Origin of the sequence: Paenibacillus sp. OT2-17, from assembly GCF_009827695.1 — a bacterium.
Lineage (GTDB): Bacteria > Bacillota > Bacilli > Paenibacillales > Paenibacillaceae > Paenibacillus > Paenibacillus polymyxa_B.
Map to the genome: position 1 here is coordinate 1 of NZ_WUDQ01000010.1, position 56,944 is coordinate 56,944.

Annotated in this window: 54 protein-coding genes, 1 rRNA gene, 1 other RNA gene, 1 pseudogene and 1 riboswitch; of the genes and pseudogenes, 37 read left to right on the forward strand and 20 right to left on the reverse strand. The window is 46.7% G+C overall.

Annotation, left to right across the window (positions count from 1 at the left end):
- The first annotated feature begins 243 nt into the window (after positions 1 to 243).
- Positions 244 to 399, forward strand: a complete 156-nt coding sequence (locus GRP75_RS04825) for a small acid-soluble spore protein P (protein WP_025720032.1) — start codon at positions 244 to 246, stop codon at positions 397 to 399.
- Between the two features lie 199 nt (positions 400 to 598).
- On the forward strand, positions 599 to 1,675 hold the full coding sequence (locus GRP75_RS04830; protein ID WP_160788736.1) for a hypothetical protein: 1,077 nt from the start codon (positions 599 to 601) through the stop codon (positions 1,673 to 1,675).
- A gap of 115 nt (positions 1,676 to 1,790) precedes the next feature.
- Here GRP75_RS04830 and GRP75_RS04835 read toward each other — a convergent pair whose 3' ends face one another.
- Both GRP75_RS04835 and tadA read right to left on the reverse strand, forming a co-directional pair.
- Positions 1,791 to 2,357 carry a GNAT family N-acetyltransferase gene (locus GRP75_RS04835; protein WP_160788737.1) on the reverse strand — a complete coding sequence of 189 codons (567 nt, stop codon included), beginning with the start codon at positions 2,355 to 2,357 and terminating at the stop codon, positions 1,791 to 1,793.
- Between the two features lie 60 nt (positions 2,358 to 2,417).
- Positions 2,418 to 2,918, reverse strand: a complete 501-nt coding sequence (tadA, locus tag GRP75_RS04840) for a tRNA adenosine(34) deaminase TadA (protein WP_053324343.1) — start codon at positions 2,916 to 2,918, stop codon at positions 2,418 to 2,420.
- 328 nt (positions 2,919 to 3,246) lie between these two features.
- Between tadA and GRP75_RS04845 the strand changes: the two genes are divergently transcribed.
- Positions 3,247 to 5,523, forward strand: coding sequence for a PAS domain S-box protein (locus tag GRP75_RS04845; RefSeq protein ID WP_160788738.1), 2,277 nt, complete (start codon positions 3,247 to 3,249; stop codon positions 5,521 to 5,523).
- 51 nt (positions 5,524 to 5,574) lie between these two features.
- Positions 5,575 to 6,276, forward strand: a complete 702-nt coding sequence (gene rluF / locus GRP75_RS04850) for a 23S rRNA pseudouridine(2604) synthase RluF (protein WP_028542602.1) — start codon at positions 5,575 to 5,577, stop codon at positions 6,274 to 6,276.
- 135 nt (positions 6,277 to 6,411) lie between these two features.
- Here the strand turns inward: rluF and motB are convergent, their stop codons facing one another.
- Both motB and motA read right to left on the reverse strand, forming a co-directional pair.
- Positions 6,412 to 7,239: a flagellar motor protein MotB gene (gene motB / locus GRP75_RS04855; protein ID WP_025723781.1), complete on the reverse strand. Its 828-nt coding sequence runs from the start codon at positions 7,237 to 7,239 to the stop codon at positions 6,412 to 6,414.
- On the reverse strand, positions 7,232 to 8,026 hold the full coding sequence (motA, locus tag GRP75_RS04860; protein ID WP_013308185.1) for a flagellar motor stator protein MotA: 795 nt from the start codon (positions 8,024 to 8,026) through the stop codon (positions 7,232 to 7,234). Before motA ends, motB begins: the two co-directional genes overlap by 8 nt.
- Positions 8,027 to 8,213: 187 nt before the next feature.
- On the opposite strand from motA, the gene GRP75_RS04865 reads away from it, so the two are divergent.
- Together GRP75_RS04865 and GRP75_RS04870 are read left to right on the forward strand one after the other, a co-directional pair.
- Positions 8,214 to 8,507 (forward strand): hypothetical protein, encoded by a 294-nt coding sequence (locus GRP75_RS04865; protein WP_028542600.1) that lies wholly within the window; start codon positions 8,214 to 8,216, stop codon positions 8,505 to 8,507.
- Positions 8,508 to 8,624: 117 nt separating this feature from the next.
- Complete coding sequence (locus GRP75_RS04870; protein WP_007428083.1) at positions 8,625 to 8,924, forward strand: 4a-hydroxytetrahydrobiopterin dehydratase; 300 nt, start codon at positions 8,625 to 8,627, stop codon at positions 8,922 to 8,924.
- A 78-nt stretch (positions 8,925 to 9,002) separates the two neighbouring features.
- On the opposite strand, the gene GRP75_RS04875 is transcribed toward GRP75_RS04870, so the two are convergent.
- The 4 genes from GRP75_RS04875 to GRP75_RS04890 all read right to left on the reverse strand — a co-directional run bounded on the left by GRP75_RS04875 (position 9,003) and on the right by GRP75_RS04890 (position 13,584).
- A complete protein-coding gene (locus GRP75_RS04875) occupies positions 9,003 to 9,509 on the reverse strand; it encodes a GNAT family N-acetyltransferase (RefSeq protein WP_068939352.1) in 507 nt (168 codons plus the stop codon).
- 303 nt (positions 9,510 to 9,812) lie between these two features.
- Complete coding sequence (locus GRP75_RS04880; RefSeq protein ID WP_025723776.1) at positions 9,813 to 10,313, reverse strand: C40 family peptidase; 501 nt, start codon at positions 10,311 to 10,313, stop codon at positions 9,813 to 9,815.
- 5 nt (positions 10,314 to 10,318) lie between these two features.
- A riboswitch (cyclic di-AMP (ydaO/yuaA leader) is annotated at positions 10,319 to 10,456 on the reverse strand.
- Between the two features lie 276 nt (positions 10,457 to 10,732).
- A complete protein-coding gene (locus tag GRP75_RS04885; protein ID WP_160788739.1) occupies positions 10,733 to 11,560 on the reverse strand; it encodes a hypothetical protein in 828 nt (275 codons plus the stop codon).
- A gap of 11 nt (positions 11,561 to 11,571) precedes the next feature.
- On the reverse strand, positions 11,572 to 13,584 hold the full coding sequence (locus tag GRP75_RS04890) for a M1 family metallopeptidase (RefSeq protein ID WP_160788740.1): 2,013 nt from the start codon (positions 13,582 to 13,584) through the stop codon (positions 11,572 to 11,574).
- Positions 13,585 to 13,708: 124 nt separating this feature from the next.
- On the opposite strand from GRP75_RS04890, the gene GRP75_RS04895 reads away from it, so the two are divergent.
- Together GRP75_RS04895 and GRP75_RS04900 are read left to right on the forward strand one after the other, a co-directional pair.
- Positions 13,709 to 14,215 (forward strand): YwhD family protein, encoded by a 507-nt coding sequence (locus tag GRP75_RS04895; protein WP_028542596.1) that lies wholly within the window; start codon positions 13,709 to 13,711, stop codon positions 14,213 to 14,215.
- 170 nt (positions 14,216 to 14,385) lie between these two features.
- Positions 14,386 to 14,937, forward strand: a pseudogene (locus GRP75_RS04900) (NAD(P)H-dependent oxidoreductase).
- A gap of 9 nt (positions 14,938 to 14,946) precedes the next feature.
- Here the strand turns inward: GRP75_RS04900 and GRP75_RS04905 are convergent.
- The gene (locus GRP75_RS04905; RefSeq protein WP_025723772.1) at positions 14,947 to 15,306 is read right to left on the reverse strand and encodes a winged helix-turn-helix transcriptional regulator; all 360 of its coding nucleotides are present in this window, start codon (positions 15,304 to 15,306) and stop codon (positions 14,947 to 14,949) included.
- A 304-nt stretch (positions 15,307 to 15,610) separates the two neighbouring features.
- Between GRP75_RS04905 and GRP75_RS04910 the strand changes: the two genes are divergently transcribed.
- Positions 15,611 to 16,117, forward strand: a complete 507-nt coding sequence (locus GRP75_RS04910; protein ID WP_025723771.1) for a PTS sugar transporter subunit IIA — start codon at positions 15,611 to 15,613, stop codon at positions 16,115 to 16,117.
- A 99-nt stretch (positions 16,118 to 16,216) separates the two neighbouring features.
- Here the strand turns inward: GRP75_RS04910 and GRP75_RS04915 are convergent, their stop codons facing one another.
- Positions 16,217 to 16,966: an MBL fold metallo-hydrolase gene (locus GRP75_RS04915; RefSeq protein WP_160788741.1), complete on the reverse strand. Its 750-nt coding sequence runs from the start codon at positions 16,964 to 16,966 to the stop codon at positions 16,217 to 16,219.
- A 141-nt stretch (positions 16,967 to 17,107) separates the two neighbouring features.
- Between GRP75_RS04915 and GRP75_RS04920 the strand changes: the two genes are divergently transcribed.
- Both GRP75_RS04920 and GRP75_RS04925 read left to right on the forward strand, forming a co-directional pair.
- On the forward strand, positions 17,108 to 17,653 hold the full coding sequence (locus tag GRP75_RS04920) for a histidine phosphatase family protein (RefSeq protein WP_069290786.1): 546 nt from the start codon (positions 17,108 to 17,110) through the stop codon (positions 17,651 to 17,653).
- A 57-nt stretch (positions 17,654 to 17,710) separates the two neighbouring features.
- On the forward strand, positions 17,711 to 18,064 hold the full coding sequence (locus GRP75_RS04925) for a YunG family protein (protein WP_160788756.1): 354 nt from the start codon (positions 17,711 to 17,713) through the stop codon (positions 18,062 to 18,064).
- Positions 18,065 to 18,379: 315 nt separating this feature from the next.
- Here GRP75_RS04925 and GRP75_RS04930 read toward each other — a convergent pair whose 3' ends face one another.
- Together GRP75_RS04930 and GRP75_RS04935 are read right to left on the reverse strand one after the other, a co-directional pair.
- Entirely contained in the window at positions 18,380 to 19,192 is an 813-nt protein-coding gene (locus GRP75_RS04930; protein ID WP_076161108.1) for a pentapeptide repeat-containing protein, read from the reverse strand.
- A 118-nt stretch (positions 19,193 to 19,310) separates the two neighbouring features.
- On the reverse strand, positions 19,311 to 19,703 hold the full coding sequence (locus GRP75_RS04935) for a VOC family protein (RefSeq protein WP_160788742.1): 393 nt from the start codon (positions 19,701 to 19,703) through the stop codon (positions 19,311 to 19,313).
- Positions 19,704 to 19,827: 124 nt separating this feature from the next.
- On the opposite strand from GRP75_RS04935, the gene GRP75_RS04940 reads away from it, so the two are divergent.
- Both GRP75_RS04940 and GRP75_RS04945 read left to right on the forward strand, forming a co-directional pair.
- On the forward strand, positions 19,828 to 20,877 hold the full coding sequence (locus GRP75_RS04940; RefSeq protein ID WP_160788743.1) for a hypothetical protein: 1,050 nt from the start codon (positions 19,828 to 19,830) through the stop codon (positions 20,875 to 20,877).
- Between the two features lie 135 nt (positions 20,878 to 21,012).
- Positions 21,013 to 21,477, forward strand: a complete 465-nt coding sequence (locus GRP75_RS04945) for a hypothetical protein (RefSeq protein WP_028542587.1) — start codon at positions 21,013 to 21,015, stop codon at positions 21,475 to 21,477.
- A gap of 146 nt (positions 21,478 to 21,623) precedes the next feature.
- On the opposite strand, the gene GRP75_RS04950 is transcribed toward GRP75_RS04945, so the two are convergent.
- Complete coding sequence (locus GRP75_RS04950) at positions 21,624 to 23,681, reverse strand: transglycosylase domain-containing protein (protein ID WP_103744921.1); 2,058 nt, start codon at positions 23,679 to 23,681, stop codon at positions 21,624 to 21,626.
- Between the two features lie 282 nt (positions 23,682 to 23,963).
- On the opposite strand from GRP75_RS04950, the gene speE reads away from it, so the two are divergent.
- Both speE and GRP75_RS04960 read left to right on the forward strand, forming a co-directional pair.
- A complete protein-coding gene (speE, locus tag GRP75_RS04955; protein WP_053324352.1) occupies positions 23,964 to 24,791 on the forward strand; it encodes a polyamine aminopropyltransferase in 828 nt (275 codons plus the stop codon).
- 269 nt (positions 24,792 to 25,060) lie between these two features.
- Positions 25,061 to 26,353, forward strand: a complete 1,293-nt coding sequence (locus GRP75_RS04960; RefSeq protein ID WP_160788744.1) for an MFS transporter — start codon at positions 25,061 to 25,063, stop codon at positions 26,351 to 26,353.
- Positions 26,354 to 26,567: 214 nt separating this feature from the next.
- Here the strand turns inward: GRP75_RS04960 and GRP75_RS04965 are convergent, their stop codons facing one another.
- The 4 genes from GRP75_RS04965 to GRP75_RS04980 form a co-directional block, all read right to left on the reverse strand.
- Positions 26,568 to 27,149, reverse strand: coding sequence for an LOG family protein (locus GRP75_RS04965; RefSeq protein WP_160788745.1), 582 nt, complete (start codon positions 27,147 to 27,149; stop codon positions 26,568 to 26,570).
- Positions 27,150 to 27,162: 13 nt separating this feature from the next.
- Complete coding sequence (locus GRP75_RS04970; RefSeq protein WP_076295925.1) at positions 27,163 to 27,477, reverse strand: MazG nucleotide pyrophosphohydrolase domain-containing protein; 315 nt, start codon at positions 27,475 to 27,477, stop codon at positions 27,163 to 27,165.
- A 210-nt stretch (positions 27,478 to 27,687) separates the two neighbouring features.
- Positions 27,688 to 29,427: an ABC transporter ATP-binding protein gene (locus GRP75_RS04975; RefSeq protein WP_160788746.1), complete on the reverse strand. Its 1,740-nt coding sequence runs from the start codon at positions 29,425 to 29,427 to the stop codon at positions 27,688 to 27,690.
- Complete coding sequence (locus tag GRP75_RS04980; protein WP_160788747.1) at positions 29,424 to 31,178, reverse strand: ABC transporter ATP-binding protein; 1,755 nt, start codon at positions 31,176 to 31,178, stop codon at positions 29,424 to 29,426. The genes GRP75_RS04975 and GRP75_RS04980 overlap by 4 nt, the downstream gene beginning before the upstream one ends.
- Positions 31,179 to 31,331: 153 nt before the next feature.
- Between GRP75_RS04980 and GRP75_RS04985 the strand changes: the two genes are divergently transcribed.
- The 3 genes from GRP75_RS04985 to argS all read left to right on the forward strand — a co-directional run bounded on the left by GRP75_RS04985 (position 31,332) and on the right by argS (position 34,431).
- Entirely contained in the window at positions 31,332 to 32,222 is an 891-nt protein-coding gene (locus GRP75_RS04985; protein ID WP_160788748.1) for a LysR family transcriptional regulator, read from the forward strand.
- Between the two features lie 92 nt (positions 32,223 to 32,314).
- Entirely contained in the window at positions 32,315 to 32,749 is a 435-nt protein-coding gene (locus GRP75_RS04990; RefSeq protein WP_013308207.1) for a YwiB family protein, read from the forward strand.
- A gap of 2 nt (positions 32,750 to 32,751) precedes the next feature.
- Positions 32,752 to 34,431, forward strand: coding sequence for an arginine--tRNA ligase (gene argS, locus GRP75_RS04995; RefSeq protein ID WP_160788749.1), 1,680 nt, complete (start codon positions 32,752 to 32,754; stop codon positions 34,429 to 34,431).
- Positions 34,432 to 34,541: 110 nt separating this feature from the next.
- Here argS and GRP75_RS05000 read toward each other — a convergent pair whose 3' ends face one another.
- Together GRP75_RS05000 and GRP75_RS05005 are read right to left on the reverse strand one after the other, a co-directional pair.
- Positions 34,542 to 35,402, reverse strand: a complete 861-nt coding sequence (locus GRP75_RS05000; protein ID WP_160788750.1) for a hypothetical protein — start codon at positions 35,400 to 35,402, stop codon at positions 34,542 to 34,544.
- Positions 35,403 to 35,528: 126 nt separating this feature from the next.
- A complete protein-coding gene (locus GRP75_RS05005; protein ID WP_160788751.1) occupies positions 35,529 to 36,422 on the reverse strand; it encodes a LysR substrate-binding domain-containing protein in 894 nt (297 codons plus the stop codon).
- A 202-nt stretch (positions 36,423 to 36,624) separates the two neighbouring features.
- Between GRP75_RS05005 and GRP75_RS05010 the strand changes: the two genes are divergently transcribed.
- The 4 genes from GRP75_RS05010 to GRP75_RS05025 are packed head-to-tail and all read left to right on the forward strand — an operon-like array spanning position 36,625 to position 41,771.
- Positions 36,625 to 37,623 (forward strand): ABC transporter ATP-binding protein, encoded by a 999-nt coding sequence (locus GRP75_RS05010; protein WP_160788752.1) that lies wholly within the window; start codon positions 36,625 to 36,627, stop codon positions 37,621 to 37,623.
- 20 nt (positions 37,624 to 37,643) lie between these two features.
- Entirely contained in the window at positions 37,644 to 38,714 is a 1,071-nt protein-coding gene (locus tag GRP75_RS05015) for an ABC transporter substrate-binding protein (RefSeq protein ID WP_160788753.1), read from the forward strand.
- Positions 38,715 to 38,718: 4 nt separating this feature from the next.
- Entirely contained in the window at positions 38,719 to 40,389 is a 1,671-nt protein-coding gene (locus GRP75_RS05020; RefSeq protein ID WP_160788754.1) for an ABC transporter permease, read from the forward strand.
- The gene (locus GRP75_RS05025) at positions 40,386 to 41,771 is read left to right on the forward strand and encodes an MBL fold metallo-hydrolase (RefSeq protein WP_160788755.1); all 1,386 of its coding nucleotides are present in this window, start codon (positions 40,386 to 40,388) and stop codon (positions 41,769 to 41,771) included. Before GRP75_RS05020 ends, GRP75_RS05025 begins: the two co-directional genes overlap by 4 nt.
- Positions 41,772 to 41,785: 14 nt before the next feature.
- Here GRP75_RS05025 and GRP75_RS05030 read toward each other — a convergent pair whose 3' ends face one another.
- Entirely contained in the window at positions 41,786 to 42,946 is a 1,161-nt protein-coding gene (locus GRP75_RS05030; protein WP_028542571.1) for a S8 family peptidase, read from the reverse strand.
- A 404-nt stretch (positions 42,947 to 43,350) separates the two neighbouring features.
- Here GRP75_RS05030 and rpoE point away from each other — a divergent pair, with 404 nt between their 5' ends.
- The 15 genes from rpoE to GRP75_RS05105 all read left to right on the forward strand — a co-directional run.
- Positions 43,351 to 43,902, forward strand: a complete 552-nt coding sequence (rpoE, locus tag GRP75_RS05035; RefSeq protein ID WP_013308216.1) for a DNA-directed RNA polymerase subunit delta — start codon at positions 43,351 to 43,353, stop codon at positions 43,900 to 43,902.
- Positions 43,903 to 44,305: 403 nt separating this feature from the next.
- Positions 44,306 to 45,907, forward strand: a complete 1,602-nt coding sequence (locus GRP75_RS05040; RefSeq protein ID WP_028542570.1) for a CTP synthase — start codon at positions 44,306 to 44,308, stop codon at positions 45,905 to 45,907.
- 213 nt (positions 45,908 to 46,120) lie between these two features.
- Positions 46,121 to 46,489: a response regulator gene (locus tag GRP75_RS05045; RefSeq protein WP_013308218.1), complete on the forward strand. Its 369-nt coding sequence runs from the start codon at positions 46,121 to 46,123 to the stop codon at positions 46,487 to 46,489.
- A gap of 247 nt (positions 46,490 to 46,736) precedes the next feature.
- Entirely contained in the window at positions 46,737 to 47,591 is an 855-nt protein-coding gene (fba, locus tag GRP75_RS05050; protein WP_013308219.1) for a class II fructose-1,6-bisphosphate aldolase, read from the forward strand.
- A gap of 239 nt (positions 47,592 to 47,830) precedes the next feature.
- On the forward strand, positions 47,831 to 49,084 hold the full coding sequence (locus GRP75_RS05055) for a UDP-N-acetylglucosamine 1-carboxyvinyltransferase (RefSeq protein WP_013308220.1): 1,254 nt from the start codon (positions 47,831 to 47,833) through the stop codon (positions 49,082 to 49,084).
- Between the two features lie 258 nt (positions 49,085 to 49,342).
- Positions 49,343 to 50,680 (forward strand): transcription termination factor Rho, encoded by a 1,338-nt coding sequence (gene rho, locus GRP75_RS05060; RefSeq protein WP_028542569.1) that lies wholly within the window; start codon positions 49,343 to 49,345, stop codon positions 50,678 to 50,680.
- Positions 50,681 to 50,775: 95 nt separating this feature from the next.
- Positions 50,776 to 52,047, forward strand: coding sequence for a radical SAM family protein (locus GRP75_RS05065; protein WP_053324367.1), 1,272 nt, complete (start codon positions 50,776 to 50,778; stop codon positions 52,045 to 52,047).
- A 156-nt stretch (positions 52,048 to 52,203) separates the two neighbouring features.
- Positions 52,204 to 52,401: a 50S ribosomal protein L31 gene (rpmE, locus tag GRP75_RS05070; protein ID WP_025719104.1), complete on the forward strand. Its 198-nt coding sequence runs from the start codon at positions 52,204 to 52,206 to the stop codon at positions 52,399 to 52,401.
- A gap of 110 nt (positions 52,402 to 52,511) precedes the next feature.
- Positions 52,512 to 52,778: signal recognition particle sRNA large type (gene ffs, locus GRP75_RS05075), an RNA gene on the forward strand.
- 158 nt (positions 52,779 to 52,936) lie between these two features.
- Complete coding sequence (gene dnaX / locus GRP75_RS05080) at positions 52,937 to 54,688, forward strand: DNA polymerase III subunit gamma/tau (protein ID WP_028542567.1); 1,752 nt, start codon at positions 52,937 to 52,939, stop codon at positions 54,686 to 54,688.
- 43 nt (positions 54,689 to 54,731) lie between these two features.
- Positions 54,732 to 55,043 carry a YbaB/EbfC family nucleoid-associated protein gene (locus GRP75_RS05085; protein WP_013308226.1) on the forward strand — a complete coding sequence of 104 codons (312 nt, stop codon included), beginning with the start codon at positions 54,732 to 54,734 and terminating at the stop codon, positions 55,041 to 55,043.
- Between the two features lie 27 nt (positions 55,044 to 55,070).
- Positions 55,071 to 55,670 carry a recombination mediator RecR gene (recR, locus tag GRP75_RS05090; RefSeq protein ID WP_013308227.1) on the forward strand — a complete coding sequence of 200 codons (600 nt, stop codon included), beginning with the start codon at positions 55,071 to 55,073 and terminating at the stop codon, positions 55,668 to 55,670.
- Between the two features lie 214 nt (positions 55,671 to 55,884).
- Complete coding sequence (locus GRP75_RS05095) at positions 55,885 to 56,196, forward strand: DUF2508 family protein (RefSeq protein WP_025676300.1); 312 nt, start codon at positions 55,885 to 55,887, stop codon at positions 56,194 to 56,196.
- Positions 56,193 to 56,468, forward strand: coding sequence for a pro-sigmaK processing inhibitor BofA family protein (locus GRP75_RS05100; RefSeq protein WP_025719099.1), 276 nt, complete (start codon positions 56,193 to 56,195; stop codon positions 56,466 to 56,468). The genes GRP75_RS05095 and GRP75_RS05100 overlap by 4 nt, the downstream gene beginning before the upstream one ends.
- A 362-nt stretch (positions 56,469 to 56,830) precedes the next feature.
- A 16S ribosomal RNA gene (locus GRP75_RS05105) occupies positions 56,831 to 56,944 on the forward strand; the annotation flags it as partial.

Here is a 56,944-nt window from a genome sequence, read left to right on the forward strand (position 1 = left end):
ATGACAAAAGCCAAAAACGGACTGGATAAAAACCTGTCTAACATTGTTGATGATTTGGAGCAACGTCCAGTTAATAGTCATCAGGCACAGCAAGTGCAGCAGGATCGTAATGATCGCCGTCATCAGGATTCACTAAATCACGATAAAACGGAAGATCTACACCATCTATAGTCCTATTTTTAATGGTAATAAACGGATTCGTTGATGTACCAAAAATATAGACTGAGAATGGAGGATGCATAAATGAGCAAGCCTAAAGCCATTCCTGTTCCCGAAGCACAGGATTCTGGTGGAAGTAACGAAAAGCGTGAGCGTAGTCATCAGCAGGAGCCGTTATCCGGTTCCAAGAAGGTGAAACAGCGGAATCACGTGGATCACCATAATAGAGAAGGCTCATAAGCAGGCAGACCTTTCTCCTAAAATATATTGCATAGTGTAAGACACCCTGGTTAGAGAGCCAGGGTGTCTTTGTGCTTATTGTAAGAAAATTTTCCAATAAGTGTTTCGCCGTTTGAGAATATGAGTTAAAATAGAGGGTGTGTATTTTTTTTGTTAGCATAAATAAAGGGGTTAAATACGAGAGGAGAGAATCTACACAATGAGTAAAAAGTTATCCGTCTTGGTACTCACTATGGTGTTGCTTATGACGGTAGCCCTGGTAGGTTGTAGCAAGAAGTTAGAACCGAAGGAAGCTGTTACTACCGGTACAGCTAATGCAATGAAGTTGAACTCTTATGAATCCAAAAGTCAATTCACGATTAAGGAACTGACCATTACATCCGCTTCTGTTCCAAGTGAGCAAAGTGCAATGGTAACTAGCATGCTGAAAAATGCTGATATTACGCTGGATGGTGTATACCAAAAAGAACCTTTCCAATCTGAAATGACGCTCGGCATTCATTTGAAAGGTGATCTTTCCACCAGCTTCACGATTCCAATGGTAATGACTAAAGATAAACTGTACGTTAAAATTCCTAATATTCCATTTTACCCGCTTCCACAGGATGTTGTAGGTAAATTCCTGATCATTGATCCACAAGAACTGGCTAAACAATCAGGACAAGAATTTAATCCTGCAGCCATGGATCAGGAAAAATCGCAGAAATTTGCGAATGAAGTGATTGCTGCTATTATGAACGAGTATGATCAAGCTACGTACTTCTTTGATATTGATCCTAAAGACGCTAAATTGCCACAAGGCGTTGAAGCTAAACAAGTAGTTCAGTTCAAAATAACGAACGACAATGTGAAGCAAGCGACCAATACATTTATCACTAAGGCGCTTCCTAAAGTCCTTGATGTGATGTCTAAAGATGAATATGCTGGCATGCTTCAAGTGAAGAAGGAAGAGCTGGCTGAAGCGAAGAAAGAACTGCAATCCAACACCAGCGAAGTTAGCAAAAAGCTGGATGAGTTGAAAAACTATTTGACGGTGAAACAATTTGACATTAACACAGCTTTGAACAAGGATAACATTCCTGTGTATCAAGACCTGAATGCGAATGTAGAGATGAATGATCCGGCTACAAAAGACAATGTGAAATTGTCCGTAACAGGCTACACGCAATACAGCAAAATCAATGCTAAAGCAGCATTTAAAGTGGGTATTCCAACAGGTGATCAAGTCCTGACTATGGAACAACTGCAACAAAAAATGCAAACTGTTGCTCCTTAATTATGGGATGACATGATTGCAAAACATCATTTTTTTCGTATATGATGTAAGAAAACCGCTCGGCATAAGCCGGGCGGTTTTTTGTTTACTGTTAATGTTGTCCCTGTGCAGTCATTTAGCTCTGCCACACGTCATCCTCAGCCAAAAGTCCAAACATCTGGTGATCCTGCCATACGCCCTGAATCTGTATAAGCTTGCGAGCAATGCCTTCTGGCTGGAAGCCGCATTTTTTTAATACACGTTGTGAGGGATCATTATGCAAAAGGGTACCCGCTTGGAGACGATGTAGAGATAAGGCACGAAAGGCATATTGTATGATCAACTTTAAGGCAGCGGTCATATGCCCTTTACCCTGTTCATGATGATCCATCATGTAGCCGATATCAGCGAATTGTCCAACTCCACGTACTAGATTGGAAATAGAGATATAACCGATGAGCCGTTCTTCCTTTAAGAGAAAGATACCGAACACGTAACCTCGATCCTCTTCGGCCTGACGCAATTTCTGACGGATATAATCCTGCTGTTTCTCTAATGTGAAAAATGAATCCTCGTAAAGCGGCTCATAAGGCGCATGGGAATCCCTATTACGGTGCCTAAGGGCGAGAAGGGCTTCGCTATCCGCCAAGCTAAATGGCCGTAAAAAGATACCTTGAGGCGTATTATACAAGCTCATAGGCATGGGTTGGTCTCCTTCCATGGGGAATTAGCAATGAGATGAAGTGTTTTGGACTTTTCCCCCTCAGGATGAGGATGGGGGAGGAGATAATCTGGCTGCCGCTCTTTTTTGCCGGAGATGCCGAAAAAAGCTCGTTAGCAGCGAGGCGCATTCCTCCTGCAGTACACCACTAGTTACTTCTGTACAGTGATTAAACCGAGGCTCCTGTAATAAATTCATCAGCGTGCCTGCGCAGCCTGCCTTGGGATCTGTAGTTCCGTATATCAAATGGGGAACCCGTGATTGAACAATGGCTCCGGCGCACATTGGACACGGCTCCAGAGTGACATACAGCCTACAATCCAGCAGGCGCCAAGCGCCTAAGTGCTCACTGGCCTGACGAATGGCAACCATCTCTGCATGTGCGGTTGGGTCAGCATCCGTCTCGCGCAAATTGTAGCCGCGACCGATGATTTCATTATCTTTTACGATGACAGCCCCAATGGGGACTTCACCTAACGTTTCTGCCTTATATGCTTCCTGAATGGCTTCTTTCATCCAATAGGCGTGATCCATGGTGGTCACTGGGAAAATGCTCCTTTCAAACGCGGAATTATCCAACGAACAAATATTCCGTTGTTAACATGATGTGAATAAAATTGTGGATAACATGGCACTTGTCCACAGGTTTATCCACAGTTTATAATAAAATCTGTGTATTTGTGGACTACCTGTGGATGATTATCTTATTATATTGTAGGCAAACGCCCGTCTATTGACAATACTGTACACAAGGTGTGTATTTATGTATATCCGGTAAATGTAAATGCTGGTATCAGAGGCGCTATTACGGTATCATTGAGTTAGCAATTGCCAGTAATCGCCAGCATACGGCAAGAGGTGAGAAATCAGTGTGTCGATAAAAATCAGAATAACGATCATTTTGTCGGGGTCCGTCTTGTTTATCCTGTTGTTAAACATCGCACTCAATTATTACACGACCCACGAAAATCTAAGAAGTGACAGTGAAACTAAAATGGTTCTGACCGCTAAAATTATCGGAGGAGCTATCGAACAAACCCAACATAGCTGGGAGGCCGTTGACAAACAGCTCGGATATAATCTGTGGCTTTCTGCCACGTTGGCTGCCAATCAGCTCGATCCTGACATCCGAAATATTCAGCAGGAACAGCTTCAACAGATAGCCACACTCCACAGGGATATTAATATTTCTTTGATGATTCGAGACGGGCAGGGGTATAAGGTTGTCAAATCCTCCGATCCTAAAGAAGTAACGCCATCCGATCCATTGACCGGGCATTGGAAAAATGCAGTTGACCAATTATATGAGCATGGACAGGCTGCAATGGCGCAAGGTCAGAAACTGAATCATTTTTGGACCGGATCATTTGACTACACGGGTTCAGACTCCTCACATATTAATAAATGGGGATTTTATTATGACCAAAAACGTAACTACTTAATTCGAATTTCCTTTCAGGATACTTCAGTACAAAATTTCATAACCATCCTGAGTCCCGATGAGATCGTAAAGCAAACCCAACAAGTGGATTATCGCATCATGGAGATTACAGGAATTAACCCTGCAACCTTTGGTGGCGCTACGATGGACAAGAACGGGAACGACTGGAAATACTATTACATGTACAACAAACCGATCCAATTCGGCACGTATCAACTAACGAGAGTGCAGGAGGATCGTTTGGCCGTGTCCAGGGCTATCATCTCGGGGGAGAGTATTGTACAAGACTGCTATATTAAAGGCGAACGGGTTCTCGTCAGTTACATACCTTTTTATCCGGCTAACCGTGATGCCTATGTTATCCGTATTGTTATGAATTATGATACGATCACTTCTGTTATTTCCAAGCAATTGATTAGTTTAATTGCCATTTCTATTGTCCTTTTAGAGGTTGTGATCATTGGAAGCTATGTTCTTGCCAGTCTGTTTGTCCGTCCAATTCAGTCGATTCTGGGCAAAGTGAACGAGATGGCTGATGGTCATTTTGATACACGGCTAGAAATCAAGGGTGGTCATGAGCTTGCACAGTTGGGTGAGCGCATCAATGCGATGGCCTACAATTTGGGGGTGTATACGAGAAGACTCGAACAAATGTATGAAGAGAACCGTTCTGTAAAGGAGCATCTGGAATCGGTTATTAATCAGACAGCAGATGCGATTCATGTGACTGATGAAGAGGATCGTGTCGTTCGGGTCAATCATGCCTTCGAAGCTTTGTACGGCTGGACCAAGAAAGAGTTGGTTGGTCGTAAGCTGGAGTTTGTACCTCCGCAGCAACAGGAGGAGTATGAATTTCAGAAGAAGAGCCTGCTTCAGGGAGAGAGCATCGTATCAAGTGAGTCCCTTAGAATGCGTAAGGATGGAAGTACGGTAGAGATTAGTATGAGCACGTCTCCTATTCTGGATGAAGAAGGCCAGATTTTGGGGTTTATCTGCGTGTCGCGTGATATCACGGGTCGCAACCGGATGGAGGAGCTGTTGCGCAGATCAGAGAAACTGACAACCGTCGGACAACTAGCGGCAGGCGTAGCGCATGAGATTCGTAATCCGCTAACCACGCTACGTGGCTTTCTCCAACTACAGCAGCAAAATCAAGTGTTGAATATGAAACACAACGATATTATGATGTCTGAGCTGGATCGCATTAATTTGATCGTAAGCGAGTTTTTAATTCTGGCGAAGCCACAGGCGGTGCATTTTCAGAAAAAAGATGTTCGCTATATTGTGAGCGATGTGATTTCTTTACTAGATAGTCAGGCGCATCTGCTGGGCATTGTATTCAATCTTCAGGTCACGGACGAGCCTGCCCTGGTATACGCCGAAGAAAATCAGTTAAAACAGGTATTCATTAATTTACTTAAAAATAGCATGGAGGCTATGAGTAAAGGTGGTATCATCACGATTCATTTGTTCTTGGAGGGAGAAAGCGTTAAAATCTTCATACGGGACCAGGGAACGGGTATTCCTGCAGAAATGCTGTCCAAGCTAGGAGAACCTTTTTTCACAAACAAAGAAACAGGGACAGGACTAGGACTTATGGTCAGCCAGCGTATTATACAGAGTCATAAAGGCACACTGGATATTGAAAGCACAGAGGGAGAGGGAACGACAGCCCTGGTGCAGCTTCCGATTGCCAAGCCGGAGTAACGGGCAGGGGCGCAGGAGGAAGTGTGTTAGTAGAAATGGAGGGTACACAGGTTGCGCATTAACAAGTTTATCAGCGAAACCGGTTTTTGCTCGCGCCGGGAGGCGGACAAGCTGGTAGAGAGCGGCAGCGTGACGATTAACGGCGAAGTGGCCGTGCTGGGTAGTCAAGCGGAGGAAGGCGATGATGTTCGCGTGAACGGCAAGCCACTGCGCGAGAAGTCCGATCACGTCTATATTGCATTGAACAAGCCGGTGGGCATTACAAGTACAACGGAGAGCCACATTAGAGGCAATGTTGTTGATTTTGTGGGGCACCCGCAGCGGATATTCCCGATTGGACGCCTGGATAAGGATTCGGAAGGTCTCATTTTACTTACCAATGATGGAGACATTGTGAATAAGATTTTACGGGCAGAAGGCAAGCATGAGAAAGAATATATCGTAACAGTGGATCGCCCTGTCATACCATCTTTTGTGCAGGGCATGTCCAGTGGGGTGAAAATACTCGGCCAGCGAACGCTACCTTGTGAGGTGACGCGTGTATCTGAGTATGTATTCCGTATTATCCTGACTGAAGGGAAAAATCGTCAGATCCGGCGTATGTGTGCTGCCTTCGGTTATGAAGTAAAAAAACTGCAACGGCTGCGAATCATGAATATTCGGTTGGGGTCCCTTCAGAAAGGTGCCTGGCGTGATCTGACAGAGGCTGAGAAGCAGGAGCTTGGCCAGATGCTCGATTATACGCTTAGCTAATGCCAGAGGAGTTTCGTATAGCCTACAGCGTATGATCGTGTACCTGACAGGGCCAGAAGTACAGGAAGCATAAACAAAGAGGCACCAGCTGCATAAAAATGCGGCGGTGCCTTTGTTCATATAACATATGCATAATCAACCTTCACTCGAGCTTGAGGTAGGACTGATGACTTGTGTCCCGTTCTGATATTTGCGGAGAACAGATATTTCAACACGACGGTTTTTGGAGCGTCCTTGACCATCTTGATTGCTTGCCAATGGACGATACTCGCCATAACCGATGGATACAAACTTGGTTGGATCGAGATCTGGATTGAGCAACAAGATACGCAAGAAATTCAGAGAGCGCTTGGCGCTCAAATCAAAGTTGGACGGGAACTGGCTGTTGGAGATCGGTACATTATCCGTGTGACCCGATACGATAACATCATAGCCAGGGAACTGCTGAAGCATACTAGAAATAGACTTGGCCAGCTTTCTTGCTTCCGGCTTTACTTCGGCCTGCCCGGATGAAAACAAGGCATTATCACTAATGGTGATCATCAGCTGTGATTGGTTCAGCTTGGTATTCAGCAACGGGGTCAGGCCGTTATTTTGAATGTATTGATCCATTTGTTTTTTAAGTTTTTTTAAATCTTCTTCTTCCCGCTGGGCCAACTGTTTTTGCAGTTCAGAGGTAGAAGTAGCCTTCGATTTTAAGGGTTGTGATACTTGTTCTTTATTTTTGCCCATATCCATGGATTGTGACGACGGATTCGCGGCCGAGTGATCCAGCACGCCAGTGCCGCCACTAAAAGCTGCACTCAGGGATTGAGCCATAGTTTCAAATTTTTTGGCGTCGAGCGAGCTCATACCGAATAAGACAATGAAAAGAGCCAACAGAAGGGTCATTAAGTCGGAATATGGCAACAGCCAGCTTTCGTCAGCATGCTCTTCATGCGGTTCATGTCTCTTTTTACTCACTGGAATCGCCATCCTTCTGGGTCATCGTAGCCCGTTCGGTCGGAGTCAGGAAGATCGTCAGTTTCTGACTGATGGCAATCGTCGATATCCCCGATTGAATGGAAAGCAGACCTTCGACCATCATTAATTTAAGCTCCACTTCTTTTTTGGATAACCGTTTGAGCTTGTTGGACATCGGATGCCACAGGACATAACCTGTAAAAATACCGAGCAACGTCGCAATGAAGGCTGCTGCAATGGCATGAGAAAGCTTTTCCATGTCACTAAGGTCGGCCAGAGCGGCGATCAGACCTACAACCGCACCGAGTACCCCGAGCGTTGGAGCGTACATACCAGCTTGAGAGAAGATCAGCGCGCCAGAGCGATGTCGGTCCTCGGTAGCATTGATATCCTCCATCAGAACGTCCCGTACGAATTCCTGATCATTTCCGTCAATAATCATTCGCATGCCGCCACGCATAAAGGGATCGTCGATTTCCTCTACCTTAGATTCCAAGGCGAGCAGACCTTCACGACGGGTAATGGATGCCCACTCGGTAAACGTACCGATGAGCTCTTTGCGGTCTAACAGTTTTTGTTCGGTGAAAATAACCTTGAACAGCTTCGGAATCCGTTTGATTTCTGCCATCGGGAAGGCCATAAATATACTCGCTGCCGTTCCGACGAAAATAATCATGTAAGCAGCGGGATTATTGACCAGATTGACGACCGGAGCGCCTTTTAAGATCATCCCGACGACCAGTGACATAATCCCGAGCACAAGTCCGATAATGGTTGAAATTTGCATGATACACCTCATCCATGAGAATAGATTTTGAATCCTTTCATGCCGCCGGGGTCGTCCTTGCCCCAAGCGCGTCATTACAAGACGGATTATAGTATTTATCGACAAAACTCTCTTTTTTGTTAAGTGCGAATTTCCGGTATAATAAGGTGATTATGTATTGAATGGCGGAACCATTGGAGGAAATGGCATGGGAGTAAAGCATGGGCGTGAGTATGAACAAATTTTGAACGATTTGACAGAGGCTGTGGGACGCATCCCAGACAGCTATGAATTTTTTGAGATGGAAGCAGAAGATTGGGACAGGCTGGACCCGGCGGGACGCCAGGAAGTCAATGAAGCTTTGGCAGAAGACTTATTTTATGCACTGGGTACAGAGCCCATAATCACTGTAGGCAGTGGCGTTGTGATCTATGAGCCGGAGCAGCATCGTATCTATGTACTCATTGGAGACGAGGAGCTGACGTCAGTCCCATTGATTTGAGGTCCGTCTTATGGATTTATCAACGGGGCCGTGGTAATATGTACACCAATATATCGTAGTTTTGGCCGTATTTAAGCGGTCGAAAGGCTTCCGTATAAACGGGGAGGAGTTCGTAACATGCCTTTTACACAAGAAGAGATTGAAGCACATCTGGAGAAACTGGAGGGCTGGGAACTGGAGGAAGGACGTTGGATCGTTCGGAAATATAATTTTTCCAGTTTTATGAAAGGGATTGCATTCGTGGATGAAGTTGCCGCTATATCTGAAGCATTCAATCATCATCCATTTATTACGATTGATTACAAGACCGTGACTCTGCGTTTGACCTCTTGGGACGACGGCGGTATTATGGCCGTGGATATTAAGGAAGCCCAACAATATAATGAAGCTTTTGAAAAAATGCGCAGCAGTCATTGAGCTTGTAATGATCTGTCGTATGATGATAAAAGCGCCTTCGCTATACAACATCGCGGTTGTATGCCGAAGGCGCTTTTATCATAGAACCTGGGTTTGGTGCTCGGGACGATATACCATACAAAAAAACGGTTTTTTGCCATCGGGAGTCTGGCGTTCATAGGTATCTGTAAGCTCAAATCCAGCCGCCTTGTAAGCCCGGATAGCGCGCCCATTCCAAGTGAGTACCTCTAGATCAATTTCATTCTTCGGGTTGCGTCGTTGGGCTTCCTCTGCAATGGCACGGACAAAATCAGAGCCTTTGCCATGTCCGCATCTTTCAGGATGCATTCCAAGACCTAGCCGGGTCACACCGATCATAGGAAAATATTGAGCAAATCCCGTCAGCTTATTCTCTTCATCCAGTACGGCAACATATTGCTCTTGGCGAAGCGTGGGACTTCCAAATTCGACTTCAAGCGCCTTCATTTGTTCCCAGGGGAGCCAACCGTATATATTATAAGGTGGATCATAGCGCCACTCACAGATTGCAGCCGCTTGATGCTCGTCCATCGGTACGATCCGATAGTTGGATATTGAGGCCGGCATGTGTTCTATCCTCCTTTTACAGGTACTTCAATCATTAACAACAGATTGTAGACAAGTTGCAGGGGAATGGCAAGCGTGTTTATTTCATACTCAAGTCGGGTATACATTCAATAAGAAGGATTTACTGCTCATATGCTCCCCCAGCGCTGACGGTAAAACCGACGATGTTCGCTAAAATTGAAACCTTTTGAGGCTTCAGTTCGTCAGTAATGATAATAATTGCTGATGTTGTGGACATAAAAAGCCGCAATTTGATTCCGGCCAGAATCAAATTGCGGCTAAGGTTAGCTTGCTGTGCGTTAGTTATTCTACGTTGTCGTCATCAGGAATTTCTGAAGCTACAGAATGGTAAGCGTCTGTGCTCATAATTCTTTTTGCACCGACATAGCGGTTAGCGTAATAATTTTCGTTCAGTGAGCTAACTACTACACCACGTGAAGTCGAGGAGTGGGCAAATTTCCCTTCACCTACGAAGATACCTACATGAGAAATGCCTCTTCCTGTGGTGTTGAAGAACACCAGGTCTCCAGGTCTCATTTCATCGCGGGATACAGAAGATCCCATTTTGAATTGTGATCCGGATTGATGCGGAAGTTTAATTCCCAGTTTGTTGAATACATACATTGTGAAGCCGGAGCAATCGAATCCCTCGAGTGTAGTGCCTCCGCTTCTGTAGCTCGTTCCTTTGGCATCTTGAATGACCTGGTCCATCTTAGAGTCTGCATATGCACTGCCGCCACCGAATGTAAAAGATGTAAAGGCAATGGCAAGACCCATAGCTGCGATCGTTAGCTTCTTCTTCAAAAAAAATATACCCCTTCCAATGCCTGCGAGGTTAGCTTAAGGATTCGGTAGAAGGTTCCCCTATGACCACTCTGTTGCGAGATCAATTCACCCAAACTGGTTCCCCCGCTTCCTAGGTGCCAGGAATTAGGCTTAACTTAAGATGTGCACCTTGGAGAGCAGTATTCACAATAACGTTATTTTTGAGATAAAGGTTACAATAAAGATTACAAAGTTGTTACTATCAGTTCACTGCGATTATTGTAACAAAGACGGCTGGCTTTGGCAAATGTTTCATTGCAAAAAGTTACAAAAAAAATCTGCTCCTAATGTCCCAGGAACAGATCTTGTTAACAGTATTCAGTTATGTGTCGTTTGCGCGGATATGAATCAAGATTTTTCGACAGACGGAAATGAAGTAAAAAACATAAAGGCAGGGCTTAGCTTCTACTGGAGATATCGGTATGCCATAGTCTGTACTGCGAACTGATATGCCACAGCCTGACCAGACTAGTAACAAAATGATACGATTGCTGGAGAATGAGCGCCAGCATACCAGTCCAAATCATCGCTATGGTGCCAAATAGACCGAAGACCAGCAGCACACAAGCACCGAGCAAAAGAGATATACCGACAGCTGGGAGGAGCTGGCGAAAGAAGGCGAGCAGGGACGATAGTATGGCGTGACCACCGACAGTCCCCAGTTGCATATACAGGATGCACTGCCGAATGAACCATCCGTAAGCCATCCACCCCATGGCATAGGGCAACAAATGAAGCAGGTAAGAGGGAGATTGAAGCGTTCCTGCTACAATAGGGTAGAGTCTCGGTACTACCCAAAAGGCGGGAAGCAGCAGCAGTCCCAACTCGATGGTGTAATACAACAACGACGACATGCCATGGCGTTTCATACCCTTGAAAAAGGACAGGCTTTGCGGTTCAGTCGCATCGGTATGCAGGCTTTGATATATTCCGGCTCTAATGAAGGGAGTGATCAGTATGCGTAGTACAGTCGCCCCTAGTAGTATCCACAAATACACATGTACTTCCCGGCTGTCCATCAGAGCAATCTGGCTCTCCATCCAAAACAAGGTCTGTCCCAGCTCGTTTTGACCCTGATCAGGATAACGGAGCAGTAGCGGGATAACGGCAGACTGCACCAGCCGATAGAGAAACACCCCCCACAGTAGTCGATACAGAAATAAAATGATAACGATATAGAATCGTATGCGCACCAGCGCCCAGCCCTCTTTTATAACAGTCCGCATCTATAGACACCTCACCATGACAGACTTCCAAGCAGTGTTTCTAACAGCTTGGTTACACTTACATTCCAACGGGTTTGTTGCTTTTCGTCCAATTCGGCTTTTAGGCTATTGTTAATGTGCTTGTTCTCCAGTGCAATGGTATATAGAGGATCAAGGGTTACATAGGAAACGGGAGAAGTACTTTTGATCCGAAAAGTTGTGCTTTTGCCCGCGCCGTCCCAAGCCTTGAATATCGTGGTACCATCCTTGAAGGTAAATTGGACAGGGATCTTGGGATAATCCGCCCCTTTTTTGCTGACCGTCACGACTGCTTCATATCCATTCTCCAGCTTTTGGTTCGTGATATGATCCACCGAAAAGTCCGCCATCTGGCCGTCATATACATACTGTTCAAAATAGTGGCTCCATGAGCGTCCGGTGGCTCTCTCCACGATACGTTGAAAATCCTGGGAGGATGGATGCTTGAATCGGTACGTCTGGACGTAGGTCCGCATAATCCGATCCATTTTTTTCATACCCACCTGACGTTCAATGCCCCGTAGTACCAGCTTGCCTCGAGAGTAGGCGTTTTGCGCGTACTCAGCAGCCGAGCCGTACTTCCATGACTCGCGGTTTAGCGGCTGTGGGGAGGCTATCTGTCCCGATTGTAATGGCAAGTTGGGGGTAAGCCCATATTCTTGCTCCATAAGCCGCTCCTCTGCATAGGAGGTGAAGCCTTCATCCAGCCACGGCTCCTCAAATTCGTTATTGGCTACCATTCCGTAGAAATATTGATGTCCAATCTCATGAACTAATGTTCGTTCCAGACTATAGCCAGGATTTAGATTACCCGCAGCAGCGGCTGTGATGAGTGTCGGATACTCCATACCGCCGGCTCCATTGCCTGATTTGGGTGGAACCACGATGGCTAGGGTGGAATATGGATAAGGCCCGTACCATTTGCTGTAGTACGAAAGAGCGGCCTTCGCTGCGCTCATATAGCGCCCTTTGAGCTCCTTGTGCGACGGGTCAAGGTAGAGCTTGATTTTGACACCAGGGACTTCAGCAGAAGAAAAGGGTTCTTCTACGGTTACAAAGTTGGGTGAAGCGGACCAGGCAAAATCGTGTACATCATCGGCATAAAATTGATATATTTTTTGGCCGTTCTGTCGGACGGCACCACGGGTGGGAAATCCGGTCGCTGCTACGATATGAGTTTCAGGCACCCGAATCCGTACGCTGTAAATTCCAAAATCGGCATAAAACTCGGAGTTACCATGATACTGGTGGAGGTTCCAGCCCTCTTCGGCGCGTCCACGCTGCCCTGCAGTCTCGTAGACGCTGAGCTTCGGGAACCACTGTCCTGCCATTACAAAATCATCTGTCGCACCCATACGAGCGAAGATGGCGGGCAGTTTTACCTCAAACTTCATATATAATGTGATTTCTTCGCCACCTCGTACCGGCTTGGGTAGACGCACCTTCATGAGCGAACGGTCGCCTGCGTTACCGTCATCTGGCTGCACATATTGGATGCGGTGCATGAGAGATAAACCGTCTTCTGTTTTTAGTTCAGTCAGCGTCATGGAGCCAAAGCCGTCTTTGGGCATGGTGTCTTCGCGCAGCTTTCCACCGGATTCCTTCATAAAGGTGGTTTCCATGGAAGAGAAGGCATTCGGGTATAGATGAAGATACAGATCATTCACGGTTTTCTTGCCCGGATGCCTCCAGGTCAGTGTCTCAGTGCCTCGCAAAACCTGTCCTTTTTCCAGAGACACATCAATGTGGTACTCTACCACCCGTTTGCTGAGGATTTCTGTAGCGGGCTGTGGAGGGTTCTTGGGCAGGTCAGGCAGGATGTTTGCCCCTAGAGGCTTGCCCATATTTGGGGCAAGCGCAGACTCAGACAGAGAGCCGTATAGTGGTTGGCCTATGGACTGCGGGTCGGATTGCGATTGGGGCTGCCAGGCAAACCATAACGTCCCTGCGAGGAGACCGAGGGCTAGTGTAGACAATAAAACGATTTTAGTGCGTGCTGGGGTCATACAATGGATACCTCCCGTTGACAAGCATCTACAGCATGTATATGTTTGCTTTCAGGAGATTATTAGTTAAAATATTTATAGTGTAGAATGAGTGTGAAGACGGAAAATGGAGGTCTAGTGACGCATGAGTGAAAATCAGCCGGACGGCAAAAAACAGATTGCACTGAACATTGTCAGTGGCAAGAGTAAACATAAGGGTTTCGGCGCAGGCTCAATCGACCTGAACAGTATGTCCCCGGTCATCATTGACCGAGGAGAAGCGAAAATTGATATCGGTGCCATGCATGCCAAAAGTAAAGTAGAACGTGGTATCAAGTTCTCTACGAATAAAGAGGATGTACCGAATGGACGGCAGGTATGGCTCGTATGGGTAGCCGTGGATCGTACGCCCGAAGGACGTATGTACGGCGGCGCCACCGCCTGCGAGATGCTGATTGACGACGAAGCCAAACGCGGCTGGAAAATCCTCGCCGATCACGTCAACCGTATGGATTACGCGCTCAAGCGTCGTTTCATGCTGGATGATCTCGGCAGCGAAGATAGAGCAGCGCTTAAAAGCCTGCTAATTTCGCATAACGAGGAATGGTGGGACGCTTCGCCTGAGGAATTGAAGCAGGCGCTGGAAGGATAGGCCCAGCGTTAACGCAGTAAAAAAAGCAGCCACTTCTGTGGGCTGCTTTTTTTATTTATCTGAGTTGACACTAACCTTTTAGTAAGTAGTTGTCCTGAAAGTGCATACTTACATATTTGTAGCGCTCACTTTATACTCAAAAATAAATAATACTTAAGGAGGACAATTCTTTGAAAACTCTTGTTATCGTTACACATCCAAGCATCGAGGCATCTGTCATAAATAGGCGATGGGTAGAAGAACTCAAAAAATATCCAGAAAAGTATACTATCCACGAATTGCATAAGGTTTACCCTGACGGGAACATTGATGTGGAAAAAGAGCAGCACTTCATTGAATCACATAGCAATCTCATTTTACAGTTCCCAGTTTATTGGTTTAACAGTCCGCCTCTCCTTAAAAAATGGCTTGACGATGTTTTTGTTTATGGCTGGGCTCATGGTTCAAATGGAGGTGACAAATTAAAGAATCGTAAGGTTGCTTTAGCAGTATCTGCCGGAAGTAAAAAAGAAGATTATAGTGAATAAGGAAGATATCGCCATACACTTGAGCAGCTATTATCTCCTTTTGAAACAACCTTCCTATATTGCAATGCAGATTATCGTTCGTTCTTTGCGTTTTATGGTACAGAAAAAGAGTCTGGCGAAAATGAGATTGGTACGTCCGAAAGCGAATTGGAGAAAAGCGCACGAGATTATTTGAATTTTATTGACAGCCTGTAATAGGAATGTCTATTGCTGTCCGTCCTCCAGAGCTGGCAAACCATTTTCCTCTCCCCACTCGCACATCATATTTAATAATGGAATGAGAGAAAGGCCACGTTTAGATAGTGAATATTCAACTTTTGGAGGGATCTGGGGAAATTCCTTGCGTATGATAAGGCCATCTGCCTCTAGCTCTTTTAACATGATGCTTAGTGTTTTGAAGGAAATGGTACCGATACTTCGCTTCAGCTCGTTATGTCGCATAACCTTATTTTCAAAAAGCCAATATATAATGATCATTTTATATTTACCGCTTATTAAGGACAACGTATATCCAAAGCCAGTGTCTTTTAGGACCACGCCAGACGGAACACAGGGTTCACTCATAAATTACACTCTCCTTTAGGTAAGTATATAATATGAATGTGCATACTTTACAACTGATCATTATGCAATTTTAGTGAAAGGGTGTAAAGTATGCTCGCTATAAAATGTTTCTGTATCTTTAAATGGAGTGATTCTAGAAACGGAGAGAAGCATCTTGACATCCTGGAAAGGCATTCACTATAATTCAGATAGAAATCGCTTCCACTCCTCTTTTTATTCATTTTGTGGAACCGGTTCCTTGAAAAATGTAGTTAAGTCCTACTCACTGTTTATGAATGTAATCTCTAAATAAGGTGGCATCGTTATGTTTAAATGGTTGAAAAAGAAGGCGGCTCCTCGTATTGAAGAATTCGACATGGTAGCACCAATCAAAGGAAAAGTGGTTTCCCTTGAAGAGGTTCCAGATCCTGCGTTCTCTACGAAGGCTATGGGGGAAGGCATCGCTATTCATCCGACTGAAGGTAAAGTGACTGCTCCTTTTACGGGTAAAGTCGTCCACGTGATGGAGAAAAGTAAGCATGCTCTGATCATTGAGCATGAATCTGGTGTACAAATTTTGATACATGTCGGGATTAATACAGTTTCCCTCAAAGGACAAGGGTTTAACCCTCACGTTCAAACAGGAGATAACATTAAAGCAGGGCAATTACTGATGGAGTTTGATCTAGACGCGATTCAACAGGGGGGATTGCCTGTAATTACTCCGGTAATCGTTCCAGACGGGCAAGAGATGATCAGTCATGTGGAGATCTTGGAAGGAACATCTGCCTCTTCAGAAGTACCCGTATTAAGAGTCCACTTAAAAGCCTAGTTCTCATTCAGAAAAGACTAACCAGGAATTCCTGGTTAGTCTTTTCTTTAGATGATTCTCTGATCGGTCAAGGATCGGGCATGATCATGTGATCAAAAGCTAGGATTCACATATTTCAGATATCCGCTGATTACAATTGCCTTCGTACAGCCCTCCATGAAAGCAGATCACTTTTTTAATATCATAAGGCAGCAGGTTTTTAAGAGATTCTTTGGCCATATTGAAATCACAGCAGTATTGCGGGTCTGGAGCCAATAATTTGCTGCTTACTACGCGTAGAGCATCTCCTGCAATCAGGGTTTGACTGGATTTATGATAGAAACTTAGGTGTCCTGGTGTATGTCCAGCAGTATCTATAACTACGATCCCCCCACAGAAGGGTAATTCCTCTCCGGCAACGATGGTGGAGTTTACAATAGCCTTTGGGGGATTTTCAAGTGTACGCCGGAATGCATGTCTCCATTCTACCGGAACGGATTCGGGCATGGAGCTTACAGCTTGGTCTATTGCTTCTGGAGTCAGCTTTATAAGCTGTTTTTCTCCTTGTATATAAGGCCTTTCGATAGAACTGGCTAATACTTGAACTGGGGATGAGGAAGCCCGGATTATATCTGCTAAACTGCCGATATGATCAAGATCCTGGTGTGTTATTAATATGGAGGTAAGTTTATGGATTGCTAATCCGGTGCCTAGAATAGCCTCATGTAAAAGTGAGAGTTGCCCGGGGTAAGCCGTATCAACTAAAATTATGTTATCTTCGTCCCACATTAAAGTGGGGTGAATACTCTCTATACTTCCCATGATGTTAGCAGAAACCTGGAGTATGTGTATTCCCTTGTCTAATTGCATCGAATCCCTCCCATAAGAGTTGATGTAATACAAAGGAATCGTATCATGAAATCTAAATATGTAAACCTATATTATATCATAAAAATAATTTTTTGTAAATATGTAGAATTTTAAATTTGTGTGACAGTTAGGAGTGATGACGTGAAGAAAATTTATTTTGTCAGACATGCCCAAGCAACAGGACAGGAACCAGATGCCCGACTTACCGATGAGGGTACCCGACAAGCTGAGCAGTTGGTTGATTTTATGGAGAATGTAGGTGTGGAATATATTGTGTCCAGCCCGTGGAAACGGGCCGTGCGAACCATTCAGCCCTTGGCTGAACGGAAACAGTTGCAGGTGTATACTGATGTACGTCTCCAAGAACGGGTACTTAGCCATGAGCATTTGGATCATTGGCTGGACGTGCTGGAACAGACCTATCTGGACGAGGACTTGAAACTGGAGGGAGGGGAATCATCCCGTGAAGCAGTAGATCGAGGAATCCAGCTTGTTCAGGAGCTTATAGAGCGGGCCGAAAAAACGGTTATCATTGTAACTCATGGAGCTTTACTATCTCTTCTCATTCGACATTACGATCCGCAGTTTGGGTTTGAGGACTGGAAAAAGCTTTCGAATCCCGACGTGTATTTGCTAGAACTGAAAGAAGCAGAAGCCAAGATTCACAGAGTGTGGAATACGGGTTGAAATAAATAAAGCACGTTCACCATAAGTGCAGAATGGAATCGAAAGGGGAGGCGCATGTTGAATGCAAACCGTTTTTTAGAATTAGAAAAGGCGTTGTTTCAAGCTTGGTCTTTGGAGTCTAGCTCTAAATGGACAGCAAATAATCCTGCGGCTGGACAATGTGGTGTCACAGCGCTTGTCGTTCAGGACAGGCTTGGCGGCGATATTTTGAGGACATGGCTGGATAGTGGCTGGCATTATTACAACCGCATTGGTGAGGACATTATAGATTTTACGAGGTCGCAATTTTCAATCCCTCCACAGTATCAGGATGTATACTCCAACCGGGAGGAGGCTTTTTCGGACACCAATGCAGGGCAGTATGCAGCCTTAAGTCAGAGATTAAAGGAATTTCTAAACGAAGAAGAATAAGGGGATTTAAATCTGGATGCAGTCATAAAGACGTGATTTTTGAACCTGATCCAATGGAAGGTACTTTTTGTTGCCGAATATACGTTAAAGAGCTGAGTAATCAGTAAAATTTTTGAAGATAAAAGCTGTATTTACGTTATAAAATGAGCTATACTGAGGTAAGAATAGTAAAGGAGTCGTGCGCTAACACGACTCCAGTATACAACCACTGCTTTAAGAGCAGTCGGCAGTAGGGTCCAACAATAGACCGTTACCTTGGATCGGGGCGGTCTATTTCTTTTTCATGTAGGTAAGCAATGTTTCTTTAGAAAAAAACTAATGCAGCCAATGGCCGGGAATGCTTAGAGAAGGGGGCAGTTTGGTTTTACAATTGCCCTTAGCCGAATTTAATTGCGCTTGTGTAAGGAAAATACTTCCTTCCAGATTAGCTTCACTTAAATCAGCGTCTCTAAAATCCGCACCGATAAGGTCGGTCATTCTCATATCGGCTTCTCGGAGGTCAGCAGCAATAAGTAAAACTCCTCTCAAATTGGCACCCCTAAGATTGGCGCCTCTCAAATTTGCCCCGATAAGGTCTCTACTCCTGATTTTTTTACTATATTTATTGCGCTCTAAGTTTTTCTTACCTTTTTCTCGTACTAACTCACTTGTTTGTAAAAGTAAATCATTGACTAACGCCCTATGGGTTGGTAGATGAAGAACTATGAGGGATTTTGGATCTTGATTCGTAAGCTGCTCGATTTTCGCCATAGTTTTTTGTAAGTCTGTATAGATGTGGTGAGTTTCTTTTAAGTTAAGGGCTTCATTTAGGTAATAAAGCATTTCATGAAGCTGTTGCATGATGGGAAATATACTGAACATTTCCTCAGCTATTGCCGGGTCGTCTCGCCAGCTTTTTCCGTTGTATGTAACTTGGGAAATTTTTTGACCTGCTCCAAAGCAATCATATACCGTACAGCCTCGCAAGCCGTTGTTTCTTAGATTCTTATGAATATCACAACGATAATCCGCATTTAGGTTTTGACAAGGAGTTCCTCCATCCTTATTAAAAGCAAAATCAGCTGATTTTGCATAGGGTAAGGCTACACAGCATAAACCAAAACATTGTTCACAATTTGCACTATACAATAAACACACATCCTTTTACTGGCACCTATTAAATGTAATATTACCAAAAAAAGATGGAGCATGGTCTATTGTTTTTTCATAGACTTCTAGAGTCTGCTGGATCGTTTAGAGAAGAAATTTAGTCTTTTGCCAGGTTCAATTGCCATGAGACTCCGTATTTATCTTCAACCCACCCAAATTGTTGGCTTACGGGAGAGGCTTCAAGGGGCATTAGAACTCGGCCTTCCTGAGATAGCTGGTCAAACACGCTATGGATTTCTTCTTCCGAATCACAAGTGACGAATAGCGATAGAGCTGGGGTAAAAGGGTGTTTGTTGTGATGATTTTGGTCTATAGCCATAAAAGTCTGCCCTTTGAGGTTGAATACGGCATGTAACACGGTCCCATCTTCCTGATGAAAAATGCTCATAATACCAGACGGCTTAAATACAGAGGTATAATATTGCATGGCTTCTTCTGCTTGACCTGAGAACATGAAAAATGTTGTAATTTTTGGACTGGAATCTTGCATGAGATCAACTCCCTAGACTGGATCGTAGATGATAACATCTTTCCTCTTTTTTAATAGAAATATTCAACAGTGGAGAAGTGCTTCATAAAGAAAGGTATGCAAACATGGGAAAGGGGAAAACAGGATGATGGACGCGACAGCAAGGCTTATTGATATGTTCAGCTCAGGCAAGAAGCTGGACGCCACCATCATTTCCGCTTATACGGATGTGGTTGTCCAATATGGGACCATGGAGGATGCTTGGGAGTTATACAGGCTTTTTGTAGAAGATCCCCATCATTATATCCGGGGGTTACTCCTCCAGCCGATCATGAGATGCGGGGATGTTACTTTGGCGCAGGATATGTACGAGCGTTACGTTCAAAATCAGGCATCCCCAGAACATATACCTGACGGTGTGCTGTATGTGCTAGGTTATTTGGGTTATGTGGAGGCTGCTGCTGATCTTGTCGCTTTGGTGAATGGGCCATATGGAGTTGCGTCTGTGGATGCCTGTTTGGGACTGGTACATCTTCCATGCGAACCGTATCGTGAACAACTAGCGGCTGAATTGGAAAAAGTGTTGGATCAAAATTTGTTTAATGAATTCTTACCTCTGTTAAGCTTTAAATGCACGACTGAAGATATGATTCCGCGATTGGTACATTGGGGAGAGCAACATGCTTCCGTAGACTGTAATGCAGGAATTATTGCTGGAATAGCATTGTTTGGAGAAGGGCAGAAGGATACGATTCGCTCTATCCTGTGGAATCCGTTTTGGGAGGCTCATGGAACGGCTACAGGCAGTTGTGTGTGGTCTTATTTTGCTATGCAGCATGTAGGGCTAACCTTTAGGGAGCTCGTTCAGGATATAAAAAGCTACGATGCATCCAAAGAAGATGTACAGGCATTGGAATATCGTTTGGACGTGCTATATGAGATGTTGGAACTCAAGCTAAGCTATACAGCCCGACCGATCCGGTTCGCTCGCAGCAATGAGGAATCATTTGGTCAGCTATATAGCGATTTGTTTAGCTGGTCTAACGAACATCACGATGACTCTATTATAGGCTGGATGAATGAACAGTTGGGGGTTGAGCACCGACTGCTGGAACGGTATTATGAGCTAAGGAAACGAGTCGAGATTAAAATGGTGCATGAAATTGAGCTGGAGCATGTTCAGAAAGGGAGTTAATCGTAACAGGAAATAAGAATTTTTGATGTAAAAGGACGAAATAGCGGAGTTTGGCGGCGATATGGGGATTCGCCCAGTCCGCGGGCTGATGTCCCGCATAGGATACATCAGCCTAGAACACAAGGAGTGAAACACATGTCTTTACTGCCACAAGTTCCTTTCGGAACGCAACCGGGTACTCCGGGTCCATTCACGCCGTCAGGTCCTTCGATTCCACAATTTCCTGATATGCAGGATTCCTTCCCATCTCCGATAGGTCCGCCACCAGGCCCAGGGCCATTTTCGCCACAGCCGTTCTCACCGCCGCCGCAGGGGCCATTCGGTCCGCAAGGTGGGCAGCAAACTCAAGCACCAACTTCCCCACCACCGCAATTTACGCCACCGAAGCCGCTGGTTTCGGCGTATGCGGTTGACCCTGGAGCCATTTTCGGTTGTTTGTTCCGCAACACGTTTGTATGGCTGACGAACGGGGAGCGTTTCTGGATGTACCCTGTCTTTGTAGGCAGGACATCCGTAGCGGGTTTCCGGTGGAGTGGTCGTTTTTGGTTTTATTATGGTGTAGACACTAACCGTATTGAGTCGTTTAGCTGTTATTGGTAATCGCGCAGCTTTAGGGAAGAGCGGGGCTTAACGGGATGATGGCTGATGGCACTGGCAAGAGAGGTAAATGGGTAAATGAGGTAAGTGAAGCGAAAATAAAAAGACTGAGAGAGCGCTCATCGCGTTCTCCCAGTCTTTTTTTGCTATTAATCCATCCACCAACGCTTAAAATTGCCCCACCACGATTTCTTTTCGGCTTGTCGCTCCGCTTGGTCAGTTGGCGTTGCTGCCGGTGGGTTATCTTGCCCCGACAGCGTATCCTTTGGCTCCGTGCCGCTGACGAATACCTCCAGCCGCTTGTCCGGGCTGTCCGATGCAGCCAGCTTGCCGCTGGCCGGATCAATATAAGCGCTGACTACGCCGTCAGGGATGGGGAAGATTTTGGGCGGCACATTCTCCAGCGCTTTCTCCGTATATTGCGCAAAAATCGGAGCCGCCCGTCGGGCATCCTGTGTGCTGATGGCCTTGCCCTTGTCGTAGCCGACCCAGACAGCGGTGGACAGCTCGGGGGTAAAGCCGACCATCCACGCATCGGTGTTGGTCGTGCCGCTCTTGCCGGCAACCGGGCGTTTGATCAGCTTCGCGACCCGGTTGCCAGTGCCGCCTTCTTCGAACACGCCTTCCATGAGGCGTGTGAGGACGTAGGCGGAGGCGGGCTTCACCACCTGCACGGGCGCGGCTTGGGGCGCTTCGTACAGCGACCGCCCGGCCGCATCGGTGATGCGCAGCACTGCCACCGGAGCCACCTTTTGCCCGCCGCTGCCGATGACCGAGAAGGCCGAGGCCATCTCGAACGGGCTGACGGGCGACACGCCCAGCGCCAGCGAAGGTACGGGCTTGAGCTCGCTTGTAATGCCCATTTTGCTGGCGAGGTCCATGACCTTATCCGTTCCCACCTTCAAAATGGTGCTAACGGCATAGATATTATCGGACGCCGCAATTGCGCGCCGAAGATCTATTTCACCCAAATATTTGTCTCCAAAATTTTTGGGCTTATAGGTCTTGCGATTGTTATCGTAGTGGAACAACGTCGGTCGGCTTTCGAACTTGGACGTACTCGTCAATTCGCCGGAATCCAGCGCGCTCAGATACATAATCGGCTTGAAAGCGGAGCCTGGCTGCCGGGTTGTGGCCAGCGCATGATTATATTGATTCCCGACATAGTTCGTTCCACCGACCATGGCCTTGACATGTCCGTTGCGCGGGTCCATGGAGATTAACGCGGTTTCCAGTCCGTTGCTGCTCTTCATGCCCTCGTTTACAGCCGCCTCGGCTGCTTGCTGCATGTGCATGTCCAGCGTGGTATAAATGCTCAGGCCACCATGCTCCAGCACCCCTTCGCTAATCCCAAGCTGATGAGTCGCCAGTTGGCGGACGTAATCGCGGAACCAGGGAGCGGCTTCCACTGTCCGGCGCTGGCTCTCGGGCCGCAGGGCCAGCATTTCCTCATAGGCCTTGGTGGCTTCGGCCGGAGTAATTTTGCCGGTGAGCGCCATGGAGTCCAGTACAATTTTCTGCCGATCCTTTGCATTTTTCATATGATTATACGGTGAATAGTAGGTCGGTCCTTTCGGAATACCTGCTAACAGGGCGCTTTCGGCCAAATCCAGATCCTTTGCGGATTTACCGAAATACATTTGCGAAGCTGCTTCAATGCCATAGGCGCCATGACCATAGTAAATTTCGTTCAAATACATTTGCAGCAGCTCATTCTTGGTGTACTTCATTTCAAGCTGTGCGGTATAGATGGCCTCCTTGGCCTTGCGAGTCCATGTTTTCTCATGAGATAAGTACAGATTCCGTGCAAGCTGCTGAGTCAGCGTGCTGGCCCCTTGCGACATATCCCAGCGGGTCAGATTAACGATTACCGCCCGGCCCAGACCTTTGAAATCAAAGCCAAAATGATCGTAAAACTTCCGATCTTCCACAGCCAGGGTAGCTGCAATCAAATCGGGTGAAATGTGATCAAGCTGGACCGGAATGGATTCTTTGCCTCCAGCAGAGAAAGTGGCGATGACTTGTCCCTGACTATCTAGCAGACGTGAATTCCGATCCGTATCCGCGAGCGGAAGGCTGGTCGTGTACAAATAGGCTAGCAGGATGCAGGCGGCGATGACCGTCAGAATAGTGAGAGACATCAGTCCTTGAAAGCATCGAAGCCAAAGCGGTTTACGCTTGGGGGATCGCCCGGTCGTATCGGTCATCATGCCACCTCCTTCCATAGTTGATGTTCTCAGTATAGTCAATCCGAAAGCGTCTATTCATCAGATACACACACGTGTCTATTTTAAACAAGATTAAATCTCCAAATTGCTTTTGCAGTCTATTCAGGTATCACTTATAATGCGAAAAGTGTGAAATTCCAATGCGTTTGGTACAATAAATATAGCAAACTCGGCGTTTGCGTGTTGCTGATATAAGGAAAGTCAACGTTTATGCTACCGGATTGCCGGACACATACTTTGATCAGAAAGAAGGTTGGAATGATGGACTTGTGGTTTACGGAGAAGCAGACTCCCTCTTTCGGCATTACAGCAAAAATCAAACAAACCTACGTCTCTGAGAAAACAGATTTTCAGGATCTGGCTATGATCGAGACTGAGGAATTCGGCAATATGCTTGTTCTGGATGGCATGGTGATGACAACGGTTAAGGATGAATTTGTGTATCACGAAATGGTAGCACATCCGGCCTTGAATACACATCCGAATCCGAAAAAAGTTTTGGTTGTGGGCGGTGGCGATGGCGGCGTTATTCGTGAGGTTATCAAGCACCCTGAAGTGGAGAAGGCTGTATTGGTTGAGATCGACGGTAAGGTGATTGAATATTCCAAAAAATATTTGCCTGAAATCGCAGGAAAGCTGGACGAGCCTAATGTAGAAGTGCTGGTCAATGACGGATACATGCACATTATTGAACACAAAAATGAATACGACGTCATTATGGTCGATTCGACGGAGCCGGTAGGTCCGGCAGCCCCGCTGTTTGAGCGCGGGTTTTACCAAGGTATTTTTGAAGCGTTGAAGGAAGACGGCATTTTCGTTGCGCAAACGGATAATCCTTGGTTCAAGGCAGACCTGATTCAGAAGGTCAACAAAGATGTGAAGGAAATTTTCCCGATTGTGCGTGTGTATGGTGCGAACATTCCGACCTATCCGAGCGGTCTTTGGACATTCACGTTGGGTAGTAAGAAGTATGATCCGCTCGAAGTAGACGAGACCCGAATTCCAGAGATGGACACCCGATATTACAGTCCGCGTCTACACAAAGCGGCGTTTGTATTACCTAAATTTGTGGAAGATTTAACGAAGTAAACATTTTAAGAAGCGCCTTAGTGGTCTTTATTGCCTGTTTTTGGGTGAGAAAGAGCGCTATAGGCGCTTTTTTGTGTTGGATAAGATTTGGAAAAGGCTATGAAAGCATACTGGACACCGGATTTCCTTTTAAGATAAAAGAAGGAAATTTAAGGGTGTACGTAGAATATACAAAAAACCAGACAATTAACAGATTTGTAATATCAACAAGGGAGGTTTGGTTATGGAAATACATAAATTGGCGATGTACCAAAGAGGGGGAAACTTTTTTGATCAGACGCTCTTTTTATTACCTGTGGGGGTCTCAGACGATCTCCAACGTAGCAGATATCATCTACATGTTGAGTGTAGTGGTATTGGTGTTCAGTTCAAGTAATTCCTTAATGACGACTATTTTAATCCCGTTGTTCCGATTGTCTGCCCAAGTGCTTAGTGGGCTCGTTGCACCGATCGTCCTCGGCCGATTTCGGCTGACGCGCGTGTTGCTATTTTCCCAGTTTGGGCAGTTTGTCATTTTTACGCTGCTGCTGCTTTATTTGTGGATCGTACCGGAGCAGAGGTCGTTTCTATTTATTTTTGTGATGGTGTTTGGTATGTCTTTTCTGGATGGCTGGACAAATCCTGCGCGTAATGCGCTTGTACCCCGTTTGGCTACGGGTGAAGGGCTAATGCGGGCCAACGGCATGGTAGCGGTCAGTGATCAGGTGGTCAGGTGTGCAGGCTGGGCGTTGAGCGGAATTATTGTGGCTTGGCTGGGTTCCCTGAATACGCTTGTGATCGCATCCGGTTGTTATCTCGTAGCTGTAACTGTCACGTCCTTCGTCCGCGATCCACTGGATCAGAAGGAATTAAGTCTTGAAGCTTCGGATTCCTCAACAAATCTAGTAGAACCTGCAAAGGGAAAGGAAAAAGGCTCCCATTGGAAAGAGCTTGGGGAAGGCTGGAAAATCATTTGGCACAACCGTCGTATTCGTTCTCTGATGATCGTCGATAGTGTGGATAGTATTGGGGGAGTCTCCTGGCTCGGCGTATTTATTTTGGCGTACGTCAGTCAAGTGCTGCATCGGGATGCAAGCTGGTGGGGCTTTATGAATGCGTCCTTTTTCTCGGGCACGATCTTGGGTGGATTGATTGTCGTTGGCTTGGTCAAGCGATTGCAAAAGAACAGCTTTTTGTACATGCTCGGAGCGTTGCTGGTGTATGTACTGATTACAATTGTATTTGCGCTGAATAGAATCCCCGTTGCTGCGCTTATTCTGTTTGCTGTATCAGGCTTACCTGTTCAAATGGCTGGGATTATTCGCCGCACCTTGCTGCAAACCAGTGCACCGGCAGCCCAGCTACCCAAAGTGATGGCGGGAATTGATGTGCTTACAAATCTCGCTTTCGGCCTGTCCTTGTTATTCATGGGCTGGTATGCAGACCGTTTTGGTATGGTGCAGGTGTATTTGTTGGCTGCGATTATGACGACCATTGCTATCTTGATCGGCTGGTTGTATCGCAGGGATTTTCAGGAAAGTGAGCAAATGGACCATCCAACCGCTACGGGCGCTGGGATTTAAAATTGGGGTTCTCGTTAGGCGTGACATCATTCATTGGATGACTACATAATTAAATGCAGTTGTAAAAGTGAACGTGACGATTGGGGAGAATAAAAGCCTGCAATTCTCCTCAATTTTACAGGAACACCACTGGAATAACGTTGACGGTGGTGTTCCTTTTATAACTATTAAATTAATTGGTATATCTGTTGAGCAGTATGTGCCATTCCTAATATCAGGTCCGTTTGCTCGAGAGGTATGTTTTGACGGCAGGAGGAGTGTAATTTGTAAATTGCCGTAGGATTCCTTGCGGAGTAGTATCCGTAATTACCATCGCACGATATTTTTCCTGCATAAATTGTTCCTCAGCCATACGATCAAACAAGGAAATAAGAGGATCGTAATAATGGTTAATGTTTAAAAGACCGCATGGCTTTTCATGCAAGCCTAATTGTGCCCATGTGAAGATTTCAAAGTATTCTTCCATTGTACCTGGGCCACCTGGTAAAACAATGAATCCGTCCGCAATCTCTGCCATTTTAGATTTTCGTTCGTGCATGGAATCAACAATGATTAATTCGCTCAGGCCATTATGTGCAATTTCACGGCTTTGCAAAAAGTGAGGGAGCACACCGATGACGCGACCTCCTGCATGAAGTGCAGCGTCAGCCACTGCACCCATTAAACCAACACTTGCTCCTCCATAAACCAGGCTTATTTCCTGTTCGGCAAGTGCTTTGCCCAGAGCAACAGCGTGCTCTCGATAAATCTCAGACGCTCCATTACTGGAACCGCAAAAAACAGCAAGGCTTTTCATATGAGATTCTCCTTTATGTATATCTTTTTGCAAGTTTTTGCTGGTGTGTTCGAAATATATCCTCCAAGGTGATGTCATACTTGTTGGCGATCACGATGAGATTACCCAGTACGTCTCCAAGTTCTTCAGTTAAATGGTCCTTGTTCTCCTCGAATGAACCATCGATCTCATCAGGCCGGTCTCTGCCGATCTCCAGGGCGCGAATAGCTCTCGCAACCTCCCCGGTTTCCTCTGCCAGGAAACCAATTCGGACGAAGATATCCAAATCCGACCAGTGTCTCTCCTGATAATATTGCTTGACCCACTTTTGAAATTCATTAATATCCATATTCAGCCTCCCAACTGAAACCCATGCATAGGTGTTGGCTATACACAAACCATAAGGTTTAGATGAAACAGAAACATTTGTTCGTGTTGTATTATATAATATAAGGGGGGGATTTATCAAAGAAAAATTTAAAAAGCCGTTTGCTTAAAAAGCAACCGACTTTTTAAAAGAACGTTGACCTTAATGATGCGACCGTATCCGGTCAGTCTTTTAAGCCGTAGTGAACTGGCTGTTATAGAGCGAGGCATAATGGCCGCCGCTTGCAAGCAGTCCCTCATGGGTACCGCTTTCGACGACATCGCCGTTTTTCATGTATAAAATCAAATCCGCTTCGCGGATGGTCGATAGTCTGTGGGCGATCACAAAGCTGGTGCGCCCAGCAATCATTTTCATAAATGCTTTTTGGATACGCGCTTCTGTCAGGGTGTCTATGCTGCTGGTCGCTTCATCCAGGATCAGCATAGGTGGATCGACCAGGATCACCCTCGCGATGGTAAGCAGCTGTTTTTGGCCTTGCGACAGGCTATCGCCCGATCCGCTGATGACCGTATCATAGCCATGAGGCAGTCGTTTGATGAAACTATGCGCATTGGCAGCTGTTGCAGCCGCGATGACTTCTTCGTCTGTAGCCTCCGGCTTCCCGTAAGCGATATTGTCCCGAATGGTCCCGCTGAACAGCCAAGTATCTTGAAGTACCATACCAAAGTTAGTCCGCAGGCTGTCCCGGCTCATGTCGTTGATATTCACCCCGTCGATGGATATCGAGCCGCTGTCCACATCGTAAAACCGCATGAGCAGATTGACGAGTGTGGTTTTACCAGCTCCGGTCTGCCCGACAATGGCCACACGAGTGCCTGGCTTAACCTCCAGACTAAAGTTCGTAATGAGCGTACGTTCCGGGTTATAGGAGAATTTGACATGATCAAAAAGAATCGTGCCTTTGCTGCGCTCCAGCTGTACGGCGTTCGATTTTTCCGACTGCTCAGGCGGTGAGTCTAAAATCGAAAATATGCGCTGAGCAGAAGCCGTAGCTGCCTGGAACTGGGTCAGCACACCCGTAATTTCATTAAAAGGCTTGGCGAACAAATTGGTATAAATCAGAAAGCTCGACAATCCGCCTATCGAGATCCCACCCAAAATAATGGAGATACAGCCAATCATGGCGGTGACTGAAAAAGTCATGTTGTTCACCAATCGGGTAGAGGGGTTGGACAATGATCCGTAAAACTGCGATTTCACCCCGGCTTGATACAATTGTTCGTTTCTGGCGGAAAATTCCTCAAGCGAGCGGTTTTCATAATGAAAAGCGGTAACTACCCGTTGTCCGCCGATCATTTCTTCCACATAACCGTTCAGGCTTCCTAAAATTTTGGCCTGTTCGCGGAACATACGCTGCGATCTTGTGGTAATGAACCGTGCTACGCCATATGTGATCGGGGCAGACACCAATACGACCAACGTCATGATCGGACTGATATACAGCATGAGTGCAATGGAGCCTATAATCGTAATAATCCCGGTAATCAATGTGGAAAAGCCTTGCAGTAATCCATCCGACACAGCATCCATATCGTTCACAAAACGACTAATGCTGTCTCCTTGTGGATGAGTGTCATGAAAGCTTAACGGAAGGATATTAAAATGATCAAATAACTCCCGCCGCATATCATTTACGGTCTGAAAAGCAATACGGTTCGTCAAATACGTGAGCAGCCAGCTAAACAGACTACCTACAACATATACAATGCCTAATCCAGCTAGAATCTGTGCAATACCTTTAAAATCCACTGATCCCTTATCCACCATGTGGTCGATAGCTTGACCAATCATGTAGGGTCCGATCAGACTGGCAAGCACGCTGAGAATCGCACTGACGATGACCCAACATGTTGTTGTTTTATATTGACCCACATAGGTTAACAATCTTCTCCAGGTTTCCTTGCCACTCATTGGTCTACCTCCTGCGTTGAGAGCTGGGAATGATTAATTTCTTGATATACTTCTGAGCTGCTCATCAACTGTTCATGTGTGCCGATACCGACAATCCGTCCCTCATCAAACACAATGATTTTATCAGCATGCTGTACGCTGCTTACTCGTTGCGAGACCAGCAGGACGGTCATGCTGGTGCTATTTTCCCGTAACGATTTACGGAGGGCGGCGTCGGTTGCAAAATCAAGTGCGCTTGAGGAGTCATCCAAAATGAGAATTTGCGGATTGCCGACAATAGCTCGGGCAATGGTAAGTCGCTGCTTTTGTCCTCCTGACAAATTAAGCCCCCCTCGGGTGATCGGAGCATCGAATTTCTCCGGCAGGTTGGAAATGAACTCATCCGCTTGCGCGATTGCTGCGGCTTGAGCGACTTCCTCGTCGGTGGCGTGTTCATGCCCCCAACGGATATTATCCGCTATAGTACCAGTGAACAGTAGCGCCTTCTGAGGGACAATTCCGATTTTCTGCCGCAATTGCTCGAGCTTATATTGCCGAACGTCGATGCCATCAACCTGCACACGACCCTCTACCGCATCATAGAAGCGGGGAATAAGATTCACAAAGGTGGATTTCCCAGAACCTGTTCCTCCGATGATGCCGACCGTTTCACCGGGATAGATGTTTACCACTACATCGCTAAGTGCCAGTTGCCCTGTCGTATTGTATCCAAAGGAAACATGATCAAAAGAGATGGCTGGTACAGCGCCATGCTCAGTTGTTCCCTCCCTGTCTATAGGTGTAGAAGTAGCAGCAGTGTCGGAAATCGAAGCTTGCGTGTCTAGGACCTCCTGAATCCGCGCTGCTGAAGTGGCAGCCTTGGTGAACAAAATAATTAAATTGGTCACCACAATCAGAGCCAGTAAAATTTGCGTAATGTAATTAATAAAGGCAATAATCTCCCCTTGTGTAAGAGATCCATATTGGATATGGATGCCGCCGATCCACAGGATTGCAATAATAGCTCCGTTTACCACCAGCAAGGTGGCAGGGCTTAGCAAAGCAGAAATACGTCCGACACGAATAGCGGTCTGAGTCAGGTCATCTGAGGCGGCATTGAACTTTACTCGTTCAGCTCCTCTTTTGGCAAATGCACGTATGACCCGTACACCTGTAAGATTTTCGCTAAGTACCAGAGCGATTTTATCGAGTTTTTTCTGGTATAGCCGGTACAGTGGAGAAGCCTTCGTAATGACTACATACAGAATCAAAGCCAGAATCGGTGTAGCCGCCAACAGCACCAAAGCAAGGCGGAAGTCCAGAATCATGGACATGATAATCGCCCCGATACAAATAAAAGGAGCACGAATGACCAAACGAATCAACATCGCTACAGCTGTTTGCAGCTGATTGACATCATTCGTAATCCGGTTGATGAGCGAGGGTGTACCGAATTTATCGAGATCAGCATAAGAAAACGAAGAAATATGCTTAAACATCGTATTGCGCAGCGTAGTTCCGAATCCTTGAGAGGCACGAGCTGCGTAAAACTGACACACTAATGAACTGCCAAAGCCCAGTATAGTCATGAGTAACATCAAAAGACCCATCTGCCAAACATAATGGGTGTCTCCTTTACCTACGCCATGATTGATCATTAAAGCAACCATAGTAGGTAGCAATAGTTCCAAGATGGCCTCAATCAATTTAAACAGAGGCCCAAGAATCGTTTCCTTTTTATAGGGTTTCAAAAAAACAGCAAATTTCAGCAAATAAACCATCACCTAACCTAAATAATGTATATAGCCTCATGCCGCAATAGCATAACTGAATTTGATTATGGCACATCCCCAACCATATGAATAATATTTAATATATATTAGAGGTATAGGTTTTACATATATCAGTACCGGAGGTCCATAAGGATGGAATTGAGACATCTCAAGTATTTTTTGGCGATCGCAGAGGCCGGACAGATTACAGCGGCAGCCAAAAAGCTGCAAATCGCGCAGCCTCCTTTAAGTCAGCAGCTCATGCAGCTAGAGGAAGAGCTTGGTGTAAAGCTCGTGCATCGAGGCTCACGAAGTATCCAGTTGACGGAGGCCGGCATCATTTTACAGAACAGGGCCAAGCAGATCTTGGAGCTGACAGATGCCACAACAAGAGAAATAAACGATTTTGCCTTGGGGATGAAGGGTACGCTCACCATTGGAACGGTCTCTTCTTCCGGCGCAGCCCTGATGAAAGACAGGCTTTCCGAATTTCATAAAACCTATGCGGGTGTAAAATTCGAAATTCATGAGGGAAATACCTTCATGATTCTCGATCTTTTGAACAAAGGAATTGTAGAGGTCGGTATCGTCAGAACCCCTTTTAATACCACCGATTTAGGGTGCAGATATGCGTCCTCCGAGCCGATGATAGCAGTGATGACAGAAGAACATGACTGGGACCCCGAACAGAAGACCATCCCGTTGTCTGATTTGAAAAACAGGCCGCTCATCGTATATCGCCGCTTTGAACAATTGATCCACGACACTTGTATGAAGTATGGCTTTGAGCCGAATTTCTTTTGTAAAAACGATGATGCTCGCACCACGCTTCACTGGGCTAATGAAGGGCTGGGGATCGGTATGATTTCGCGGTCTGCGTTGTCACTCGGAAGCAATAACCAATTAATCGTTAAGGAAATTATGTGTGAGGAATTGCATACGCGTGTGGCGGCTGTCTGGCTGAAGGATAAATACATGTCTTCTCTAGCCTCTCGATTCATCGAAAGTTTTAGCCAAGCCTCCGATGGAGCTGACTTAAGGTAGCTGAATTTTTTGGATGAAAGCATCTTTTTGTAAAAACTCATTTGAATTGCAATCGGGAACTGGATATAGTAGTACAGTAGGATAGCAATAGAATGGAGTTTGAATACATGCCACATAATGCAAAGGTCCGAATCCGTCTTCATAGTCACCATGACGGAGAAGATGTGGTACAGGAACTTCCCGGAGAAGCGATCGTGCGTGGGAAGCATCTATATATAAGGTACGATGAGCCGCAAGAAAGTCCTGAGGGCGGTACGACACGGAACACAGTCAAAATCGGACCGGATGAGCTAAAGCTGATTCGTCACGGTGAGGTACAATCAGAGCAGTCGTTTGCGCTGGGACGCAGGTTGCCTGGATTTTACCGCTCGCCTTATTTAAACCTGAACATGTCTGCGCATACGCAGAAGCTCGATATTCGGATGGATGGATTCACCGGACATGTGAGCTGGACCTATGATCTGTACGTATTTGAGGATTTCTCGGGGCATTTTGCCATCAGTTTGCATATACAGGAGGAGCAATAATCATGACAAGCAATCCACTGGAACTTATTAATCAAAAGGTGACCTCAGCAATTGAGGCGGCGGTGCTGGCTACCGGAATCGTGAGCCGCGAAGAGCTGCCGACCATTACGCTGGAGGTACCGAAGGACAAGTCACACGGTGATTTGGCCACCAACGCCGCGATGCAGCTCACCCGCATTGCGAAGAAGAACCCACGGCAAATTGCTGAAGATTTGATCGCGAATATGGATTTAGCTTCTGCTTCTATTGAAAGTGCGGAAATCGCTGGACCGGGCTTTATTAACTTCCGCCTGAACAAGAGCTACCTTTATGCTGTTATTGGACAGGTGCAGGAGCAGGGGGTAGATTACGGGCGTATACAGGAAGGTGCGGGCAAAAAGGTGCAAATCGAGTTTGTTAGCGCCAATCCGACGGGTAGCCTTCACTTAGGCCATGCACGTGGTGCAGCCGTAGGGGATGCTCTTTGCAACGTGCTTGATTTTGCTGGATACAAAGTAACTCGTGAATACTACATTAATGATGCGGGTAACCAGATTTACAACATGAGCCGTTCTATTGAAGCGCGTTATTTGCAGGAGCTGGGACAGCCTGCGGAGATGCCGGAGGATGGTTACCATGGTGAGGATATCATCGGGTTTGCCAAGGAACTGGTGGCAGAAAAGGGCGATTCTCTGTTGTCTATGGAACCGGGAGATCGCGCTGCTTATTTCCGTGACTACGGTCTGGAAAAGGAACTGAACAAGATCAAGCGCGATCTGGAGCTGTTCCGTGTACCTTTTGACTCCTGGTTCAGCGAAACGTCGCTGTATGAAAACGGTGAAGTGCTTAAAGCGCTGAATGAGTTGCGTGACCGTGAGGAGATTTACGAGAAGGACGGAGCTACATGGCTGAATACGACCAAGTACGGTGACGATAAAGACCGTGTCTTGATCAAAAATGACGGTACATATACGTACCTAACCCCAGATATCGCTTACCATCGCGATAAATATGCTCGTGGGTATGACACGATCATCAACATTTGGGGAGCGGATCACCACGGCTACATTCCACGGATGAAGGCAGCAATGGAAGCACTGGGCAATGATCCAGATAAGCTTAAAGTGCTGATTGCCCAAATGGTCAGCTTGTTCCAAAATGGGGAAAAAGTAAAAATGTCCAAACGTACCGGCAAGGCCGTGACGATGGAAGATCTGATGGAAGAAGTGGGTGTAGACGCGATCCGTTACTTCTTCACTATGCGCAGCATGGATTCGCACCTGGATTTTGACATGGATTTGGCGATTTCCACTTCCAATGAGAATCCAGTATTCTACGTACAATATGCGCACGCACGTGCATGCAGCGTATATCGTCAAGCCGAAGAGCAAGGTATTGCTGTGCTACCGTTGGCAGAAGTTGACTTGTCCAAGCTGACGGCCGAGCATGAATACGATCTGTTACGCAAAATCGGCGAGCTGCCGGAAGAAGTATCGGTGGCGGCTGCAAACTTTGCACCACACCGTATGATTCGCTATGTCTATGAGCTGGCTTCATTGTTCCACAGCTACTATAAGGCAGAGCGCGTTATCACAGAGGATGCCGCTCAAACGCAGGCACGCTTGGCATTGTTTGGTGCGGTGCGCACGACCATTGCCAACGTACTGAAGCTGGTGGGCGTGTCTGCACCGGAACGTATGTAAGCAAACAACTTTAACATCATGACCTTGTAGTCATATAAATAATAATAAAAGGAACCGTTCGTATCACCCTCAACAGGGTGCCCCTCGGTTCCTTTTTATGTTGGATTAGCTTAGTAGCGTTCCAGTACCAAATTCGTTTTCAGGGAATCCGCGGGAACCAGCCATCCTTTGGATTGCAGCAGGTTCATCAGCTTGGTGCGGTTGCTGGCGGCAACACTGTAATCCGAGGTTTTGAAGGAGATTTCGATAATATTTTCTATACCTGATCCGTTTGCGCTGCGAATAGGCCATACTTCAACGTCGGCATCCAATCCCTGAAAGCTACCCTCGTATTTACTGACCTGTACAGGACCGCGTACTCTGGAGTTTGCCAAGGTTTGTTTACCCCAATTGCTGTTTTTCCAGTTTTGCAGCTTGCCCGGAAGATTATCCTGCAATTGCTTTAATGCTTGATCTGGGGAAGGCAGAGCCAATCCTTTGGAGGCGTTTGTTTTTTTATCATTGGAAAAGCTTAGTGTTTGCTTGCTGTATCCCCAATCCACCTCAGCCTCATAATTATCATCAGATGCGCTGAACCCTTCTTTATTCGCTTGGGTGAGCGCCGCGTCAATATTTCCATTTGTGACCGTATAGCGCTTTTTGTAGGTTAATTCATAATTCTTTTTGTCCTCTTTTTTACGAAATCTCACGTTCCAGCCCTCGTCATTCAATTGCAATGAATTTGTATCAAAATACTCGACGCTCAATCGTTGTGCATCTTCGCTAATTTGAAACTCGTTCACGATGCCACTATTTAATGAGCCATCCGCATTGAGGACCTGAGCCGTATCCAGTAGCAGCTTCACCTCATAGCTTGGTGTGGCATTGGCGGCGGCTTGTACCGGCTCTGCTCCTTTCCATCCTGTTACGAGCAGCACTGCACTTAGAGTTACTACCGACATCAATTTGGTGATACGAAGGCCTGTTTTCATTTCATCCTCTCCTGTTCGTCCGAATAGGTTACACGCTACACTTTACGGGTGTATTGTCAGTCGTATGTCAAAGCAAGAGGGTACTCCGGTTAAAAAATTACATAATTTCTATATGACAGGTAAGATTTAATCTTGGTTCCATGAACAATATTCGGTGAATCTGTGAATGAGCGCCGAGCGATGGCGGTCTTTGTTGCTGACCATATAGATGTACCGCTCAACAGACTGCCCCGGAATAGGTCTTACAACCAGTAAGCCCCGCTCAACCTCTGACTGAACGGCAATGCGAGAGACAAAGGAGATGTGTTCTCCCAGCATAACCGCCTGTTTGATGGCTTCCAGTGAATCCAGCTCCAGATAGGAAGGAAGTCGCCGACTCCCACGCTCCAGCCATTTGTCGGTCACGTGGCGTGTGCTGGATTCCTTGCCATGTAATACGAAGGAGGAAGAAGCGATCAGCTCGGGTGTCAAATCGGTTTCGTTGGCGAGCGGATGAATGGGTGAGCAGATGAGCATCAGTTCATCTTCGCCCAAGGATTCGGAGAGTAGTGTTGGGGATTGAAACGGCTCTGCCGAAATGATGCCAAGGTCAATTTCGTGGCGGGCAAGCATGTCCTTGATCACGGGCGCTGTTTTCACAGACAAGGCGATGTGAATGCCCGGATGCTCACGGGCAAAGCGGTGCAGCACAGCAGGAAGCAGGTAGGTAGCGGGTACATAGCTTGCGCCAATACGTATACTTCCCCGCTGGAGCGTATCGAATTCGCGGACGACTCGCTCAGCTTCAGCAGCCAGTGCATTAATTTTAGTGGCATAGTGCAGCAGCGCATTTCCAGCATCCGTCAGGATGATTTTGCCCATACGTGTGTCAAACAGCTTTACTCCGAATTCACGCTCCAGATTTTTCATATGAAAAGTAACGGTTGGTTGCTTTAGGCCAAGAAGCTCGGCGACCGTGGTAATTTTATGGTGCTTATTCAGCAGCTCTACAATATGTAACTTTAGAAGACTTAAGTTCACTTAGAATGCCTCGCTTTCAGGTTAATCGAACAATCATGCCTACTTCTTTGGGGAGCAGCATAAATCCCCTCTATATAGATTAAATCTATGAGTGTTAACACAATTCATTGAAATAATTAATTTTGTTTTAACTTTCCAATAACACAGGTTGCGAATTCAAGTTTTACACTGGGGTCAGTCAGAAGAACAGGCAGGTAATGCGATGAATCAGGATCTATATATTCACGGATTAAGTAAAACCTTCAGCCAAATAACAGCGCTGCATGAGACGAATCTGGTAGTACGACGGGGCAAATTCACAACACTGCTCGGACCGTCCGGCTGTGGGAAAACAACGCTCCTGCGCTTGATTGCTGGTCTGGAGATACCGGATACCGGCACAATCATGATGGGAGAGGAAATTCTTTTTTCGGCAGAACGCAAAAAGGATATTCCCGCCCATCTCCGCCACTTTGGCATGGTCTTTCAGGATTTCGCGTTATGGCCGCATATGACAGTGTTTGAAAATGTGGCCTTCGGCCTGCGTGCGGGCAAGCGAGGGAAAGGGTTCGCCAGCGTACGAGACAAGGAACTGCGGATCGTGGTGCTGGAGGCGCTCGATATGGTCAGATTGTCAGGGATGGAGGATCGGTATCCTCATCAGCTGTCCGGTGGTCAGCAGCAGCGGGTTGCCTTTGCAAGAGCGGTTGCTATCCGGCCTCGACTTGTTTTGTTCGACGAGCCGCTCAGTGCGCTGGATGCGGTGCTACGGGAGGAGATGCGCATTGAGATGCTATCGCTTGTGCGCGATCTGGGGCTGACCGCCCTATATGTTACCCATGATCAGATCGAGGCCATGTCCATGTCTGATGAAGTAGTTGTTATGAAAAGTGGACATATTTTGCAGACCGGAACACCAGAGGTGATCTACGGTTGCCCAGCTCATCCAGAGGTGGCGAGGTTTATTGGCAAATCCAACTGGCTGGAGTCGGAACGGACACTATTCCGTCCTGAACATGTCCGTTGGGAACAGGAGCAAGCGGATCAGCATGCTTTTACAGTAGAGATCCTGCATGTCAGCTATGTCGGCGATCGTTATGAAATTCGTATACTAGCCGAGAACGGCGAGCAATGGACTGCATATCATTCCATCCGCTTGCCCATAGGTCAACAAATGCACATTTGGGTATCACCGCAACACATCCACCAACTTGAAGCATAGGGAAAAGGGGTAAATATAAGATGATGAATAGGCATGTTTTTCGTACAGGATGGAAAAAAGGGACGATGCTCGCATTAACATTGACTTTTGGACTCGCTGTGGCGGGTTGCGGAACAGCAACGCCATCCAAGGACGGGGCGCCAGCTAATGGATCAGCAGGACAAGCGGAGGCAGCATCCACCGATCAGAAGCTGGTGGTCTACAGCGCAGGCCCGGATGGACTGGCGAAAAAGCTGGTAGCAGGGTATGAGGCGCAGAGCGGAGTTAAGGTAGAGTTGTTCCAGGGAACGACAGGAAAAATTTTGGCCCGCATGGAAGCCGAGAAGACGAATCCGGTAGCGGACGTGGTTGTGCTGGCATCGCTTCCGTCTGTACAAGGCTTGAAAAAGGAGGGACTTACGCTGCCTTACCTGGATGCCAAGAACGCAGACAAGCTAAACCCAGACTGGTCCGATAAGGAGGGCAACTACTTCAGTACCAGTGCTTCTGCTCTGGGCATTGCGTATAACACGAAGCTGGTGAAAACACCACCAACTTCATGGGCTGATTTGGCGAAGCCTGAGTACAAGGATCAGGTTAATATTCCCGATCCATCCCTGTCCGGCTCAGCGTTGGATTTTATGACAGGCTATCTGAGCGCCAAGGGCGATGGAGGCTGGACGTTGTTCGAGCAGTACAAGGCTAACGGTGTTGCTATGGCTGGTGCCAATCAGGAAGCGCTGGACCCCGTGATTACCGGAGCTAAAGGTATAGTCGTCGCTGCGGTCGATTACATGACCTACAAGGCAAAAGCCAAAGGCGAGCCGATTGACATCGTCTATCCGACAGAGGGAACAGTCATCAGCCCACGTCCTGCCGCAATTCTCAAGTCAACGCAGCATGAGCAGAATGCGAAGGCATTCATTGACTATCTGTTGTCGGACGAGGCACAGAAACTAGTAGCAGATGCCTCCTTACTCCCGGGCCGCACGGATGTCAAAGCCGACAAGCGTGCCAACCTGGACGAGATTCCATTGTTGAAAACCAATTGGGAGTGGATGGGTGAGCACGGATCAGACGTGACGGAGAAGTTCACGCAAATGTTCAAGTAAGCCGATGGGAGGCTTATCCGTTAAACACATCAGAGCGTGGTGTCTGACGCTGGCTCTGATCGCGCTTCTTTTCCTGATTGTGATGCCGTTGCTGCAAATCTTTATCCAAAGTGTGTATGTTGATGAAAAATTTCAATGGGATGCGCCTTTTCGAACGTTAGCTGCTTCACCATTTGCGGGAGTGCTATTCAGCTCGATTTGGCTAGGCATCTGTGTGATTGCAGGAACGACGGTACTTGCGCTTCCGCTAGCATGGATCATGTCCAACACTCGTCTTGCACACTGGCGCTGGTTGGATGTCGTGTTGCTGATTCCGTTTATGACCCCGCCCTATATCGGTTCCATGGGCTGGATTCTGTTCATGCAAAAAAACGGATATCTGGAGCAGTTGTTCCCGGACCTGCATTTCTTAACGCCGTCCTTCTTCAGCCTTGGTGGCATGGTGATGATCATGAGCCTGCATCTGTTTCCATTCCTGTACCTGCTGCTGCGCGGGGCGCTGGTGAGGATTGGCGGGAGCCTGGAAGAGGCGGGTGCCGTAATGGGCGGCGGCTTTCTGTACAGATTCCGTCGAATCATTTTACCGCTGCTGCTTTCAGCTTACGGAATGGGCGCGTTGCTCATTTTCGTTAAAACGATTGCCGAGTTTGGCACCCCTGCTACCTTTGGGCGACGTATCGGGTATGAGGTCATGACTTCGGAAATTCACAAATATATTTCCAGCTGGCCCATAGATTTTGGCAAAGCGACGTCAATGGCCTCGGTGCTGTTAATCGCCTGTCTGCTCATGTGGTATGCGCAATCGGTGATCAACCGAAAGTTTACGTACAGGCTGGTAGGTGGTAAAGGTTCGCGTCCGTCCCGTCTTCGTATATCCGGCTGGACTACGGGGCTGAGTGTTGCATACATTCTATTGTTGCTCATTGCGTCCATTGGCATTCCTTATTTTTCAATTCTTTCAGCCTCGACGATGAAGCTGAGGGGAATTGGGCTCGCCTGGGATAATTTGACGCTCGACTCTTACAAGGAACTGCTGTCTTGGGGATCAGAGAGCATGGAGGCGCTCCTGAACAGCGTATTTCTCTCTTTGGGCGCTTCGACGCTTGCTGTGGTGCTGGGCACTTGGTTTGCGCTTGTCATTGGCGGCTCACGCATAAGAATCCAACGGACGGTTGATGCATTTAGCTTGCTTCCGAATACGGTGCCGGGAATTGTTATGGTGGTCGGCCTGATTTTGTGGTGGAACTCACCATGGATGCCGATCCCTTTGTATAACACATACGGCATGGTCATTCTGACGTATGTTATCTTGTTTGTTCCTTATACGGTGCAGTATGTCAAAAGCGCCTTTACGCAGGTGGACACTGGTCTTTTTCAGGCGGGACAGGTATTTGGCGGGCGACCGTCTTACATATTCCGCCGGATTGTGCTGCCGCTGATTGTACCGGGAATGCTCGCTGGTTGGATGATGACATTTACCATTGCTTCACGCGAGCTGGTAGGATCGTTGCTGATTTTGCCGCCATCCGTTCAGACGTCTGCAACCTACATATTTGCACAATTTGAGCAGGGACAGGTGTCACTTGGGATGGCGATGGCCGTCATATCGGTCGGAATGACCACACTGCTGCTGATCTTAATGGAAAGCTTAAACTCGCAAAGAAAGTGGAAATGATCATGACCAAGCTTAGGATTTGGGGAGGAGCGGGCGAACATGGCCGCTCCTGCTATGTTTTTGAAGGAACTCAGCATCGCGTCATGCTGGATTGTGGCGTGAAGAAGGAAGGAACCGGACAATATCCGATTTTTCCGCCGCAAAAGGCGGAGGGACTGACCACTGTATTGCTGTCTCATGCACATGAGGATCATTCCATGGCGCTCCCCTTACTGTACAAGTATGGATACCAGGGGGAGGTCTGGACGACCAAGGCCACCGCTGAGCAGCTAGGCTCCTATTTTCGCTCCTGGCATACTTATGTTGAATCGAGAGGAGCCGAATTGCCATACGACGTACAGGATATCCAATCCATTGCTTATCGCTATCTAGAAGATGAAGCGCCAGCAGGAGAATGGCTTGAGGCTTGTCCGGGTGTGAGAATCATGTGGGGACGCAGTGGACATTTGGCTGGTGCAGTGTGGTATGCGGTAGAAATGGAAGGGAAGCGGTTGTTTTTTTCTGGAGATTACAGCCGCGAATCTGAGCTTCTTGCTGCCGATGCGCCAGACTTGGGTGTTGGGGAGGGGCTGCATGACCTGCCTGAATGGAAGTCAGAGCCCAATCTAGCGGACATATCCATTATGGACAATGCCTATGGCATGGATATAGACCCGCAGCCTGTTAAGCTGGAGCGGCTGAGGGTCGAGATGGAGCGGATATTATGGTCTGGTGGTCATGTGTTGTTGCCGGTGCCTGTCTTTGGCAGAGGACAGGACTTGATCGTATGGGCTAGCGAGCAATTCCCTGCACAGGCAATGATTGTAGAGCACGACATATGGCAGGGATTGAAACAGTTAAAACGCTGGAAAGAATGGCTACGTCCGGAAGCTCCAGCGCGAATAAAAAATGTGCTAAACAGTGACAGGGTCTTCGTGCCTCGTGATGCTGCGGAACGAGTGAGTCTGCTGGAACAGAACCCAACGGCTATTATCATAACAAGAGACGGCATGATGGATTCCCCACAGGCGCGCTGGTACTATCAGTATCTATCGGATAACCGCAACATGGGGGAGGGTAATGATAGCGGAGAAAGAATCAGCAACAGTGTTATATTGACCGGGCATGCTCCACATGGTTCTTTTGGCAAACATCTGTTGGAACGTGCAGATCAAAATGACAGCTGTGTAGCTCGGCATTTGATTTACAAGGTGCATCAGGGATTATCAGATGTGCGGCAAATGTTGAAGGAGCTGCCTAGCAAACAGGTTGTACTCGTTCATGCGCCAAAGCTGCAGACTGACCTGGTACGAGACGAGTTGATAAGAGCAGGAAATCGTGGGTGTGAAAGTCCTGCCAGAAAAGTTCATTCTTTGGAGCCGGGCGCTACACTAGAGGTTTAGCATCACATCATCATTTACTTCGTGCCCTCCTGCATCAATCGGAAGGCGTCGACTTCGCCAAGTTTGGTGGAGATAGAGCTGCGTCCAGCGCTTTTACGCAGGCGTAGCGGTGTGGCGGTACGCTTAAGCAGCGCTTTGATTTCTCCAGGCTCCAGTTCCGGTCTCAGTGAAAGGAGAAGTGCGATGCTTCCGGTCACATGGGAAGTAGCCATAGAGGTACCGCTCATTTCGTGATGCTTGCCATGGATCCAGGAGGAGGTGATCTTTTCGCCCGGTGCGTACACATCTACAAATTGCCCTCGGTTGCTGAAAGGTGCGATGCGTCTGTATTTGTCAGTAGCCCCCACTGAAATCGTCTGGGAATAGCGGGCTGGATAGTCAATACTTCGGCGCTTGCCCTCATTTCCCGAGGACGCTACAATCACGATGCCGTTATGATATGCTTTATTCACCATATCAAGTAGTGCCTTGCTGCGCGACTTCATACCAAAGCTCATATTGATGATATCGACACGATTTAATACACACCAGTCGATACCAAGAATGATATCGGAGACGTAGGCAGCTCCATTATGATCAAATGCTTTTACGGGATGAATTAAAGCCCGTGGTGCTACGCCGACCATACCTTCGTCATAGTTGGACGCCGCGATAGTTCCAGCAATATGAGTACCATGGCCATTATCGTCATAGGGTAGCATGGTTCGGTTAAGCAAATTAATACCTCTGGCGAGAGAATGACGAAGATCAGGATGTTGAAAATCCGCTCCTGTGTCAATCACACCGATTCTGACCCGATTCCCTGTCGAGGAAGGCCAAGCCTTGTATGCACGTACCTGTTTGACTCCCCATGGCATGTAAAGGTTCTTTTCTGCTTTTGGTATATGAGCAGTTTCAGCGTGGACCTTCATGCGGGTATCTTCTTCAACGGTAACACCGTTGTGATATTTGCCTAGCCTGTCTCCCCCTGAAAGCGGAGCGATTAAAGCGCGGATTAGTCGGGCCGGTTGTACTTGCCGTAATCCCGCAAGCTCGGGTTTCAGCTTCCTGAGATAGGACAGGCATTCCCGGTATTGGTGAGGCTTATCGAACGTGATGATCTGTTTGTTCCGTCCACTGCCGGACGGCTCCGAAATACCCTCATGCAAACGCTGCAAAAAATCCGGATAGTCCATTTGAGACGGTCCCCCTCCGATGAGCCATGCTGAGGTATTGTATGAGCAAGCGTCAGCTGCGGCATGGGAAACCTGCCCCTTTTTTATGGAAATAGGCCTGCTTGTCGTGTCAAAGTGACCGTGGACACATACGATACATGGAGGGCATAAGCTCTTGTGCAACAACTTTGGGGGGTTCTCCCGGAGCGGGTACAGTCGAAGACGGGGGGGACCCCGTCTTTTTATGTGTGCCGTCTTGTTTAGAGGGATATTACTGGAAATTATGACGATACCCATCTTTAACTTGCAATTTGCTTCCAAATAGGTTTTACTTAGTTTTGATAATGGATATGTTAGTATTGCATGTATCGTGTATGCTCTGAAACATGTTCTTGTGAATTACGTGTGAGAGGAAGTGTCCCTAGGTGAGTACCCCACTCAACTTGAAGATTGACCCGGAGAAAGTCCACGAGACTCCAATGGTGGATTTGGCATTTATGGTATTGAAAGCAGCCAATACTCCGTATTATTACCGTGACCTGATGAAGGAAGTCGCCAAATTGCGTGGCTTTTCCGACGAAGAAATTAATGACGTTATTGCTCAGCTATATACTGAAATCAACATTGACGGGCGTTTTGCCTGTGTCGGTACGAATCTGTGGGGCTTGAAACGTTGGTATCCGGTAGATAAATCCGAAGATGCCCTGACAGGAGCCAAGCGTCCTCGTATTATTAACGACGAAGACGATGACGATGAAGATGACTATCATGAGGAAGAAGAAACATACAACTCTGATGACGACTTCGATGCAGATAGCGAAGACGAGGATGGCGAAGATGAGCTGTTCGACGGAGAAGAAGATGATGATGATAGTGATGAAGACGTGGTTATAGACGATGAAGACCTCAGTGATGAGGAAGATTCAGAAGATGAAAATGACGATGAGTCGACGGAAGACGACGATTCGCTTCGTTAGGAAACAGGCTGTAAGGGGAGATGCGTTCTCCCCTTTTTCATGACCGTTTTCTTGAAAACCTCTTCTGATTTAAAGCTTTCAGGTGGATTCTCTCCAATCTGGTTCAATGGACAAATTAACACAGATAACTTCCTTGACAGCGGATTGGACACGGGGTAAACTATTGCTTGGGCTTATGATTGATTCACTTATATGTTTGCTTTTTGTATAAAAGTGCCCCGTACTACGGGAGTGCTTTTTTGTTTTTTATAGGGGTGTTTTCACTCATGAAAGAGGGCTAAGGGCGGCGGACATGGAAAATGATTCCGCTGCCTTCTTCATGGATGATAATCCGTGCAAACGGGTTACGATAACATCATAATGTCGCCTGAATTTTGCATCTTATCTAGGAGGGTTTTGAACAGTGACAAAGTATATTTTTGTGACAGGCGGGGTTGTGTCTTCCTTGGGCAAAGGGATTACGGCAGCTTCACTGGGGAGGCTTTTGAAGAACAGGGGACTGAAGGTAACGATTCAAAAATTTGATCCTTACCTGAATGTCGATCCGGGTACGATGAGTCCTTACCAGCACGGTGAAGTGTTTGTAACGGATGATGGTGCGGAAACGGACCTTGACTTGGGACACTATGAGCGCTTTATTGATATTAATCTGTCCAAGAACAGCAATGTCACAACAGGCAAGGTATATTCCAGCGTAATCAGCAAAGAACGTCGCGGAGAATATTTGGGCGGTACGGTGCAGGTTATCCCTCATATTACGAACGAAATCAAGGAGCGCGTGTACCGTGCAGGCCGTGAAGCAGGTTCGGACGTAATTATTACAGAAATCGGCGGTACTGTGGGCGATATTGAAAGCTTGCCATTTTTGGAAGCTATTCGTCAGCTCAAAAGCGAAGTTGGGCGCGAGAATGTAATGTACATTCACGTAACGCTCATTCCTTATATTAAAGCTGCTGGTGAGGTTAAAACCAAACCAACTCAGCACAGTGTAAAAGAATTGCGCAGCATCGGCATCCAACCGAATGTCATTGTTTGCCGTACAGAGCATGAACTGTCCTCCGATATGAAGGCAAAAATTGCATTATTCTGCGATATTGATGCGAATGCAGTGGTAGAATGCCGCGATGCATCAACCCTCTACGAGGTTCCGTTGAACCTGCGTGAAGAAGGCTTGGATGAAATCGTAGTTAACCACCTCAAGCTGACAACACCTGCACCAGATATGACCGAATGGGAAGGGTTAGTTGATCGAATCAGCAAGCTGGATAAAACGGTTGAGATTGCTATTGTTGGTAAATATGTTGCATTACATGATGCGTATTTAAGTGTGGTTGAATCACTTTCCCACGCTGGATTTGATGCGAATGCAGACGTAAAAATCCGTTGGGTGAACGCTGAAGAAGTGACGGACGAGAACGTAGCTGACATGCTGGGCGGCATTGGCGGCATTCTCGTACCGGGTGGCTTCGGCGATCGCGGAATTGAAGGCAAAATCAGTACCATCCGTTATGCACGGGAGCAAAAAATTCCGTTCTTCGGCATTTGTCTGGGTATGCAGGTATCTGTCATTGAGGTTGCCCGTTCCCTGGCTGGTCTCGAAGGAGCCAACAGTTCGGAAATTAACCCGGCTACGGATTATCCTGTCATCGACTTGCTTCCTGACCAAAAAGACATCGAAGATTTGGGCGGTACGATGCGTCTTGGCTTGTATCCATGCAAACTGGCGGAAGGTTCCTTGGCTTCGGCTTGTTACAACGACGAGCTGGTGTACGAAAGACACCGTCATCGGTACGAATTCAATAACGAATATCGTGAAGTTATTGAAAAAGCAGGTCTTCGTATTTCCGGTACTTCACCGGATGGACGCTTGGTGGAAATTGTGGAGCTCCCTGAGCATCCGTGGTTCCTGGCGGTACAGTTCCACCCAGAATTTACTTCCCGTCCGAATCGTCCGCAGCCTTTGTTCCGTGAATTTGTAAAGGCAGCATTGCAGCTTCAAGGTTAATGTTTGGGCTTGTAAGACCTCCTCAGGGAGGTCTTTTTTTATCCCATGCTTCCTGATTATGAAAGAATATTCCACAATTATGTATAAGAGCAGGATTTTCTTTTTGCAGGAGCGAATATAGTTTTAGGTATGGGACGGATATTGTACGTCATCGGACGCTGTTATGGCAATAGCTGCATGATCCTCGTTTTAAGATCTTAGGAGGTTAAAACATTGGAAAAGAAGAAAGTATTAATCGTCGATGACCAGAATGGAATACGGATTTTATTGATGGAAGTGTTCGGAAGTGAGGGTTATGAGACCTTTCAGGCGGCGAACGGAAAAATTGCACTTGAAATTGTTGAGAAGGAACCACCTGATCTGGTTCTGCTCGATATGAAAATTCCAGGTATGGACGGACTCGAAATTCTGAAGCATCTAAAAACCATGAATCCTGATATCAAGGTTATTATGATGACAGCATATGGAGAACTGGACATGATTAAAGAGGCGACGGAGCTAGGTGCGCTAATGCATTTTACCAAGCCCTTTGATATTGACGAAATGCGGATCGCTGTGAACAAACAACTCAGAGGTGATTAGGTGAGTCACTATGGTTGAGAACTCTGTTAACACAACAGGGTTTTTTGTTTGTGATTATGGGAAATACTGAAAGTAAATCCTCTCCTTATACAATTCTATGGAAAAACGGCGTCCTGGGCGTGATTTTTGTATGTGTTGATATGCAAAAGCTTGTTTAGTATTTAACATGGGTTGTGGTATAATAAGCCCGTATGTGATGTCGGCTAAAATATAGACAAACCCAAACACCTTTAGGAGGACTGTAACCATGCCATTGGTATCTATGAAAGACATGTTGAACAAAGCACTCGAAGGAAAATATGCAGTAGGTCAATACAACATTAATAACCTGGAGTGGACTCAAGCTATTTTGGGCGCTGCTGAAGAAGAAAAATCCCCAGTAATCTTGGGTGTTTCTGAAGGCGCAGCACGTCACATGGGCGGATTCTACACTGTTGTTAAAATGGTAGAAGGTCTTATTCATGACATGAAAATCACCGTTCCAGTTGCGATCCATTTGGACCACGGTTCCAGCTTTGAAAAATGTAAAGAAGCTATCGACGCTGGTTTCACATCCGTTATGATTGACGATTCCCACAGCCCGATCGACACAAACATTGCTACAACGAAAAAAGTGGTAGAATATGCTCATTCCAAAGGCGTTTCCGTTGAAGCTGAAGTTGGAATGGTTGGCGGTCAAGAGGATGATGTTGTCGGCGACGTAATGTACGCTAAGTTGGACGACTGTCTGCGTATCGTTAACGAAACAGGTATCGATACGCTGGCACCTGCACTGGGTTCCGTACACGGACCTTACAAAGGCGAGCCAAACCTCGGGTTCAAAGAAATGGAAGAGATCTGCAATGCAATCAAACTTCCACTCGTTCTGCACGGTGGTACTGGTATCCCAACACATGACATTAAAAAAGCAATCTCCCTGGGAACTTCCAAAATCAATGTAAACACTGAGAACCAAATCGTATTTGCGAAAGTGGTTCGTGAAGTGCTTGCTGAGAAACCGGATGCTTATGACCCACGTACATTCATCGCTCCAGGTCGTGAAGCGATTAAACAAACCGTTATCGGTAAAATTCGTGAGTTCGGTTCCAACAACAAAGCGTAATAATGAATCAACTGGTCGTGCTTCTGCACAGGCTAGATGCATTTTTTAGTTGTAACTGTAGTTCTACTGCACAAAATATTTAAATCTGTACAGTTGAATAGTTTGGTATGGAAAGCACACCGCTTAGCCGGTGTCTTTCCATTTTCACCACTAAAAAAGTTAAAAGTTTATGATTTGAGATTATTGTTTGAGTTTATTGTTTGACCGACTGCAAAACACGTAGGGGGACCCTCAAGCTTATGGAAAAATTGATGATCACCGGTGGACGGCCGCTTCAAGGTACAGTTTCCATCAGCGGTGCCAAAAACAGTGCCATCGCCTTGATTCCCGCAGCCATTCTGGCAGAGTCGGAAGTCATTTTGGACAATTTGCCACTGTTGAGTGATGTGGCGGTGTATTCCGAAATACTAGAGGAACTTGGTGCAACGGTTACCTGGGAAGGTAGCCAGATGAAAATAGATCCTTCCTCTATTAAATCCATTCCTATGCCGAATGGGCCTGTTAAGAAATTACGAGCCTCTTATTATATGATGGGAGCCATGCTGGGCAGATTCAAGGAAGCGATCATCGGTTTGCCAGGAGGGTGCAATTTCGAACCCCGGCCGATTGATCAGCATATCAAAGGTTTTGAAGCGTTGGGTGCCACGGTTACGAACGAGCACGGTGCTATTCATTTGCACGCCAAAGAACTGCGCGGAACCAAAATTTATTTGGATGTTAGCAGCGTAGGCGCTACCATTAATATTATGCTGGCGGCAGCACGTGCCAAAGGCGCCACAATTATTGAAAATGCGGCTAAAGAGCCTGAGATTATAGATGTAGCAACCCTTTTAAACTCCATGGGGGCCATTATTAAAGGCGCCGGTACGGAAACGATTCGAATTGAAGGTGTGTCGGAGCTGCATGGCTGCCGTCATTCGATCATACCTGACCGTATACAAGCGGGCACATATATGATTGCCGCTGCGGCAACCCGTGGAAATGTATTGATTGACAACGTAATTCCCAAACATATGGAGGCTCTCACTGCAAAAATGCAGGAAATGGGCATCGGCATCGAGGAATATGATGAAAGTATTCGCGTACTGGGTGCACCTTCCTATGAACATGTCGACGTTAAAGCCTTGATATACCCCGGATTCGCCACAGATTTACAATCTCCCATGACCAGCTTGCTTACCCAAGCACAGGGTGTCAGTGTATTGAGCGATTTTGTGTACAGCAATCGTTTTAAGCACGTTCCTGAGCTGGTGCGAATGGGGGCTAAAATTCGCGTAGAGGGTCGGTCCGCCATTATAGAGGGTGGTCAACTGAATGCAGCTAAAGTAAAAGCAGCAGATCTGCGCGCCGGAGCGGCCCTTGTCATTGCTGGACTTACAGTAAGCGAAGGCGTAACCGAGGTGACGGGTGTCGAGTACATTGACCGTGGTTATGATCACCTTGTCTCCAACCTGCGTCTTTTGGGCGCGGATGTATGGCGGCAAACTGAATAATTAAACCATGCAATTTTTTCGAACTCCCGGACGAAAGCAATAGAACGGGCAACACCTATGCAGCCGCTGCTTGATAAAAGATTGTGGTTCATACCTAACAATCTTTTATCGGAAAACCGGAATAATTCGGTATAATCCAGGCAGGTGGCTGCATAACTTTATTTGTTTTGGTTAAAATTATGTTAATGGTGTTTATGATATCATTGTCTATCATTTAGATGTATGAATGGACTTAATAATTGAATAGGTGGTTATTATATGGATCTGCAAATTTCCGATCTGGAAGAAATGAAGCTGACCGACCTGTACAAGCTGGCCAAGCAATACCAGATCCCGTACTACGGAACGCTCAAAAAGAAAGAATTAATTTTCGCCATCCTGCGCGCACAAGCTGAGAAGAGCGGATTGATGTTTATGCAGGGGGTTCTGGAAATCCTTCCCGAAGGTTACGGCTTTCTGAGGCCGATCAATTATCTCCCGAGTACCGAAGATATTTACATCTCTGCTTCACAAATCCGCAAGTTTGACTTGAGGACAGGCGATCTTGTTTCCGGTAAATGCCGAACGCCAAAAGAGAATGAACGATATTTTGGATTGCTTCAAGTTAACGCCGTCAATGGAAGAAGTCCTGAGCAAGCTGCTGAGCGGCTACATTTTCCTGCACTGACTCCACTGTATCCGCAAACCAAATTAGTCCTTGAAACTTCCCCCAACCATTTGTCTACGAGAATTATGGATGTACTGGCCCCTGTCGGACTTGGACAGCGCGGACTCATTGTAGCACCTCCCAAAGCTGGGAAGACGCTTCTCCTCAAAGAAATTGCCAATAGCATTTCTACCAACAATCCCGAGATCGAGCTTTTTGTCTTGTTGATTGATGAACGCCCCGAAGAAGTGACCGACATGCAGCGTTCTGTTAAAGGTGAAGTTGTGGCCTCTACATTTGACGAACTTCCTGAAAATCACATCAAAGTGGCAGAACTCGTGTTGGAGCGTGCACTGCGTCTCGTAGAACATAAAAAGGATGTTGTCATCCTGCTGGATAGCATCACACGTTTGGCTCGTGCGTACAATCTCGTTATCCCTCCTTCTGGTCGTACTTTGAGCGGGGGTATTGATCCGGCGGCATTTCACCGTCCAAAGCGCTTTTTTGGTGCGGCTCGGAATGTGGAGGAAGGCGGTAGCTTGACGATTCTTGCTACAGCGCTGATTGACACAGGATCACGCATGGACGATATCATCTATGAGGAGTTTAAAGGTACAGGCAACATGGAGCTGCATTTGGACCGCAAGCTGGCAGAACGTCGTATCTTTCCTGCGATTGATATTCGTCGTTCCGGCACACGCCGTGAGGAAGTGTTGTTGAATAAGGAAGAATTGGATACCATCTGGGCCATTCGTAAAAATATGACGGAAAGCCATGAATTTGTGGAAGGCTTCCTCAAAAAGCTGCGTAATAGCAAAACTAATGCTGAGTTTTTGGCTTCGTTTGATTTGACGGCACCTTCTTCCAGTGGCTCGCAAAGCAGTTCTGGTGGGCAACAACGGAGAACGGCGCGTTCTACCACAGCGTCAGTCCCGGCCACAACCAACTAAAACCCATCATGTATTTTATCTGTTCCGTAAGCACACAGTCGTTACCATTCATTTTGTTAATGGCGTAGGCTTAACGGAGCGAAAGGAGCTCCATAATGTATTTGGTGTATGCCGACGAAAAAGGCAATGTATATGATCATGCTTCTTTGTATGGGCTTGCCCGTAGTGCAGACATGATTGTTGAAATCATGGAGGATGAGCTTATTCCGTTACCGGAAGGAGCTACATTGGTAAGCCTACCCAGCACTCGCCCGGTCGGTATGAACCCTGAAACAGGGGAAATGGTTTCTCTTCCCGGAGATATGCAAGCAGTAGGGGCTTTATTGCCGCAAGGTTTTACACGCTTGTGCCTGCCGGGATATGTGAAGACCGATAAGGAGTACAAACTTCCCTTGTTCGGTTATTCGGCTGTAGTCTGGAAAGATGGGGCATTTTATGTAACGGCAGAGCAGAGTGACAGTCCATCCAAGTGGAATCCGGAAAACTGTGACCGTCATCAAGTTAAATTGGGTGTGCAGCGGATGACGGAGCAATATCCCGAAAATCGGCTGTACCAACATTTGTCTAACTGTGCGCTGGGCTACGAATGTCTTACTTCCTCGAACACATTCCTGAATCGCTGGGAAGGTGGAGTTCCGGTATCTTATTCTTGTAATGCGGGTTGCTTTGGGTGTATATCTGAACAGCCGGATGACAGTGGTTTCGTATCTCCGCAGACAAGAATGAACTTCCGTCCTCGCGTCGAAGAAATTGTAGAAGTTATGCTGGAACATTTGAAGACACCGGAGTCCATCATCAGTTTTGGCCAAGGTTGCGAAGGTGAGCCTTCCACACAAGCCAAACTGATTATTGATTCGATCAAAGAGGTGCGTTCCATTACGGATATGGGATACATTAATATCAATACGAATGCGGGATTGAACGATCATATCCGGGGAATCGTGGATGCGGGTCTTGATCTGATGCGCGTCAGTACCATTAGTGCACTGGACGATCACTACAATGCGTATTACAAGCCGCGCGGCTACACGTTGGCTAATGTGGAAAAATCACTTCGTTATGCTTCTGAGCAGGGAGTATATACGTCGATTAACTATTTGATTTTTCCGGGTGTAACTGACCGAGAGGAAGAAATTGAGGCAATGATTGAATTTGCCAAACGTACTAAGCTCAAGCTGATTCAAATGCGTAACTTGAATATCGATCCTGAAAGCTATCTGGAGTTGATTCCACCTGCTCAAGGTGAGATTCTTGGTATGAAGCAAATGCTTGAGATTTATCGTGAGGAGCTGCCTGATGTAGTCATCGGTTCTTACACTCATGTACCGCCACAAGGGCTGGCACGTCCCAAATTTGCCAAGGCCTAAAATGGTCGATGTAACTTGAAACACACCTATTTTATGCCATCTTTGAATGCAGAAAAGAGTTGTTGAAACGCTCATATTCAAGTGCTATAATGTGAACATGTGTTCATACAACTCTGGACTGATAGGACGTTCAGGGCGGAAAGAGGTGAAAGTTCAATGCAACAAGCTATTCAACCAAATTTTAACGTAACTAATGTCACTTGTGCTTGTGGAAATTCGTTTGAAACTGGTTCTGTGAAAGGATCTCTGCGTGTGGAGATTTGCTCCGCCTGCCATCCATTCTTCACAGGCAAGCAGAAATTTATTGATGCTGGTGGACGCGTGGATCGTTTCAAAAAGAAATACGGTATCTAATGGATTACCGCAGGTTATAAAGTTATTAGAGCCTTCTGCAACTGCAGAGGGCTCTTTTTGTAATAATGTGTATTTGCTTTTTATGCGGCCTTAAGATATACTTATTTTCACCGTGCTAGATGGGGAGGCAGCGGTGCCCTGTAACTCGCAATCCGCTATAGCGAGGTTGAATTCCTGTTAGAGGTGTTGTTGATGTGAGGCTGGTCCCTGCGCACAATGTTGACGGCTGGGTCCTCCGCAATGAGTACTTGTGAACCTGGTCAGGTCCGGAAGGAAGCAGCCATAAGCAGGTCCACTCTTGTGCCGGAGGGTTGCCTAGCCCGAGTTGCTGTTCAGGATTGCCGCTCGGATCACAACGATCAATAACAGGTGCACGGTATATATTGGTAATTAGAACATCTTGGCAATCATTGCGAAGATGTTTTTTTGTGTTTTATAAATTGGAAGGTGTCTGGTTTAGATTCGGACGGGAGTATAGTATAATGAAGTGACCATGAATGGTCATGAAAGTGAATGGGAAAGAGGGTAACGCGCATTGGAACATATAGCGTTGTACCGTGCTTGGCGGCCGCAGGCTTTCAAGGACATGGTAGGACAACAGCATATTATCCAGACATTGCAGAATGCCATCCGCGAAAATCGCACGTCCCATGCCTACCTGTTCAGCGGTCCACGAGGAACAGGTAAGACGAGTGCGGCCAAAATTTTGGCCAAGGCAATCAACTGTGAGCATGGACCTGCGCCGGAACCTTGCAACGAATGCGAAGCCTGTAAACGGATCACGGCCGGAGCGGTCATGGATGTACAGGAGATTGATGCAGCCTCCAACCGGGGCGTTGAAGAGATTCGTGATTTGCGCGATAAAGTCAAATATGCGCCCACAGAAGTGCGGCACAAGGTTTATATCATTGATGAAGTGCACATGCTGACGACGGAAGCGTTCAATGCGCTGCTCAAGACGCTGGAAGAGCCGCCGCCACACGTGATGTTCATATTGGCTACGACTGAACCACATCGGATTCCGGCGACAATTATTTCACGTTGCCAGCGGTTTGACTTCCGGCGGGTATCGCTGGAAGAACAGACAGAGCGGCTTGACCTGATATGTCAACAGGAGAACATACAGGCTGATTCGGATGCACTGCAGTACATTGCGCGTCTTTCAGATGGCGGGATGCGAGATGCGGTTAGCGTTTTAGATCAGATATCCTCGTTTACAGATGGTCGGGTTACTTATCAGCAGGTGCTGGATATGACGGGAGGTATTGCGTCCGAGCAATTCGGTAAGCTTGCCTTGGCATTGCTGAAAGAAGATGTGGGCACGGTGCTCCAAATGATCGAGAACTTTATGCAGGAAGGTAAAAGTGCGGATAAGTGCATGGAGAATCTTCTGTACTATTTCCGAGATCTGCTAATGATCAAGATGGTGCCTCAGGCGACCAAAATGACGGAGCGAGTGCTGGATCCAGAGCGATTTAAGGAAGTGGCAGATGCTTTTACCAAGGAGCAACTCTTTGCGATGATTGACACCCTTAATCGTTATCAGAGTGAGATGAAATATGCCGTACAGCCACAAACCTTGTTTGAGGTAGCTCTATTGAAGCTGTGCAGTATTCCGGGGGAAGCAGGAACTGTTGCTCAGCCGACCGCACAACGCTCTGGCGCTGCAGCTGATCAGGAAGATGTGGTAATGTTGAAGCGTCAGCTTGCTGAGCTGGAAAAGAAACTGGAGCGCGCGCTGCAAGGTGGATTGGGCGCTGGAGCGGGACAGGAAGCATCGTCGGGTGGTCGTCAGGCTTCCGGGGGGCGTGCCCCTGCTCCGCGGATTTCAGCGCCAGCCAAGCTTCCTTCTCAGTTGGATCGCTATATCGCTGAGAAGTCGAGCGAAGCATTCGCAGCAGCAGGACGTAAGTGGAGCCAGATTTTGCAAGGGGTAAAAGAGGCGAAAGTTACGGTTCATGCTTGGTTTATGGATGGTGAGCCAGTTTCTGTGTTAGAGGACAGTGTGCTGGTTGCATTTAAGAACAATATTCATCGTGAAACTACCGAAAAGCCTGCCAATAAGCAGGTCATCGAGAAGGTATTGCATGAGCAGTTGGGTCATCCTTATCGTTTAGTAACGATGATGCAAAAGGATTGGAATGCTGCGATTGAAGGAGTTTCCGACCAGCCTGCCGAAGAATTGCAACTGGAGCCGGAGCATGATGCGCCGGGAAAGTCCAAGGAGCCCTGGATTGATGAAGCTATTCAACTTTTCGGGGAAGACCTAGTAGTCATTAAAGATTGAATCAAGTTTCTAGATGTATACTTCATTAAAGGAGATGATTGAAATGAACAATATGAACCAAATGATGAAGCAAGTGAAAAAAATGCAGGAACAAATGCTGAAAGCCCAAGAGGAGCTTGGCGGAAAAGTAATCGAAGGAACTTCTGGCGGCGGTGTTGTGACGGTGGAGGTAAATGGACATAAAAAAGTGTTGTCCATCACGATCAAACCGGAAGCTGTAGATCCTGATGATGTAGAAATGCTGCAAGATCTTGTGCTGACTGCTGTCAATGATGCTTTGTCCAAAGCAGATGAACTGGCTAATGATGATATGGGTAAATTTACAGGCGGCATGAAAATTCCGGGCTTGTTCTAGTCTGCTGCATAAAGGAGAAACACGCTATTGTATTATCCGGAGCCGATTGCAAAGCTAATTGATGCTTTTACGCGCCTGCCGGGAGTAGGGCCGAAGACGGCTGCCCGGTTGGCTTTTCACGTACTGAAAATGAAGGAAGATGATGTGATTGACTTTGCCAAAGCGCTGGTCAATGTAAAACGCAATCTTCACTTCTGTTCAGTCTGCGGCAACATTACGGACACAGATCCTTGTCGGATCTGTCAGGATAAGACGAGGGATACCTCCGTCATTTGTGTTGTTCAGGATTCCAAGGATTTGGTGGCTATGGAGCGTACCAAAGAGTTTAATGGTTTTTACCATGTGCTTCATGGGGCGATATCTCCTATGGAGGGAATTGGTCCTGAGGATATCAAACTCAAGGAATTGCTGAACAGACTCAGTGATGAACGCGTCAAGGAGCTGATTTTAGCTACGAACCCGAACATTGAAGGAGAGGCCACGGCCATGTACATTTCTCGGCTAGTGCGTCCTTTTGAAATCAAGGTTACTCGTATTGCTCATGGATTGCCAGTGGGTGGAGATTTGGAGTATGCCGACGAGGTTACCCTGTCCAAAGCGTTGGAAGGCCGTAGAGAGCTCAATTAATAGGTGTATTTATACGTTATAAATAGGGAGTCTGAAATGTCCTTTGGGCATTCTCGACTTACTTGGGGGAGCCGCTATGGCTCCTTTTTTATTTGCGGTGATAGATGGCAGTATAGATGGTTCCTGGTTCTAAGTTTGTCCTTAGTTCAATAAGTATGAATAAGGTAGTCTTGCAGACTGTGCACATAATTCAGCTTGTGAGGAGGATGAACGGATGTGGGAACGGATGAAACAAAATTTCCGTCGTCAGGAGAATGGCAAATCAGAAGCGGAGTATCGGCAGGAGTTGTTTGCCCAGATTCGGGCTTCGCATGCGGAATGGCTAAGAGCGCATCGTTTATTTCATGAAGCTACGGGTAAAGATGAGATCGACTACGCTATATTTGTTCTAGAAGCTGCAGAACGTAAATATCAGATACATTTAAAAAGCGCGAAACAGCAAGGCCTGCATCGTTTTCATCTGCCTGCAGATGAACCTGGGTATGCCAATGATACGGATCGTGTTCACAAGCGGAGAGCTGAATGAAAGGGGCGGTCTGGCTTGTTCTGATTGCCTGTGTCGGGATGCTACTATTTCTAATCTTAAAAAAACGTTTGGGTATCGGCTGGCTTGTAGTATTCGGGGCGCATATGGGCCTGGCAGCCATCGCATTGTATGTTATCAATTATTCAGGGTGGATTACGCAGGTGTACATCCCGATCAATCCAGTGACAATGGGGGCGGTAACGATATTAGGTTTGCCTGGGATTGTCCTTTTACTGGGATTGAAAATAGTATTATTCGGACAGGCCATATGAAAACTTTAATGTTATTGTTTCTATTTTTAAAATATAGTTGACGGCGAATTCAAAAATGTGATACATTAATTCTCGGCCCTTAAAGCCCGGGAATTTTTTGTGAGAACAACATTTGAATGAAATTAAAAAATAATTTTAAAAAAAAGTGTTGACTTAAATCCCGAATGTGTGTTATATTAATCAAGTCGCCGCTGAGATGCGGTGGTGAAACAAAGTAAGACATAATGCAGGTTTGATCTTTGAAAACTGAACAACGAGTGAGTAAAACGATTTTGTTCGCAAAATCAAACAAGAGATATTTTTATCTCGTCAGTTTCAAAATGAGCTTATCGCTCTTTCTATAAACCGACTTCGGTTGGTCTTTAATGGAGAGTTTGATCCTGGCTCAGGACGAACGCTGGCGGCGTGCCTAATACATGCAAGTCGAGCGGGGTTGTTTAGAAGCTTGCTTCTAAACAACCTAGCGGCGGACGGGT

What these genes read in the sequence shown, in the direction of transcription:
- GRP75_RS05030 (WP_028542571.1), bottom strand. Translation starts at nt 42,946, where the DNA reads ATGGACTATCCGGATTTTTTGCAGCGTTTGCATGAGGGTATTTCGGAG.
- rpmE (WP_025719104.1), top strand. Translation starts at nt 52,204, where the DNA reads ATGCAACAAGCTATTCAACCAAATTTTAACGTAACTAATGTCACTTGT.
- GRP75_RS04915 (WP_160788741.1), bottom strand. Translation starts at nt 16,966, where the DNA reads ATGCAATTAGACAAGGGAATACACATACTCCAGGTTTCTGCTAACATC.
- GRP75_RS04875 (WP_068939352.1), bottom strand. Translation starts at nt 9,509, where the DNA reads ATGCCGGCCTCAATATCCAACTATCGGATCGTACCGATGGACGAGCAT.
- GRP75_RS05055 (WP_013308220.1), top strand. Translation starts at nt 47,831, where the DNA reads ATGGAAAAATTGATGATCACCGGTGGACGGCCGCTTCAAGGTACAGTT.
- rho (WP_028542569.1), top strand. Translation starts at nt 49,343, where the DNA reads ATGGATCTGCAAATTTCCGATCTGGAAGAAATGAAGCTGACCGACCTG.
- GRP75_RS04905 (WP_025723772.1), bottom strand. Translation starts at nt 15,306, where the DNA reads ATGAGTGAACCCTGTGTTCCGTCTGGCGTGGTCCTAAAAGACACTGGC.
- GRP75_RS04825 (WP_025720032.1), top strand. Translation starts at nt 244, where the DNA reads ATGAGCAAGCCTAAAGCCATTCCTGTTCCCGAAGCACAGGATTCTGGT.
- GRP75_RS05000 (WP_160788750.1), bottom strand. Translation starts at nt 35,402, where the DNA reads ATGAAAACAGGCCTTCGTATCACCAAATTGATGTCGGTAGTAACTCTA.
- GRP75_RS04835 (WP_160788737.1), bottom strand. Translation starts at nt 2,357, where the DNA reads ATGCCTATGAGCTTGTATAATACGCCTCAAGGTATCTTTTTACGGCCA.
- GRP75_RS04965 (WP_160788745.1), bottom strand. Translation starts at nt 27,149, where the DNA reads ATGAAAAGCCTTGCTGTTTTTTGCGGTTCCAGTAATGGAGCGTCTGAG.
- motA (WP_013308185.1), bottom strand. Translation starts at nt 8,026, where the DNA reads ATGCAAATTTCAACCATTATCGGACTTGTGCTCGGGATTATGTCACTG.
- GRP75_RS04985 (WP_160788748.1), top strand. Translation starts at nt 31,332, where the DNA reads ATGGAATTGAGACATCTCAAGTATTTTTTGGCGATCGCAGAGGCCGGA.
- GRP75_RS04830 (WP_160788736.1), top strand. Translation starts at nt 599, where the DNA reads ATGAGTAAAAAGTTATCCGTCTTGGTACTCACTATGGTGTTGCTTATG.
- GRP75_RS05020 (WP_160788754.1), top strand. Translation starts at nt 38,719, where the DNA reads ATGGGAGGCTTATCCGTTAAACACATCAGAGCGTGGTGTCTGACGCTG.
- argS (WP_160788749.1), top strand. Translation starts at nt 32,752, where the DNA reads ATGACAAGCAATCCACTGGAACTTATTAATCAAAAGGTGACCTCAGCA.
- GRP75_RS04970 (WP_076295925.1), bottom strand. Translation starts at nt 27,477, where the DNA reads ATGGATATTAATGAATTTCAAAAGTGGGTCAAGCAATATTATCAGGAG.
- GRP75_RS04940 (WP_160788743.1), top strand. Translation starts at nt 19,828, where the DNA reads ATGATGGACGCGACAGCAAGGCTTATTGATATGTTCAGCTCAGGCAAG.
- GRP75_RS04950 (WP_103744921.1), bottom strand. Translation starts at nt 23,681, where the DNA reads ATGACCGATACGACCGGGCGATCCCCCAAGCGTAAACCGCTTTGGCTT.
- GRP75_RS05010 (WP_160788752.1), top strand. Translation starts at nt 36,625, where the DNA reads ATGAATCAGGATCTATATATTCACGGATTAAGTAAAACCTTCAGCCAA.
- GRP75_RS04945 (WP_028542587.1), top strand. Translation starts at nt 21,013, where the DNA reads ATGTCTTTACTGCCACAAGTTCCTTTCGGAACGCAACCGGGTACTCCG.
- GRP75_RS05095 (WP_025676300.1), top strand. Translation starts at nt 55,885, where the DNA reads ATGTGGGAACGGATGAAACAAAATTTCCGTCGTCAGGAGAATGGCAAA.
- GRP75_RS05100 (WP_025719099.1), top strand. Translation starts at nt 56,193, where the DNA reads ATGAAAGGGGCGGTCTGGCTTGTTCTGATTGCCTGTGTCGGGATGCTA.
- speE (WP_053324352.1), top strand. Translation starts at nt 23,964, where the DNA reads ATGGACTTGTGGTTTACGGAGAAGCAGACTCCCTCTTTCGGCATTACA.
- fba (WP_013308219.1), top strand. Translation starts at nt 46,737, where the DNA reads ATGCCATTGGTATCTATGAAAGACATGTTGAACAAAGCACTCGAAGGA.
- GRP75_RS04935 (WP_160788742.1), bottom strand. Translation starts at nt 19,703, where the DNA reads ATGCAAGATTCCAGTCCAAAAATTACAACATTTTTCATGTTCTCAGGT.
- GRP75_RS04890 (WP_160788740.1), bottom strand. Translation starts at nt 13,584, where the DNA reads ATGACCCCAGCACGCACTAAAATCGTTTTATTGTCTACACTAGCCCTC.
- GRP75_RS04895 (WP_028542596.1), top strand. Translation starts at nt 13,709, where the DNA reads ATGAGTGAAAATCAGCCGGACGGCAAAAAACAGATTGCACTGAACATT.
- GRP75_RS05015 (WP_160788753.1), top strand. Translation starts at nt 37,644, where the DNA reads ATGATGAATAGGCATGTTTTTCGTACAGGATGGAAAAAAGGGACGATG.
- GRP75_RS04975 (WP_160788746.1), bottom strand. Translation starts at nt 29,427, where the DNA reads ATGAGTGGCAAGGAAACCTGGAGAAGATTGTTAACCTATGTGGGTCAA.
- GRP75_RS05065 (WP_053324367.1), top strand. Translation starts at nt 50,776, where the DNA reads ATGTATTTGGTGTATGCCGACGAAAAAGGCAATGTATATGATCATGCT.
- GRP75_RS04910 (WP_025723771.1), top strand. Translation starts at nt 15,611, where the DNA reads ATGTTTAAATGGTTGAAAAAGAAGGCGGCTCCTCGTATTGAAGAATTC.
- GRP75_RS04865 (WP_028542600.1), top strand. Translation starts at nt 8,214, where the DNA reads ATGGGAGTAAAGCATGGGCGTGAGTATGAACAAATTTTGAACGATTTG.
- GRP75_RS04870 (WP_007428083.1), top strand. Translation starts at nt 8,625, where the DNA reads ATGCCTTTTACACAAGAAGAGATTGAAGCACATCTGGAGAAACTGGAG.
- GRP75_RS04990 (WP_013308207.1), top strand. Translation starts at nt 32,315, where the DNA reads ATGGAGTTTGAATACATGCCACATAATGCAAAGGTCCGAATCCGTCTT.
- GRP75_RS05085 (WP_013308226.1), top strand. Translation starts at nt 54,732, where the DNA reads ATGAACAATATGAACCAAATGATGAAGCAAGTGAAAAAAATGCAGGAA.
- GRP75_RS05025 (WP_160788755.1), top strand. Translation starts at nt 40,386, where the DNA reads ATGATCATGACCAAGCTTAGGATTTGGGGAGGAGCGGGCGAACATGGC.
- GRP75_RS04885 (WP_160788739.1), bottom strand. Translation starts at nt 11,560, where the DNA reads ATGCGGACTGTTATAAAAGAGGGCTGGGCGCTGGTGCGCATACGATTC.